Consider the following 55,723-nt stretch of genomic DNA (forward strand, 5'->3'; position numbering starts at 1 on the left):
TCACCGGTTCGACCGCGCGCCGCTCGGTCCGGACGAACGCGGTGAGCGCTCCCGCCGAGACCAGCGCGAGCCCGAGGATCCGCGGTGACGTCCACGCGTACCTGGTCCCCGCCCAGCTCGCGAGCAGGGTCAGGGCGAGGATCGCCGCGGTGAGCAGGGCGGCACCGGCGAGGTCGGGTCGGGCCCGGACGCGCTCGGCGCGCCCGCGGACACCGGTCGCGACGAGGGCGAGGGCGAGGGCGCCGACGGGGAGGTTGACGTAGAAGACCCAGCGCCAGTTCAGCTGGTCGGTGAGGAAGCCGCCGGTCAGCGGGCCGCCGACCATGGCGACGGGCAGCAGGACGCCGATGAGCGACTGCGAGCGGCCTGCCTCCGCCGGGGTCAGCAGCGTCCCGAGGAGCGCGAGCGCCCCGACGAGGAGACCGCCCGCGCCGATGCCCTGCAGAGCGCGGCAGGCGATCAGCTGGGTCATGTCCTGGGCTGCTCCGCACAGGACGGAGCCTGCGAGGAAGACGGCGATCGAGGCGAGGAAGCTGCCCTTGTGACCGTAGAGGTCACCGGCCTTGCCCCAGAGCGGGGTGGAGACGGCGGCGGTCAGCAGGTACGCGGTCACCACCCAGGACAGCTGCGCGAGACCGCCGAGGTCGCGGACGATCACGGGCAGGGCCGTGCCGACGACCGTCCCGTCGAGCGTGCCGAGCACGATGCCCAGCAGCAGGCCGAGGACGACCCACCGGGACGGCGCGGCGCCGCCCGCCTCCGCGCCGGCCGTTCCCGGTCGTTCGGCACGTGTCCGCATGGCTCCCCCTCCGGTGTACGTGGTCCGGACAGCTGGTCAGGCCGCGTACGGCCGGGCCGACTTGGCGTCGCGCAGGGCATGGGCCCACCAGGTGAGCTGGTCGAGCATGGCCTTCGCCGCGGTGTCCACCGCCGGGTCGTCGACCTGGCCGTCGGCCGCGAACGCGCCCCAGGCGTTGTGGAAGCTGACCGTGTTGCGGATGGTCATGGCGTTCACCTCGGCCATGACGACGCGCAGCTGTTCCACCGCGCGCAGACCGCCCGACAGGCCGCCGTACGACACGAACGCGACCGGCTTCCCGTGCCACTGCTCGTTGTGCCAGTCGATCGCGTTCTTCAGGGACGCCGGGAAGCTGTGGTTGTACTCGGGCGTGACGAAGACGAACGCGTCGGCGGCGGCCAGCCGCGGTGAGACACGGGCCAGCGCCTCCCGCGTCCCGGGCGGCGGGGCCTGGCCGAATGCGGGCAGCACGACGGGCAGCGGGGTCTCGGCGAGGTCGACGATGTCGGCGCGCAGCTCGTCGTGGAGGCCGAGCTGCCCGGTGAGCCACCGGACGACAACGGGCGCGAAACGGCCCTCGCGGGAGGAGCCGACGAGGACGGCGACGCGGAGCGGTGTGCTGCTGGACATGGTGGACCCCCTGCAAGCGAATGCGTACGACGTATCTTGCTGCGTACAACGTACACAGGCATGTGTACGGCGTCTACCAAGAGATACGCTGTACGCGACATCGAGCGAGAGGGGTCGTGCCGTGGCGGCACGCAAGGAAGAGGCCGCGCAAGGGGAGAACCGCCTGGTGGAGCCCTCGCTCTGGGAGCGGCTCGAGCGGCCCGCGCCCACGCAGCGCGCCGCGCTGACGCTGGACCGGATCGCCGCGGCGGCCGTCGAACTGGCCGACGAGGAGGGCGCGGGCGCGGTCACCATGCGGCGCCTCGCCACGAAGCTCGGGGTCGCGCCAATGGCGGCGTACCGGCACGTCTCGGGCAAGGGCGATCTCTGGGCGCTCATGTTCGACCGGGTCTCGGCCGGGCTCACGGTTCCCGACGAGGTGGCGGAGTGGCGCGAGGTGCTGCGCTCCTTCGCCCTGCAGACGCGGGAGCTGATGCTCCGGCACCCCTGGCTCGGGCAGGTGCCGGCCCCGCTCGTCCAGCTCACGCCGGCCCGGATGGCCGTCGCCGAACGGCAGTTGCGGGCACTGGCGGGCCACGGCCTGGACGCCGACGCCATGATGGCCGCGTTCCGCGCGGTCGGCGCCTTCGTGCACGGCGCGACCCAGTCGGAGCTGGCCCTGCGCGCTTACAAGGAGGAGAACGGCTGGGTGAGCGGCGACGAGACCCGGCAGGCGCTGGCCCCGCAGATGAACTACCTCATGGGTACCGGCCGCTATCCCACGTACAAGAAGTACGCTCTCTCCGCGACGCGCAAGGACGACCCCGGCTGGGAGTTCACGTTCGGCCTCGACTGCGTCCTCGACGGGATCGCGCAGCGCCTCGGCATCTGACCGGGCGCACGCGTACGGCCCCGGCCCCTCCCGGACGGAGGAGGGGCCGGGGCCGCGGGTGTGCGGGAGGCGCTAGTACGAGGAGCCGGACGCGCCCAGGGAGCCGGTGGGGTGCCAGACGGTCTTGGTCTCCAGGAACCGCGTCAGCCGCTCCGTGCCCGGGTCGGCCGAGAAGTCCTCGCCGGAGCGGGGACGGCGCACCCGCTTGAGGTTGTCCGCCGCCGCGATCTCCAGTTCCTCGGCGAGGCCGGGGCCCGCGCCGGTGAGGTCGATGCCGTTCACGTCCTGGTGCGCGGCGAGCGCCGGCGCGATCTCCGCCGCCTTGCCGGAGAGGATGTTCACCACGCCGCCCGGCAGGTCGGAGGTGGCGAGCACCTCGCCCAGACAGAGCGCGGGCAGCGGCGCGCGCTCGCTCGCGATCACGACCACCGTGCTGCCGGTCGCGATGACCGGCGCGATAACCGAGACCAGCCCGAGGAACGACGACTCCTGCGGCGCGATGACGACGACGACGCCGGTCGGCTCCGGCGTGGAGAGGTTGAAGAAGGGACCGGCCACCGGGTTGGCGCCCCCGACGACCTGGCCGATCTTGTCGGTCCACCCCGCGTACCAGACCCAGCGGTCGACCGCGGCGTCCACGACGGCCGCCGCCCGCGCCTTGTTCAGGCCCTCCGCGTCGGCCACCTCGCGCACGAACTGCTCGCGGCGGCCCTCCAGCATCTCGGCGACGCGGTAGAGGACCTGCCCGCGGTTGTACGCGGTCGCGCCGGACCAGGCGCCGAACGCCTTGCGCGCGGCGACCACGGCGTCCCGGCCGTCCTTGCGGGACGCCAGCGGCGCGTTCGCCAGCCACTTGCCGCTCTTGGAGTCGGTCACTTCGTACACCCGGCCGCTCTCGGAACGCGGGAACTTCCCGCCCACGTACAGCTTGTAGGTCTTGAGGACGGACAGCCGCGCCGGCTCGGCGGTCATGCTCTTCGCGGACTTGTCAGACATCGAGGTACGCCTCCAGGCCGTGGCGACCGCCCTCGCGGCCGAAGCCCGACTCCTTGTAACCGCCGAACGGCGAGGTCGGGTCGAACTTGTTGAACGTGTTGGCCCAGACGACCCCGGCCCGCAGCTTGCCCGCGACGGCGAGGATGCGTGAGCCCTTCTCGGTCCAGATGCCCGCCGAGAGGCCGTACTGCGTGTTGTTGGCCTTGGCGACGGCCTCCTCCGGGGTGCGGAAGGTGAGCACGGACAGGACCGGGCCGAAGATCTCGTCGCGGGCGACGGTGTGGGCCTGCGTGACGTTCGTGAAGAGCGTCGGCGCGAACCAATAGCCGGACGAGGGCAGTTCGCACGGCGCCGACCAGCGCTCGGCGCCCTCGGCCTCGCCGGTCTCGGTGAGCGCGGTGATCCGGGCGAGCTGCTCGGCGGAGTTGATCGCGCCGATGTCGGTGTTCTTGTCGAGCGGGTCGCCGAGCCGCAGGGTCGACAGGCGCCGCTTCAGGGCGTCGAGCACCTCGTCCTGGACCGACTCCTGGACCAGCAGGCGCGAACCCGCGCAGCAGACCTGGCCCTGGTTGAAGAAGATGCCGGTGACGATGCCCTCGACGGCCTGGTCGATCGGCGCGTCGTCGAAGACGATGTTGGCGCCCTTGCCGCCCAGCTCCAGCGTGACCTTCTTCTCCGTCCCCGCGACGGTACGGGCGATCTGCTTGCCGACGGCCGTGGAACCGGTGAAGGCCACCTTGTCCACGCCCGGGTGCGCGACGAGCGCGGCGCCCGCGTCGCCGTACCCGGGCAGGATGTTCACCACGCCCTTGGGCAGACCGGCCTGGCGGCAGATGTCGGCGAAGAACAGGGCGGAGAGCGGGGTCGTCTCGGCGGGCTTGAGGACCACCGTGTTGCCGGTGGCGAGCGCCGGGGCGATCTTCCAGGCGAGCATGAGCAGCGGGAAGTTCCAGGGGATGACCTGGCCGGCGACGCCCAGCGGCCGCGGGGCGGGGCCGAAGCCGGCGTGGCCGAGCTTGTCGGCCCAGCCCGCGTAGTAGAAGAAGTGCGCGGCGACGAGGGGGAGGTCGGCGTCCCTCGTCTCCTTGATGGGCTTGCCGTTGTCCAGCGTCTCCAGGACGGCCAGCTCGCGGGAGCGCTCCTGGATGATGCGGGCGATCCGGAAGAGGTACTTGCCGCGCTCGGCGCCGGGCAGCGCCGACCACTTCTCGAACGCCGTGCGGGCGGCCTCCACCGCGCGGGTCACGTCGGCCTCGCCGGCCCGCGCCACCTCGGAGAGGACCTCTTCGGTGGAGGGGGAGACGGTCTTGAAGACCTTGCCGTCGGCGGCCTCGGTGAACTCGCCGTCGATGAACAGCCCGTAGGACGGGGCGATGTCGACCACGGCGCGCGACTCGGGCGCGGGCGCGTACTCGAAGGCGGGTGCTGTGTTGGTCATGGTGATCAGTCCACCGTCACGTAGTCGGGACCGGAGTAGCGGCCGGTGGCCAGCTTCTGGCGCTGCATCAGCAGGTCGCTCAGGAGGCTGGAGGCGCCGAACCGGAACCAGTGGTTGTCGAGCCAGTCCGCGCCCACGGTCTCGTTCACGATCACGAGGAACTTGACGGCGTCCTTCGACGTGCGGATGCCGCCGGCGGGCTTCACGCCGATCTGCACGCCGGTGGCGGCGCGGAAGTCGCGGACGGCCTCCAGCATCAGCAGGGTGTTGGCCGGGGTGGCGTTCACCCCGACCTTGCCGGTCGAGGTCTTGATGAAGTCGGCGCCGGCCAGCATGCCGATCCAGCTCGCGCGGCGGATGTTGTCGTACGTCGACAACTCGCCGGTCTCGAAGATGACCTTGAGCCGGGCGGAGCCGGCGGCCTCCTTGACCGCGCGGATCTCGTCATGGACCTTCAGGTACTTGCCGGTGAGGAAGGCGCCACGGTCGATGACCATGTCGATCTCATCGGCCCCCGCGGCGACGGCCTCGCGGACGTCCCCGAGCTTCACGTCGAGGGCGGCGCGGCCGGCCGGGAAGGCGGTGGCGACGGAGGCGACCTTGACGCCGGTGCCGGCGACGGCCTCCTTCGCGGTGGCGACCATGTCCGGGTAGACGCAGACGGCGGCGGTGCGGGGCGCCGTGCGGTCGGTCGGGTCGGGGTGGGCGGCCTTGGCGCCCAGGGCCCGGACCTTGCCCGGGGTGTCGGCGCCTTCCAGGGTCGTCAGGTCGATCATCGAGATGGCCAGGTCGATGGCGTACGCCTTCGCCGTGGTCTTGATGGACCGCGTACCGAGCGCGGCGGCGCGGCTCTCCAGGCCCACGGCGTCCACGCCAGGCAGGCCCTGGAGGAATCGGCGCAATGTGGCCTCGGAGGCGACGGCGTCGGTCAGCGCGTGTTGCTCCGCGGGTGCGGTGGTGGGTGTAGTGGGCATGGTCACGAGGGGAGCATATCTACGCGCGTAGCGGATGTATAGGGGCGGGTTTGGGTTCGGGTCCGCGGGTTTGAGAGCGCCCGGGGTTGTCGAGTGCCGCCTTCAGGGGCGCGGGGAACTGCGCGCTCAGCCACGACGATCCCGCACCCGGCGACGATGCTGAGCCCCGGGGCTCCGCCCCGGTCCCTGCTCCTCAATCGCCGGAGGGGCTTGATTTGCCTGGGGGCGCGGGGAACGGCGCGGTCGGCCACGATGGTGGCGCGCCCGGGGTGACGAGACCCGTCGGAGACGCCCCGCACGCAGGTCCCGCCGGAGCCCGGCGCAGCGTCAGGCACAATCGGGACCATGAGCACCCGCCCCTCCACCTCCCCGGACCGGATCTACCGGTCGCCCGCCGGCATCGCGGGCGGTGTCGTGCTGCTCGCCGTCGGCGCCTGGCTCGGCGCCGACGCGCTGATCAGCGGGGCGGGCCGCACCCCGTGGCTGGCGCTCGCGGCGCTGCTCCTCGCGGTGCCGCTGGTGGTGGCGTTCACCCTGCGCCCGGCCGTGTTCGGCAACGAGGACCGGCTGCGCGTGCGCAACCCCTTCCGCGACATCACCCTCCCCTGGGGCGCCGTCGCCTCCTTCCGCTCCGGGTACTCGAACGAGGTCTTCGACGAGGCCGGCACCAAGTACCAGCTCTGGTCGATCCCGGTCTCCCTGCGGGCCCGCCGCAAGGCGCAGCGCCCGGCGCGCCCGCGTCCGGCGGGCCGGCGCGGACAGCCCCCGATGCCCGAGGCGCAGGAGCCGGCCGTGCGGCGCGCCCCCGCCGACCACTCCATGGACGAACTGCGCGAGCTGCACGCGTCCCGGGCGCAGACCCCGGCCGCGCAGGGCGAGCCGGCCGTCCGCTGGGCCTACGAGATCATCGTTCCGGCCGTGGCCGGCGCGGTCCTGCTCGGCGTCCTCATCGCGCTGGGCTGAGCCGCACCCGGCCCGGGTCAGGGCGCGCTCGGCCACACCAGCAGCATGTACCCGCCCCAGTACGCCGCCCCGAGCGCCGCGCCCGCCACGCCCACCGTCAGCGTCCGCCGCGAGGCCCGCGCCAGCATCAGGGCCAGGGGCAGCAGCAGCGGGAACCCGGGGACGAGGAAGCGGGCGCGGGAGAAGTAGACGCCGCCGCTGCCCAGCACGATCAGGAGCAGCACCCCGGTGAAGACCAGCAGCGGCAACGGCTGGCGGTCCGCGAGCGAGAACCCGTAGAGCAGCACCGAGCCGAGCAGCACCGCCGTCACCAGCACCAGGAAGAGTTCGGGCGACGAGTCGTAGGCGAGGTGGCCCCGGAAGCGGCGCAGGGTCTCGATGCCGCCGTCCAGCTCGTTGCGCCACAGCCGCTGGACGGCGAAGTAACCGTCCCAGCGCCCGAGGCGCAGGCCCACCCAGCCCACGTACCCGAGCCAGCCCAGCGGGGCGAGCAGCGCGCCGCACAGTGCCCGCCGGGAGAGGCCCCGGCGCAGCGTCAGCAGGCCGCACAGGCAGACCGCCGCGGCGAGGGCGACGCCGGTCGGCCGGGTCAGCCCGGCCAGTGCCGCGAGGGCGCCCGCCCAGACCCACCGGCCGGTCAGCACCGCGTACAGGGACCACGCCGCGAACGCGGTGAACAGCGACTCCGTGTAGCCCATCCACTGGACGATGCCGACGGGGTAGCAGGCCCACAGGAAGGTCAGCAGGATCCCCACGCGCCGCCCGTGCAGCCGGTCACCGACCGCGAAGACCCCCCAGGCCGCCACGAATGAGCAGCCGGCCGCGAAGAGCAGCCCCACCGTGGCCCGCGAGCCGGGCACCACGACGGCCAGCGCCTTCACCAGGTACGGGTAGAGCGGGAAGAAGGCGAGGTTGTTGGCGTCGCGCCGGGTGCCGAGCGTGTGCTCGTAGCCGTGGTCGGCGATGCCCAGGTACCACTTGGAGTCCCAGTCCGCGGCGAGCGCGGGCCAGATGCCGTGCCCCTCTTTGTGCGCCCAGACGCCGAAGACGAGCAGCACGAACGTCCGCAGGGCCGCGTAGGCGAGCAGGGCGGGGGCGGCCCGACGCAGGGCGGCGAGCCCCCGGCCGCGCAGCCCGGTCGCGGGCCCCGGGGCCGGGCGGCAGGACCTTGTCTCAAGGAGGAGGGCGGCCTCGGCGGGGGCGGTCGGGGACACGTCGGCGGCTCCTGCGGGACGGGGGTGGCTGCGGGGGCAACGTTCCCGTCGCCCCCGGTCCCTGTCGCTCCCGGTTCCGTCGACTGCCCCGCAGAGGTCACCCGTTCGAGTGCGCGCCCGCCCCCGGCCCGGAGCGGCCCGGTCAGATGCCCGCGGCCGCCGCGAGGTCGCGCTTGATCGCGTCGAGCAGCCCGGTGGCCGTGGTCCGCGCCGCGGGCAGCCCGGCCCGGTCGGCCACCGGCACCACGACCTCCAGGTAGCACTTCAGCTTCGGCTCGGTGCCGGACGGGCGGACGACGACCCGCGCACCCTCCAGGGTGTAGCGCAGACCGTCCGTGGGCGGCAGCCCGCCCGCCCCGGCGGCGAGGTCCTCGGCGCGGGTGACGGCGAGCCCGGCCAGCGCCACCGGCGCCTTCTCGCGCAGCCGCCGCATCGCCGCCGCGATGACCGACAGGTCCTCGACCCGCACGCTCAGCTGGTCCGTGGCGTGCAGACCGTGGGCCAGGGCCAGGTCGTCGAGCGCGTCCAGGAGCGTACGGCCCCGCTCCTTCAGCTCGCTCGCCAGCTCGGTCACCAGCAGCGCGGCCGTGATGCCGTCCTTGTCGCGGACGCCCTCCGGGTCGACGCAGTAGCCGAGGGCCTCCTCGTAGCCGTAGCGCAGGCCCTCGACGCGGGCGATCCACTTGAAGCCCGTCAGCGTCTCCTCGTACGGCAGCGAGGCCGCCTCGGCGATCCGGCCGAGCAGGGAGGACGAGACGATCGACTCCGCGAGGACGCCCCGCGCGCCGCGCCGCACCAGGTGTGCCGCGAGCAGCGCGCCCACCTCGTCGCCGCGCAGCATGCGCCAGCCGCCCTCGGCGGCGGCGTCCGGCACGGCCACGGCACAGCGGTCCGCGTCCGGGTCGTTCGCGATGATCAGGTCGGGCGCCTGGGCCTGGGCGCGCGCCGTCGCGAACGAGAGGTCCATCGCGCCCGGCTCCTCCGGGTTCGGGAAGGCGACCGTCGGGAAGTCCGGGTCCGGCTCGGCCTGCTCGGGCACCAGCACCGGCGCGGGGAAGCCCGCGCGGGCGAAGGCGGCCAGCAGGGTGTCCTTGCCGACGCCGTGCATCGCCGTGTAGACGGTGCGGGCGGTGCGCGCGGAGCCCGCCGCCAGGACCGCGTCCGTGCGCGCCAGGTACGCCTGGAGCACGTCGTCGCCGAGCGTCTCCCAGCCGGAGTCCGGGCGCGGCACGTCGTGCAGCGAGGCCACCGCGTCGATCCCGGCGGCGATCTCCGCGTCGGCCGGCGGCACGATCTGCGAGCCGTCGCCGAGGTACACCTTGTAGCCGTTGTCCCGCGGCGGGTTGTGGGAGGCGGTGACCTCCACGCCCGCGACCGCGCCCAGGTGCCGGATGGCGAAGGCGAGCACGGGCGTGGGCAGCGGACGCGGCAGCACCGCAGCGCGCAGCCCCGCGCCCACCATGACCGCGGCCGTGTCGCGCGCGAAGTCCGCCGACTTGTGGCGCGCGTCGTACCCGATGACCACCACGCCGCCGGTCTGCCCCTTGGCCTTCAGGTACGCGGCGAGACCCGCGGCCGCGCGGATGACCACCGCGCGGTTCATCCGCGTCGGGCCCGCGCCCAGCTCGCCGCGGAGTCCGGCCGTGCCGAACTGGAGGGTCCCCGAGAAGCGCTCCGCGAGCGCGGCGGTGTCCCCGCCGTCGATGAGCGCGGCCAGCTCCTCGCGGGTCTCCTCATCGGGATCCTCCGCCAGCCAGGTCTTCGCCCGGTCGAGCAGTTCGCTGCCTTGTTCGGTCACGGTCGGCTTCCTTCGGCGGTCAGGCGTACGTACGGGTGCGGGGTGGGAACTCAGATCTTCGCGAGGACCTTGGTCAGCAGCTCGCCCATGCCGGCGGCGGAGTCGCGCCCGGCCTGGAGGACCTCCTCGTGGTTGAGCGGCTCGCCGGACAGGCCCGCGGCCAGGTTGGTGACCAGGGAGATGCCGAGCACCTCCACGCCCGCCTCACGGGCCGCGATGGCCTCCAGGACGGTGGACATGCCGACCAGGTCGGCGCCGAGGACCCCGGCCATCCGGACCTCGGCGGGGGTCTCGTAGTGCGGGCCGGGGAACTGGGCGTACACGCCCTCCTCCAGCGTCGGGTCGATCTCCTGGCACAGCGCGCGCAGGCGCGGCGAGTACAGGTCGGTGAGGTCCACGAAGTTCGCCCCGACGATCGGCGACGTGGCCGTCAGGTTGATGTGGTCGGAGATCAGGACCGGCTGGCCGGGGCGCATGCCCTCGCGCAGGCCGCCGCAGCCGTTCGTCAGCACGAGGGTCTTGCAGCCCGCGGCGGCGGCGGTGCGCACGCCGTGCGCGACGGACGCGACCCCGCGGCCCTCGTAGTAGTGCGTACGGCCCAGGAAGACCAGGGCGCGCTTGTCGCCGAGCTGGTACGAGCGGACTTTGCCGCCGTGGCCCGCCACGGCCGGGCCGGTGAACCCGGGCAGCTCGGTGAAGGGAAGCTCGACGGTGGGCGCGCCCAGCGCCTCGGCGGCCGGCGCCCAGCCCGAGCCCATCACGAGGGCGACGTCGTGGTTCTCGGCGCCGGTGAGCTCGCGCAGGCGAGCGGCGGCGGCGTCGGCGGCGGCGTAGGGGTCGCCCTGAAGGATGTCCGGAGTGGCAGATGCGTTCACGCGCTTGAGGGTAGCCGCTCCCGGCCTACGCGCGTAGATGACGAGCCTCACGGTATTGCGATCGTTGTCTTGTCGTTTCCGACGAACCGCTCCGCTCGGGGTGGCGGGCGAGGCTGCGCGCCGTCGGCGGTGGGGGTGGTCGGCGGGTGCCGCGCCGTCGTGGCTGGTCGCGCAGTTCCCCGCGCCCCTGAGATGCAGGCGCTGCGCGCCGCATTTCTCAGGGGCGCGGGGAACTGCGCGCGGCAGGACCACCGGCGGTCGGCCGCGTATGGATGCGCAACCCGGCAGACGGGCGGGCGGGACCCGGTCGGCGTCAGCAGGGGCGCTTGCGCAGCTCCATCACGTAGTCGTGCGGGGCGCCCGCCGACTCCGCCGCGTCGCCGATCTCACCCAGGTAGCGCGCGGAGGGCAGGCCGCCCTCGTACCCGTTCAGGACATACAGCCAGGCCGGCTCCTCGCCGTCCAGGGTGTCCACGCGTACCCGCATCCGCCGGTAGATGTCGAGTCCGACACCCTCCCAGCGGTCCATCGACTCCTCGTCCATGGGGGCGATGTCGTACAGCGCGACGAAGACCTGCGAGCGGGGCGCCTCCACGATCGTGGCCAGCGCGCCCTCCCAGCCCATGTGCTCGCCCCCGAACGTCAGCCGCCAGCCTTGCAGCCACCCGGTCGCGCGCAGCGGCGAGTGAGGGGCGCGGCGCGTCATGAGCCGCGGGTCGAGATTGCCGGCGTACGCGGCGTAGAGCGACATGGGTCCGAGGGTACGGCAGTTGTCGCCGGTGATCGGAGCGAAGTGCGTGCCACCCCGGCCGGGCACCGCCTTCCGCGGTGCGGGACAATGGCGTACGTGACTCGGATCGTGATCATCGGTGGCGGACCTGGCGGATACGAAGCGGCCCTGGTGGCGGCCTCGCTCGGCGCGGAGGTGACCGTCGTCGACTGCGACGGCCTGGGCGGTGCGTCGGTGCTGACCGACTGCGTGCCGTCCAAGACCCTGATCGCCACGGCCGAGGTGATGACGACCTTCGACTCCTCGTACGAGGAGCTGGGCATCATCGTCGAGGACGACACCCCGGACCCGGACAGCCCGGCCCGCGTCGTCGGCGTCGACCTCGGCAAGGTCAACCGGCGCGTGAAGCGGCTCGCGCTCGCCCAGTCCCACGACATCACCGCCTCGGTCACGCGCGCGGGCGCCCGCGTGCTGCGCGGCCGCGGCCGCCTCGACGGCCAGCAGGACCTGGACGGCTCCCGCAAGGTGATCGTCACCGCCGCCGACGGCACCGAGGAGACCCTCACCGCCGACGCCGTGCTCCTCGCCACCGGCGGCCACCCGCGCGAGGTGCCCGACGCGCAGCCGGACGGCGAGCGCATCCTGAACTGGACGCAGGTCTACGACCTGGACGAGCTGCCCGAAGAGCTGATCGTGGTCGGCTCCGGTGTGACCGGCGCCGAGTTCGCCGGCGCCTACCAGGCCCTCGGCTCCCGTGTCACGCTCGTCTCCTCCCGTGACCGCGTGCTGCCCGGCGAGGACCCGGACGCCGCCGCCGTCCTGGAGGACGTCTTCCGGCGCCGCGGCATGAACGTGATGGCCCGCTCGCGCGCCGCCTCCGCCAAGCGCGTCGGCGACCGCGTCGAGGTCACCCTCGCCGACGGCCGCACCATCTCCGGCACCCACTGCCTGATGGCGGTCGGCGCGATCCCCAACAGCGCGGGGCTCGGCCTGGAGGGCGCCGGCGTCAAGGTGAAGGACTCCGGGCACATCTGGACCGACAAGGTCTCGCGCACGACCGCTCCCGGCGTCTACGCGGCCGGGGACGTGACCGGCGTCTTCGCCCTCGCCTCCGTCGCGGCGATGCAGGGCCGTATCGCGATGTACCACTTCCTGGGCGACGCGGTGGCGCCGCTGAACCTCAAGACCGTGTCGTCGAACGTCTTCACCGACCCCGAGATCGCCACCGTCGGCGTCTCGCAGGCCGACGTCGACGGCGGCAAGTTCGACGCCCGCGTCGTGAAGCTGCCGCTGCTGCGCAACCCGCGCGCGAAGATGCAGGGCATCCGGGACGGCTTCGTCAAGATCTTCTGCCGGCCGGGCACCGGCATCGTGGTGGGCGGCGTGGTCGTGGCGCCCCGCGCCTCGGAGCTGATCCACCCCATCTCGCTCGCGGTCGACAACAACCTGACGGTCGAACAGATCGCGAACGCCTTCACCGTGTATCCGTCCCTCTCGGGCTCGATCGCCGAAGTGGCGCGGCAGCTGCACACGCGCAAGGTCGCCGAAGAAGGCTGAGCCGGCCCGCGACGGGGGGTAGACGCGCCACAGGTCACCGTGGGTTGTCGCCCGTGCTGGTGGCATAGGCGCGCCGGATAGGCGGCCGGGGCGTGCCTATACCACTCCCAGGGGTGTTGTGCGAACAGAACCTGTAATCCGGCGCAAACAGCTGAAAGCAGACGGTCGTTGGGGTTACTGTCAGTTTCGTGTTCGCTGCAGAACGTCGTCAACTGATCCTCGAAATGGTGCGGGCCAATGGAGCGGTATCGCTCCGGGAGCTCGCCCGCGTCGTCCAGACCTCTGAAGTGACCGTGCGGCGGGACGTACGCGCACTGGAGGCAGAAGGACTCCTCGACCGCCGGCACGGCGGTGCGGTATTGCCGGGCGGATTCACGCGGGAGTCCGGCTTTCCGCAGAAATCACATCTCGCGACCGCAGAGAAGACGGCCATCGCCGATCTCGCCGCGGGTCTCGTCGAAGAGGGCGAGGCCATCGTGGTGGGCGCGGGGACGACCACGCAGGAGCTGGCCCGCCGGCTCGCGCGTGTGCCGGGGCTGACCGTCGTCACCAACTCGCTGCTGGTGGCCCAGGCGCTGGCCCATGCCAATCGCGTCGAGGTCGTCATGACCGGTGGCACGCTGCGGGGTTCCAACTACGCGCTGGTGGGCAGCGGGGCCGAGCAGTCCCTGCAGGGGCTCAGAGTCACCCGGGCCTTCCTGAGCGGCAGCGGTCTGACGGCCGAGCGCGGGCTCTCCACGTCCAACATGCTCTCGGCGTCGGTGGACCGGGCCCTCGTGCAGGCCGCGGCGGAGGTCGTCGTGCTCGCCGACCACTCCAAGCTCGGCACCGACACGATGTTCCAGACGGTGCCGACGGATGTGATCACGCGGCTCGTGACCGACGAGCCGCCCGCCCATGACGACCGGGCCGCCACGGAGTTGCAGGCGCTGGCCGATCAGGGGGTGCAGATCGCGGTCGCCGGGGCGGGGCCGGGGTCGGGGGCGGCCGGAGGCGGTGATTCCGTCCCGGCGCGGCAGTCGCGCCGGGATGTGCCGTTGCCGGGCCAGCGGCGGCAGCAACTTCCTGGCGGGGGACATCCGTTGCGCAGCGCGGCCGGGATGGACCCGGGGCCCGAGCGCCCGGCTCGTGTGGCGGACCTCCGCCGCCGCTAGCCCCTCCGGGGGGCCGCGGCTGTTATGTCACCGGGGTTCGTAGGTGCCGCCCCGGGGCGCGGGGAACTGCGCGCTCGGCCACGACGCTCCCGCGCCCGGCGATGGTGCTGAGCCCCGGGGCTCCGCCCCGGCCCCCGCTCCTCAATCGCGGGAGGGGCTTGGTTTGCCGGCCACGACGGTGCCGCGCCCCGGGGCTCTGCCCCGGCCCCCGCTCCTCGATCGCCGGAGGGGCTTGGTTTGCCGGCCACGACGCTCCCGCGCCCCGGGGCTCTGCCCCGGCCCCCGCTCTTCGATCGCCGGAGGGGCTTGGTTTGCCGGCCACGACGGTGCCGCGCCCGGTGATAGGCGCGCCTGGAAACGGGTCAGGGTGCCGGCGGCGGGTCCGTTGTGATGCCTCGGAGGGTGAGTCGCAGGAGGCGGTCCGCCAGGTCCGGATCGGAGGGCGTCTCCTCAGCGGCCAGCGCAATCGCATTGGTGAGTTGCAGCAGATCCCCGATGGAGACATCCCCCCGCACCGCCCCCGCCCGCTGCGCCCGCAGAAGCAGCGCCTGCCCCGCCTCCCGCATCGGCGAACTGCACCGCGCCAGCGCCGAACTCTCGTCCCCCGCCGCCGACATCAGCGCCCGGGACAGCCCCCGGTACTCGCTCGCGTGCGTGATGATCTCGCGCAGCCAGGCCACCAGCGCCGCACAGGGCCGCGGCGCGTCGAGGAGCGCCCGGGAGCGGGCCAGCAGATCGCGCACGGCCTCCTCGAAGACCGCGCTCACCAGGGCGTACCGGTTGGGGAAGTGCCGGTACAGGGTGCCGATCCCCACCCCGGCACCGCGCGCCACGTCCTCCAGGGACGCCCCCGTCCCGTGCTCCGCGAACGCCTGCCGGGCCTGAGCGAGCAGCCGTTCGTAGTTGCGGCGCGCGTCCGCGCGCATGGGGCGGACGCGCTGGTGCTCGGTGCCGGATGTCATCGGACCTCCCTGGGCGTGCGCGGGGTCTCCCAAGGATGCCTGATCACCCCGGCGCGCCGGTGCGGGACCCCGGGAACGCGGCGGCGCCCGCCGACCGGGAACCGGTGCGACGGGCGCCACGTACGAGCGGGGCGGCTCAGTCCTTGATCTCGCAGATCGCGGCGCCCGAGGTGAGCGAGGCGCCGATCTCGGCGGACAGGCCCTTCACGGTGCCGGACTTGTGCGCGTTCAGCGGCTGCTCCATCTTCATCGCCTCCAGGACGACCACGAGGTCGCCCTCCTGGACCTCCTGGCCCTCCTCGACGGCGATCTTGACGATGGTGCCCTGCATCGGGGAGGCGAGGGTGTCGCCGGAGGCGGCGGGGCCGGACTTCTTGGCCGCGCGCCGCTTCGGCTTGGCACCGGCCGCGAGGCCCGTCCGCGCCAGCGACATGCCGAGCGACGACGGCAGGGAGACCTCAAGGCGCTTGCCGCCGACCTCGACGACGATCGTCTCGCGGTCGCCCTCGTCCTCCTCGGCGTCGGCGCCGCCCGGCGCGAACGGCGGGATGTCGTTGACGAACTCGGTCTCGATCCACCGGGTGAAGATGGTGAACGGCTCGTCGCTGCCGGTCAGTTCGGGGGCGAACGCCGGGTCCGTGACGACCTTGCGGTGGAAGGGCAGGGCGGTCGCCATGCCGTCGACCTCGAACTCGGCCAGCGCGCGGGCGGAGCGCTCCAGCGCCTCCTTGCGGGTGCGGCCGGTGACGATCAGCTTGGCGAGCAGCGAGTCCCAGGCCGGGCCGATGACCGAGCCGGCCTCGACCCCCGCGTCCAGGCGGACGCCGGGGCCGCTCGGGGCGTTGAACGTGGTCACGGTGCCGGGCGCGGGCAGGAAGCCGCGGCCCGGGTCCTCGCCGTTGATGCGGAACTCGAAGGAGTGGCCGCGCAGCACCGGGTCGCCGTAGCCCAGTTCCTCACCGTCGGCGATCCGGAACATCTCGCGGACCAGGTCGATGCCGGCGACCTCCTCGGTGACCGGGTGCTCGACCTGGAGACGGGTGTTGACCTCCAGGAAGGAGATCGTGCCGTCGGCGCCGACCAGGAACTCGACGGTGCCCGCGCCGACATAGCCGGCTTCCTTCAGGATCGCCTTGGACGACGCGTACAGCTCGTCCAGCTGGGCCTGGCTCAGGAACGGCGCGGGCGCCTCCTCGACCAGCTTCTGGTGGCGGCGCTGGAGCGAGCAGTCACGGGTGGAGACGACCACCACGTTGCCGTGGGAGTCGGCCAGGCACTGGGTCTCCACGTGCCGCGGCTTGTCCAGGTAGCGCTCCACGAAGCACTCGCCGCGGCCGAACGCCGCGACGGCCTCGCGCACCGCCGAGTCGTACAGCTCCGGCACCTCTTCGAGGGTGCGGGCCACCTTCAGACCGCGGCCGCCGCCGCCGAAGGCGGCCTTGATCGCGATGGGCAGGCCGTGCTCCTCGGCGAAGGCCACGACCTCGTCGGAGCCCGAGACGGGGTCCGGCGTACCGGCGACGAGCGGAGCGCCGGCGCGCTGCGCGATGTGCCGGGCGGCGACCTTGTCGCCCAGGTCCCGGATGGCCTGCGGCGGCGGGCCGATCCAGATCAGGTCCGCGTCCAGCACGGCCTGGGCGAACTCCGCGTTCTCCGACAGGAATCCGTAGCCGGGGTGGACGGCGTCCGCCCCCGAGTCCTTGGCCGCCTGGAGCACCTTGGCGATGTCCAGGTAACTGGTCGCCGGGGTGTCACCACCCAGCGCGAAGGCCTCGTCGGCCGCGCGGACATGCGAGGCGTCCCGGTCCGGTTCGGCATAAACGGCAACGCTCGCGATCCCTGCGTCCCGGCACGCCCGGGCCACGCGGACAGCGATTTCGCCACGGTTGGCGATGAGCACCTTGCGCACGATGGCTCCCTCCTTGAAACAAGCCGAGTTTAGGGACTGCCGACACGGGGTTACGACCCGTTCCCAATGGTGACCTTGCCCACACGCAGGGTCACCCGGGGCCTGTCGGCCCGGTGAATTCCCTTGTCCGGCCTGGCTGTGCGGGATCCCCCGGGGCAACCCTAGCCGGGTGGTGTGGTCAAGGTCTCTGTGCGACCGCGCAGCGGCCGGACGGCTTTCTTTGTGGAGTCCCTACGAATGGCCCAATGATTCTTTGCCCGGGGCAGACCCCTTGTCCGAAGGTTTACCCATTAGTAGCGTTCACGTCGGCTCGGACCTACTCGGGGTAACCGACTGTCGTACGCGAAGGTGGGTGGGACCGGTGGCACGCAGACCGGTGGCGTGGGTGGCCGCGATCGTACTGTTCGCGGAGGCGCTCGGGATCGTGTTGATGAACTGGTTCCTGGGACTGGTCGTCGACCGGCAGGACATGTCGCTGGCCGGGCTCGACCCGCGGGCGATGTCCGTCGGCGCCTGGGTCGCGGGCGGGATCTTCGGGCTCTATCTGGCGCTCTGCGCCTTCGTGCTCGCCCGCGCCGCGGCCACCGACCGCTCGCCGGGCACCGTCGGGCGGATCCTGCTGATCAGCGCGGCGGTCGTGCACGGACTGCTCGGCGCCTTCGCCATCGGCCTGGTCGGCTGGCTCGCCTTCGTGCTGATGATGGTCGTCCTCGCGCTGATCGTGCTGACCCTGGTGGCCTACGACCGCAGGGACGGCGCGGGCACGGCGGCGGCGAACGGCACCGCGCCCCCGCCGGCGCCGCCCGCTAGCTCGCCGGAGCCCACAACTCCGTGACCGAGACGCCCAGTTCGGCCAGGAGGCGGCGCAGCAGGGGCAGGGACAGGCCGATCACGTTCCCGTGGTCGCCCTCGATGCCCTCGATGAACGGCGCGGAGCGGCCGTCGAGCGTGAACGCGCCCGCGACGTAGAGGGGTTCGCCGCTCGCCACGTACGCGGCGATCTCCTCGTCGCCCGGCTCGCCGAACCGCACGACCGTGGAGGCCGTCGCGCTGACGTGCCGGCCGGTCGCGGTGTCGTGGACGCAGTGGCCCGTGCGGAGCGTGCCCGCCCGGCCGCGCATCGCCTTCCAGCGGGCCGTGGCCTCCTCGGCGTCGGCGGGCTTGCCGAGCGCCTCGCCGTCCAGGTCGAGGACCGAGTCGCAGCCGATGACCAGGGCGCCGGCCGCCGCGGGCAGCGCGGCCACCACGGACGCCTTCGCCTCGGCCAGGGCGAGGGCAAGATCGGCGGGGGTCGGGGCGGTCACGGCGTCCTCGTCGAACCCGCTGACGATCACCTCGGGGGCGAACCCGGCCTGGCGCAGCAGGCCCAGGCGGGCGGGGGACTGGGAAGCGAGGATGAGGCGGCGCGGGGCTGTCATACCGGCCAGCCTAGGCGACCCGCGGGGGCCGCAGCAGCGCCCCTACAGAACGCCGATCCCCACCAACACCATGGCCAGGAACATGGCGAGCGCCACCACGAGCCCCGCGCGGCGCAGCATCTCCTGCGTCTCGCGGAGCTCCTCGGGCGGCTCGTCCTCGGGATCTGACCACAGCACACTCCGATACTGCGGCGCCCGCGCGCCCGGCGCCTGAGTACGCGTACTCAGGCGCCCGGCGCGGGCATGGCTCAGGCGGGCCAGTACGTGCGCGACCAGCTCGCCGGGCCCGGGGCCGGCAGGCGGCGCCGGGCGATGCGGGCGGGGTCGGCCCACGCGTCCCGCGCCGCCACGCCGTCCGGGGCACCGGTCCCGGCGGCGGCGCGGGCCTGGACCACCGCCAGGGCGGCGGCCAGCTCCTCGGGGGTCGGGTTGCCCCGTACGACCTTGATCATCATGATCCGGGCTCCTCGCGAGGTCGGGACTACAGGGGGATGTTGCCGTGCTTCTTCGGCGGCAGCGACTCACGCTTGCTGCGGAGCTGACGCAGGCCCTTGACGATGTGGGCGCGGGTGTCGGAGGGCAGGATCACCGCGTCGACGTAACCGCGCTCGGCCGCCGTGTACGGGTTGAGGAGCGTGTCCTCGTACTCCTGGATGAGCCGCGCCCGCGTGCTCTCCACGTCATCGGCGGCGGCCAGGGTCTTGCGGTGCAGGATGTTGACCGCGCCCTGCGCGCCCATGACGGCGATCTGGGCGGTGGGCCAGGCCAGGTTGAGGTCGGCGCCCAGGTGCTTGGAGCCCATGACGTCGTACGCGCCGCCGAACGCCTTGCGGGTGATGATCGTGATGAGCGGCACGGTGGCCTCGGCGTAGGCGTAGATCAGCTTGGCGCCGCGCCGGATGATGCCGGTGTGCTCCTGCTCGACGCCGGGCAGGAAGCCGGGGACGTCGACGAAGGTCAGCACGGGGACGTTGAAGGCGTCGCAGGTCCGCACGAAGCGGGCCGCCTTCTCGCTCGCGTCGATGTCCAGGCAGCCGGCGAACTGCATCGGCTGGTTGGCGACGATGCCCACCGGGTGGCCCTCGACGCGGCCGAAGCCGGTGAGGATGTTCGGCGCGAAGAGCGACTGCGTCTCGAAGAACTCGGCGTCGTCCAGGACGTGTTCGATCACCGTGTGCATGTCGTACGGCTGGTTGGCGCTGTCCGGGACGACCGTGTCGAGCTCGCGGTCCTCGTCGGTGGGGGTCAGCTCCGCCTCCTCGGGAAAGGCGGGCGGCTCGCTCAGGTTGTTCGACGGCAGGTAGGACAGGAGCGACTTGACGTACTCGATCGCGTCCTTCTCGTCGCCCGCCATGTGGTGCGCGACGCCGGACTGCGCGTTGTGCGTACGTGCGCCGCCCAGGTCCTCGAAGCCGACGTCCTCGCCGGTGACCGTTTTGATGACGTCGGGCCCGGTGATGAACATGTGGCTGGTCTGGTCGACCATCACCGTGAAGTCGGTGATCGCGGGGGAGTAGACGGCGCCGCCCGCGCACGGGCCCACGACCAGGCTGATCTGCGGGATGACGCCGGACGCGTGCGTGTTGCGGCGGAAGATCTCGCCGTACATGCCGAGGGCCATGACGCCCTCCTGGATGCGGGCGCCGCCCGAGTCGTTGATGCCGACGACCGGGCAGCCCGTCTTGAGGGCGAAGTCCATCACCTTCATGATCTTCTGCCCGAAGACCTCGCCGAGCGCGCCGCCGAAGACGGTGAAATCCTGCGAGAAGACGGCGACGGGACGGCCGTCCACGGTGCCGTACCCGGTCACCACGCCGTCGCCGTACGGCCGGTTGGCGTCCAGGCCGAAATCGGTGGAGCGGTGCCGCGCGAACTCGTCCAGCTCGACGAACGAGTCCTCGTCGAGCAGCAGCCCGATCCGCTCACGCGCCGTCAGCTTGCCCTTGGCGTGCTGCTTCTCGACGGCGCGGGCGGAACCGGCGTGCGTCGCCTCGTCGATCCGGCGCCGCAGGTCCTCGATCTTGCCTGCGGTGGTGTGGATGTCGGCACTCGACTGCGTCTTCCGGGAATTCTGGGGATCTTCCAGCTCGGACATCGGGATGCGGCTCCCTGCCTGATTCGGCGCTGCTCACGGGGACGGGTGTACGGGGAATGCACGTGGGGCTACTGACTCGTAGGGTAGTGGCGCGAATACGGTTCGGCAGTGCGGTCTTTGCCACACCTAGGCTGGGTTGCATGACGCCGCGAGATGGTCAAGACGCGCACGACAACCGCTGGTCCGACCTGGACCGGCCGCCCCTGGGAGCGGCCGGGCTGCGCCGCTCCCTCGTCCGGGGCGACGGGCTCTGGTCGTCCGTGGAGGTGGTGCCCCGTACGGGGTCGACCAACACGGACCTGGCGGCGCTGGCCGCGGCCGGCACCGCCCGGGAGGGGACCGTCCTGGTCGCCGAGGAGCAGAGCGCGGCGCGCGGGCGGCTCGACCGGCGCTGGTCGGCTCCGCCGCGCTCGGGGCTCTTCTTCTCCTTCCTGGTCGAGCCCGGGGAGCACGAGGTGCCGGTGGAGCGCTGGGGGTGGCTGCCGCTGCTCACCGGGGTCGCCGTCGCGACGGCCCTGTCCGCCGCGGCCGGCGTCGACACGGCGCTGAAGTGGCCCAACGACCTGCTCGTCACCGTCGACGGCCAGGAGCGCAAGGCCGGCGGCATCCTGGCGGAGGCGGCCGGCGGGGGCGGGATCGTCATCGGGGTCGGGCTCAACGTGTCCCTGCGGGCCGACGAACTGCCGGTGCCGCAGGCCGGGTCGCTGGTGCTGGCCGGGGCGAAGGTGGTGGACCGGGAGCCGGTGCTGCGGGCGGTGTTGCGGTCCTTCGAGCGGTGGTACCTGGAGTGGTGTGCGGCGCAGGGGGACCCCGGGGTGTCCCGGCTCCAGGAGACGTATGCGGCGGGCTGCGCCACGCTGGGGCGGTCTGTGCGGGCGTTCCTTCCGGGGGAGCGGGAGGTTGTGGGGGAGGCGGTTGCCGTCGACGGGGACGGGCGGCTCGTGATCGCTCCTCCGGAGGGGGAGCGGGTCGCCGTCGCGGCGGGCGACATCGTCCATCTCCGCCCGGCGTGAGACGTACCCCGGTTCGTCTTTCGGCTGCGGCTCCGGTGGGGGCGGGCCGCGCAGTTCCCCGCGCCCCTGAGATGCGCACTGCGTGCGCCGTCTCATCGGGGAGCTGCGGCGACGCCGCATGCTCCAGGGGCGCGGGGAACTGCGCGACCAGCCCCCACCGGAGCCGCAGCCGAAAACGGGCCCCTTCGGCCCGGGCCGGAGCGGCGGGCCAGGGCCACGACACTCGCCCCGAACGGAGTGACGTGGCGCACAAGCCCTGCCGTAGAGTTGAGCCCGGTCGATACCTGACCGTGGCAGATCGGAAGGGCAGCAGGCGTGACCGTCGACGACTCGGGCTCCGGCACGGGCACCCCACCCGACCCCGAGAAGCCGGAGGGGGAAGGGGACGAGCAGGACGCGGCGGACCCCCTCGCGCTCCGGCTCGAACAGCTGATCCTCGGGGCGGAGCGCCGGTACACCCCGTTCCAGGCGGCCCGCAGCGCGGGCGTCTCCATGGAGCTGGCCTCCCGGTTCTGGCGGGCCATGGGCTTCGCCGACATCGGGCAGGCCAAGGCGCTGACCGAGGCCGACGTGCTGGCACTGCGCCGCCTGGCCGGTCTCGTCGAGGCGGGGCTGCTCAGCGAGGCGATGGCGGTGCAGGTGGCCCGGTCCACCGGCCAGACCACGGCCCGGCTCGCGGAGTGGCAGATCGACTCGTTCCTGGAGGGGCTCACCGAGCCGCCCGAGCCCGGCATGACCCGTACCGAGGTCACGTATCCGCTGATAGAGCTGCTCCTGCCCGAGCTGGAGGAGTTCCTCGTCTATGTGTGGCGGCGCCAGCTCGCCGCGGCCACCGGCCGCGTCGTGCAGGCCGGTGACGACGAGGAGATGGTGGACCGGCGGCTCGCGGTCGGCTTCGCGGACCTGGTCGGCTTCACGCGGCTGACCCGGCGCATGGAGGAGGAGGAGCTCGGCGAGCTGGTCGAGGCGTTCGAGACCACCGCCGCCGACCTCGTCGCCGCGCACGGCGGCCGGCTCATCAAGACGCTCGGCGACGAGGTGCTGTTCGCCGCCGACGACGCGGGGATCGCCGGGGAGATCGCGCTGCGGCTCATCGAGACGATGAGCAACGACGAGACGATGCCGGAGCTGCGGGTCGGCATGGCGTTCGGGACGGTCACGACGCGCATGGGCGACGTGTTCGGCACGACCGTGAACCTGGCGAGCCGGCTCACGTCGATAGCGCCGAAGGACAACGTGCTGGTGGACGGCGCCTTCGCCGAGGAGCTGGTCCGTACCGCCGAGGCGCCCGCCTCCGAGGCGGAGGCGGCGGCCGCCGCGGAGAAGGCCAAGGAGCAGGGCGAGGAGCCCCCCTCCTACCGGTTCGCGCTCCAGCCGATGTGGCAGCGGCCGGTCCGCGGCCTCGGCGTCGTCGAACCCTGGACGCTGACCCGGCGCACCTGACATCTTGACGGTTAACTGGCGTTAACCGGAGAGGGCGAGTCATGGGTGATGAGCAGCGGTTCGGGGACTTCGTGGCCGTACGACGCCATGGGGACGAGGGGGTCGTCGCCGAGTTGGTGCTCGACCGGCCCCAGGCCATGAACGCCGTCTCCAGCGCCATGGCCCGCTCCATCGGCGCGGCCTGCGAGGCGCTGGGCGCCGACCGTTCCGTACGGGTCGTCGTGGTCACGTCCAGCAGCGAGCGGGCCTTCTGCGTCGGCGCGGACCTGAAGGAGCGCAACTCCTTCTCCGACGCCGAGCTGGTGCGCCAGCGGCCCGTGGCGCGGGCCGCGTACACGGGCGTACTGGAGCTGCCGATGCCGACGATCGCCGCCGTGCACGGGTTCGCGCTCGGCGGCGGCTTCGAGCTGGCGCTCGCCTGCGATCTGATCGTGGCCGACGAGAGCGCGGTCGTGGGGTTGCCCGAGGTGTCGGTGGGCGTGATCCCCGGGGGTGGCGGTACGCAGTTGCTGCCGCGCCGGGTGGGGGCCGCGCGCGCCGCCGAGCTGATCTTCTCGGCGCGGCGGGTGGAGGCCCAGGAGGCGGGGCGGCTCGGGCTCGTGGACCAGGTGGTGGAAGCGGGGCGGGACCGGGCCGAGGCGTTGGCGCTGGCCGCGCGGATCGGGGGGAACTCGCCGGTGGGGTTGCGGGCCGCCAAGCGGGCCTTGCGGGTCGGGTACGGGCTTGATCTGCGGGCCGGGCTTGAAGTGGAGGATGCGGCGTGGCGGTCTGTGGCGTTTTCCGGGGACCGGGCGGAGGGGGTGGCGGCGTTCAACGAGAAGCGGGCGCCGCAGTGGCCCGGTGAATGATCCCGGGTGGGTCGTTCGGCTGCCCGGCCGGTGGGGGCTGGTCGCGCAGTTCCCCGCGCCCCTGAGATGCGCACTTCGTGCGCCATCTCATCGCGCCCCTGGGGCAGCGGCGAAGCCGCAAGCCCTCAGGGGCGCGGGGAACTGCGCGACCAGCCACGACGAGAGCCGCGGCCGAGAGGGCGCCCAGGGGCGCGGGGAACTGCGCGAGCGGCCGCGACGAGAGCCGTGCCGGGTACGGACGGCCGTACCTGAGTCTCCGTTGTGCCGGAAATGTCCCTAACCTGGGCTAATGGGAGACGACGTCCGGCTGCGCGCCGTGGTGACGCTCGCGCAGGGCATGGCCGCCGCGCAGACCCCACGCGAATCCTGGCGTGCGGCAGCCCTGGGCGCCTGCCACGCCCTGGCCGGCAGCTTCGCCGCCCTGTCCGTGTGGGAGCGCGAGCGCGGCCGGCTGCGGGTCCTGGCGAACGTCGGGGAGCGGGCCGCGGGGGAGGAGGAGTTCCCCGAGGACGAGGCGTACCCGGTGCATCGCTTCCCGGAGATCACCGAGTTCCTGCACGAGCGCTGGGCCGGCGGCGGCGAGCCGGACGCCTGGGTGGAGACGGCGGACGGGCCGGTCGAGCGCGCCGGGTACTGCCATCAGCGGGTCGCGGCGCTGCGCCGGCGCGGGCGGGCCTGCTGCGTCGTCGCGCCGATCGTGCTGCACGGCCGGGCCTGGGGCGAGCTGTACGTGGCGCGGCCCGCCGGGGTGCCGGTCTTCGGGCCGGGGGACGCCGACTTCGCCACCGTGCTCGCCTCCGTGGTCGCGGCCGGGATCGCGCAGACCGAGCGGCTGGAGGAGGCGCGGCGGCTGGCCTTCACCGACGCCCTGACCGGCCTGGCCAACCGGCGCCTGGTCGACCTGCGGCTGGAGGAGGCGGTGGAGCGGCACGTGGCGCAGGGCGTCGTCGTCAGCCTGGTGGTCTGCGACCTGAACGGGCTCAAGCGGGTCAACGACACCCTCGGGCACGCCCTCGGTGACCGGCTCCTGGAGCGGTTCGGCTCGGTGCTCTCGCTGTGCGGGGCGATGCTGCCGGGGACCCTCTCCGCGCGGCTCGGCGGGGACGAGTTCTGCCTGCTGGCCGTGGGTCCCTCCGCCGACGAGGTCGTCCGGATCGGCGAGGAGGTCTGCGCGCGGGCCGCCGAGATGGAGCTCGGCGACGGGGTGGCCTGCGGCATCGCCTCGACCGGCGATCCGATCGGGGAGGTGGCGAGCGCGCGGCGGCTGTTCCGGCTCGCGGACGCGGCGCAGTACCGGGCCAAGGCGCTGCGCTCCACGAAACCGGTGGTCGCGGGGCGCGGCGGCGGACTCGACGACCCCGTGGTGCGGCTCGCCGACGCGCCGCCGCCGGTCCCGGGCGAGCGGCGCCGCATCCGCGGCCGGGACCCGCGCCCCCCGGCGTAAGGGGCCCTCCCGTGCCCTGCTCGTGACATCTTCGGATTCACTGTGTACGTTCCTGAATATGGATATGCACACTGTGGTGGTGGGGGCAGCCGGGGTCACCGCTGCCGATGTGGTCGCCGTGGCGCGCCGGGGCGCCCGCGTGGAACTCTCCGAAGAGGCGGTGCGCGCGCTCGCCGCGGCCCGCGGGGTCGTCGACGCGCTGGCCGCGAAACCCGACCCCGTCTACGGCGTCTCCACCGGGTTCGGCGCGCTCGCCACCCGGCACATCGGCCCCGAGCTCCGGGCCCAGCTGCAGCGCAACATCGTGCGCTCGCACGCGGCCGGCATGGGCCCGCGCGTCGAGCGCGAGGTGGTCCGCGCGCTGATGTTCCTGCGTCTGAAGACCCTCTGCTCCGGCCACACCGGCGTCCGCCCCGAGGTCGCGCAGACCATGGCCGACGTGCTGAACGCCGGGATCACCCCGGTCGTCCACGAGTACGGCTCGCTGGGCTGCTCGGGCGACCTGGCGCCGCTCAGCCACTGCGCGCTCACGCTGCTCGGCGAGGGCGACGCGGAAGGCCCCGACGGGGTGGTGCGGCCCGCGGGCGAACTGCTCGCCGCGCACGGCATCGCCCCCGTCGAGCTGCGCGAGAAGGAGGGGCTCGCCCTCCTCAACGGCACGGACGGCATGCTCGGCATGCTCTTCATGGCCCTCGACGACCTGGACAACCTCTACAAGGCCGCGGACGTGACGGCGGCCCTGTCCCTGGAGGCGCTGCTCGGCACGGACCGGGTCCTCGCGCCCGAGCTGCACGCCATCCGGCCGCACCCGGGCCAGGCCGCCAGCGCCGCCAACATGCTGGCCGTACTGGCCGGTTCGGGGCTGACGGGCCATCACCAGGACGACGCGCCGCGGGTGCAGGACGCGTACTCCGTGCGGTGCGCGCCCCAGGTCGCCGGGGCCGGCCGGGACACCATGGCGCATGCGCGGCTCGTCGCCGAGCGCGAGCTGGCGGCGGCCGTCGACAACCCCGTCGTGCTGCCCGACGGCGCCGGCGGCGGGCGGGTGGAGTCCAACGGCAACTTCCACGGCGCGCCGGTCGCCTACGTGCTCGACTTCCTGGCCATCGCCGCCGCCGACCTCGGGTCGATCGCGGAGCGGCGCACGGACCGGCTCCTGGACAAGAACCGCTCGCACGGGCTGCCGCCGTTCCTCGCCGCGGACGCCGGCGTCGACTCGGGCCTGATGATCGCCCAGTACACGCAGGCGGCGCTGGTCAGCGAGATGAAGCGGCTCGCCGTACCGGCGTCCGCGGACTCGATCCCCTCTTCGGCGATGCAGGAGGACCACGTCTCGATGGGCTGGTCGGCCGCGCGCAAACTGCGTACGGCCGTCGACAACCTCGCGCGGATCATCGCCGTCGAGCTGTACGCGGCCACCCGCGCGATCGAGCTGCGGGAGGGCCTGGAAGCCGCCCCGGCGTCGCGGGCGGTCATCGCCGCCGCGCGGAAGGCCGGGGTCGAGGGGCCCGGGCCCGACCGGTTCCTGGCGCCGGATCTCGCCGCGGCGGACGCGTTCGTGCGCGGCGGCGCTCTGGTCGCGGCCGTCGAGGCGGTCACGGGACCGCTCGCGTAGGCCGGGGACGCACCGTGGGGTGGGGCGGGCCCGGTCCGGGCCCGCCCCACCCCACGTCTGTCAGACGGGCGCCTCCAGGGAACGGCCGCGGCGGACCGAGTAGGCCACGAACCCCACGCCGATGCCCAGGAACGCCGAGCCGCCGATCACGTACGGCGTCGTGTCGACCGTCCCCGTGTCGGCGAGCCGGAGCTGCTGCTCGGACGGGGTCCGCACCGCGGTGGAGGCCTGGCCGGCGTGGTCGGTTCTGGTGGAGTGCTCCGGTGTGGCGGTGGCATTGGGGACGAACCACAGCGCGGCCAGGAGGGTCCCGGCGGCGGTGGCGGTGAACAGCGATCGGCGTGCGGCGGACACGGAAGCGATCCCCCTTGTGGAGCTGGCGAATTGGCCGTGTGGGCCGATGTTAGTGAAAGGGGCGGGTCACGGGAAAGTCACGGGGCGGACGGGCCGTACCCTCCGGCATATGAGCACTGATGAGACGTCACGTTTTGTTCGCCTGAAGGTGGAATTGATCCTGGAGGTCGCCGACGCGGAGGCGCTGACCGGGGCCGCGCTCCAGCGCGTCGCCGAGGACGAGGCGATGCCCGCCGAGGAGCGCGCGCACGCGGAAGGGGCCGTCCAGGACGACGAGGCGGAGGCCATCGCGTACCTCGTCGACCCGTTCGACCTGGTCGGCGACGTGCCGGGGGCCGAACTCGTCCAGGCGTCCTGGTCCAGCGAGCAGGTCGACTACGACCCCGATTCGCCGGATTGGGACCTCGACGAGGATGATGCCGGTGACGACGGCGAGGAGCAGGGGTAGCGGCTGACGGAAGCGGGTGACCCCGGGCGGCCGCCGCCGCCCGGGGTCCGCGGTCCTCGTGGGGGGAGCACGACGTGGCATCCCCCACATCAAGGGCTCTCGGGAACGGGATCCACCGCGTCCTGCGTTATTGATGGTTGAGGGGAGACCTCGTGTTCCCTCGTGACCGGTCTCGGGACAGTCGGGGAATGTCGGATTTCGGCGACTATGGAGAAGCGTGTGATGACGGACGGTAAGCGGCGCAAGGGCCTGATGGCCGCGTCCGCTGTGCTCGGCGGTGTGCTGGTGCTCTCCGCGTGTGGTGGAGGCGACGGCGACTCGGCCGGCTCGTCGACGGACAGCAAGGAGTCGTCGCAGGCGCAGGCCGACGAGGCAGCGGCCCAGAAGACCTCCAAGGCCGAGATCAGCATCGCGCCGAAGGACGGCTCGGACAACGCGAGCATCAACAACGCCGCGAAGGTCACCGTGCGCAAGGGCACGCTCACCGACGTCACCATGAAGACGGCCGACGGCACCGCGGTCGCGGGGCAGATATCGGCCGACAAGAAGAGCTGGAAGCCCACCGCTCAGCTGGACCGGGCGACGACGTACAAGATCGCCGCCACGGCGAGCGACTCGGAGAACCGCGTCGCGCACGAGAACGCGTCGTTCACGACGGTCTCCCCGACCAACAGCTTCATCGGGAACTTCACGCCCGAGGACGGTTCGACCGTCGGCGTCGGCATGCCCGTGTCGATCAACTTCGACAAGGCGATCACCAACAAGTCGGACGTGCAGTCCCACATCAAGGTCTCCGCCAGCAGCGGCCAGGAGGTCGTCGGCCACTGGTTCAACGCCAACCGGATCGACTTCCGCCCGCAGGACTACTGGCAGGGCGGCTCCACCGTCACCCTCAAGCTGGACCTCGACGGCGTCGAGGGGGCGAGCGGCGTCACGGGCGTGCAGCAGAAGACGGTGACGTTCAAGATCGGGCGCAACCAGGTCTCCACGGTCGACGCGAAGACCAAGACGATGACGGTCACCCGCGACGGCAAGACGGTCAAGACCATCCCGATCTCGGCCGGTTCGCCGGAGAACAAGACGTACCAGGGCCAGATGGTGATCTCCGAGAAGTTCAAGGAGACCCGGATGAACGGCGCGTCGGTGGGCTTCACCGACGACGACGGCAAGGGCGAGTACGACATCAAGGACGTGCCGCACGCGATGCGTCTGTCGAACTCCGGCACCTTCATCCACGGCAACTACTGGGGCGCCAAGTCGATCTTCGGCTCGGCCAACACCAGCCACGGCTGCGTCGGCCTCGCGGACGCCAAGGGTGCGGGCGACTCCAGCACGCCCGGCGCCTGGTTCTACGACAACTCGATGGTCGGCGACGTCGTCATCGTGAAGAACACCGGTGACAAGACCGTCGCCCCGGACAACGGCCTCAACGGCTGGAACCTGGACTGGTCGGCGTGGAAGGCCGGTTCGGCCGTCTGACCCCGGCTCACCAGCTCCCGCCCGGACCCCCGGTACGCACGCCGTGCCGGGGGTCCGTGCTGTGCGCGGCAGGTTGACGCGGCGCGTCCGGCGGGGCCTGAAGGGACCCCCGTGTACAACCTGTGGCCCCCCTGTGTTCTCTTCATGCAGGGGGGCCGATGGTGGTCCTCGTTCGGTGAACCATCGTCACCAGGGGGGAAAGTGCACAGACAGGGACAGATCCGCGGGCGGCACGTCACGGGCGTCGTCTCCGCGGCGGCCGTCGTCGCGCTGGCCGCAGGGCTGACCGTTCCGTCGGCCGCGGCACCGGCGTCCGCGGCCGGGCACCGCGGCGCGAGCCTGAAGCCGAGGACACAGGTCACGCTCATCACCGGGGACCGGGTCACGCTCGACGCGAAGGGCCGGCCCGCCGGGTTCCAGCGAGCCCCGGGCCGGGCGCACATACCCGTACGGACGCGCACGGTCGGCGGCCACACGTACGTCGTGCCGGCCGATGCCCAGCGGCTCGTCGCGGAGGGCCGGCTCGACCGGCGCCTCTTCGACGTCACCGAGCTGTCCGGGGCGGCCGCCACGAAGGCCCGGCGCGGCGGCCTCAAGGTCATCGTCGGCTATCAGGGGGCGGCCGCGGCGGCCAGGGCGCAGGTGCGCGACGCGGGTGACACCACGGTGCGGCGCAGCCTCGCAGCGCTCAACGCCGACGCGCTCAGCACGCCCGCGGACGACGCGGGCAAGCTCTGGGACGCGGTGACGGACGGCAAGGGCGCCACCGCCGCCGGCGTCGGCCGCGTCTGGCTCGACGGCGTGCGCCGGGCGAGCCTGGACACGTCGGTGCCGCAGATCGGCGCGCCCGCGGCGTGGGCCGCCGGGTACGACGGCAAGGGCGTCAAGATCGCCGTCCTGGACACCGGCATCGCGGCCACGCACCCGGACCTGACGGGCCAGGTCGTCGCCGAGAAGAACTTCTCGACGGCCGCCGACGCCAACGACCACTACGGCCACGGCACCCACGTCGCGTCCATCGCGGCCGGTACGGGCGCCAAGTCCGGCGGCGCGTACAAGGGCGTCGCGCCCGGCGCCGAGCTGCTCAACGGCAAGGTGCTCGACGACGACGGCTTCGGTGAGGACTCCGGCATCCTCGCCGGCATGGAGTGGGCCGCGGAGCAGGGCGCCGACATCGTCAACCTCAGCCTCGGCGGCGCCGACAGCGCCGGGACCGACCCGCTCGAGGCCGAGGTGGACAAGCTGGCCGAGCAGAAGGACATCCTCTTCACCATCGCCGCGGGCAACGAGGGGCCGCACACCGTTGGCTCGCCCGGCAGCGCGGACGCCGCGCTCACCGTCGGCGCCGTCGACGGCAAGGACGAACTGGCGGACTTCTCGTCCACCGGGCCGCGCGTCGGCGACGGCGCGATCAAGCCGGACGTGACCGCCCCCGGCGTCGACATCACGGCCGCCGCGGCCCCCGGCAGCGTCATCGCCAAGGAGGTCGGCGAGAAGCCGGCCGGATACCTGACGATCTCGGGAACGTCGATGGCGACCCCGCACGTCGCGGGCGCCGCCGCCCTCCTCAAACAGCAGCACCCCGACTGGACGTACCAGGAGCTGAAGGCCGCGCTCGTCGGCTCGGCGAAAGGCGGCCCGTACACGCCGTTCGAGCAGGGCAGCGGCCGTATCCAGGTCGACCGGGCCATCCGGCAGACCGTGTTCGCGCAGAACGTCTCGCTGAGTTTCGGCGTCGCGCAGTGGCCGCACGCCGACGACACGGCGCTCACCAAGAAGGTGACGTACCGCAACACCGGCACCCAGGACGTCACCCTCGGCCTCACGGTCTCCGCCACCGGCCCGAAGGGGCAGGCCGCCCCGGCCGGCTTCTTCACCCTCGGCGCCACGAAGGTGACCGTGCCCGCGGGCGGCACCGCCGACGTCGCCCTGACGGCGGACACGAAGCTCGGCGGCACCCTGGACGGCGCGTACTCCGCGTACATCGTGGCGAACGGCGGCGGCCAGTCCGTGCGCACGGCCGCGGCGGTGGAGCGCGAGAGCGAGGCGTACGACGTGACCCTCAAGCACATCGGCCGGGACGGGCAGCCGCAGCCGGCGTACCTGACCGATCTGATCGGGTACGCGGGCGCCGCGACGGACACCCAGTTCTCCGCGCCGCAGAGTGCGAGCGGCACGGTGACGCTGCGCGTGCCCAAGGGCACCTACCTGGTGGACGGACTCCTCGCCGACGACCTCGTCGACTTCAAGGGCGGCGTCGACTGGCTCGTGCAGCCGACGCTCACCGTCACCCGGAGCGTGTCGCTGACGCTGGACGCCCGCAAGGCGAAGGCCGCCGACATCACGGTGCCGGACGCCGGGGCGAAGCCGGTCAGCGCGACGGTCGACTACACCTACGACCCGGCGCGGGTCGGCCTGTCGGTCATGCACGACTCGTTCGCGAACATCCGGGTGGCGCCGCTCGGCGGTGCCGTGACCGGCGGCCTCACCCAGAGCTGGTTCGGGCAGTGGACCAAGGGCGCCGACGCCGAGTACGACGTGGCGACCACCGCTGCGGTGACCCAGCTCCAGGGCGCCAAGGTCAAGCACTTCGCGGCGTCCGAACTCGCCACGGTCACCACCGGCCTGGGCACCGCGGCGGACGGCAGGACGGGGGCGCTCGACGTCAGCGCGTCGCTGCCGGAGGACTTCGTCTTCGGCGTGCCGGTCGAGCAGAAGCTGCCCGGCACCCGCACCCTGCACCTGTCCACCGGCGACCGCGTCCAGTGGGGCCTGGACTTCACGCAGTACGCGGGCAAGGACGCGGACGGGCTCCCGGTCGCGGACGCCGCCTACACGCTCGGCGCCCCGCAGACCTTCGCGGCGGGCAAGAGTTACGCCAAGACGTTCAACACGGCCGTGTTCGGGCCCCGGATCGGCGGTGACTACGGCCTGTTCCGCGACGGCAACGAGCTCTACGGGTACCTGCCGCTCTTCGCCGACGGCCAGACGCACGCGGGGTCCTCGGACTTCACCTCGGTCGTCACGACGCTCTACCGCAACGGCACCAAGGTCGCCACGGCCGCCGACCCGCTCTTCGGCGACCAGGGCTACCGGGTCCCGGCGGGCGACGCCGCGTACCGGCTGACGACCTCCGTCACGCGCTCCGCGAAGGTCGCGGCCGCCTCCAGCAGGATCGACGCGACCTGGACGTTCCGCTCCAAGAGCACGGGCGGACTCGTCCGGCTCCCCGCCTCCGGCGTCCGGTTCGCCGCGCCCGTCGGCCTCGACAGCAAGGGCGCCGCCGGCTGGCCGCGGACCATCCCGGTCACGGTCCAGGGCGCGGCCGCGGGCAGCAACCTCAAGTCCCTGTCCGTGTCCGTCTCCTACGACAGCGGCGCGCACTGGCGCAAGGTCGACGTGCACCGCGGTTCGATCCTCGTGAAGAACCCGGCCGCGGGGAAGTCGATCTCGTTCCGCGCGGACGTCGCCGACAAGCAGGGCAACACGTCGTCGGTCTCGATCTACGACGCGTACTACGGCGACAGCCGTAACGTGCGGCCGCACACGGTGAGTTGACCGGACTGGGGTGCGGGGGCCGGGGCTGGTCTCCGCGCCCCTAGCGGGGCGTTTGTGTGCCCGCTCGGGTGGCGTCCGCCCCCCAGCTCGCCAGCAGGCGGAGCGCCTCCGCCGAGGGGGAGCCCGGCTCCGCGTGGTACACGGACAGGAACTGGCCGTCGTCGTCCGGCAGATGCAGCGTCTCGTAGGCGAGGGTCAGCTCACCGACCAGCGGATGCCGCATCCGCTTCACCCCGTGCCCCTTCTCCTTCACGTCGTGCGTGGCCCACAGCGTGCGGAACTCCTCGCTCTTGACGGAGAGTTCACCCACCAGCGCCGACAGCTCGGGGTCGTCCGGGTGCTGGCCCGCGTAGAGGCGCAGATAGCTGACCATGTCGGACGCCTTCTGCTCCCAGTCCCGGAACAGCTCGCGGTAGTCGGGGTTCAGGAAGGTCAGCCGGGCCCAGTTCCGCTCGCCGGCCGGCATCGCCCCCCAGTCGCCGAAGAGCGCCGCCGCCATCCGGTTCCAGGCGAGGATGTCCGAGCGGGCGCCGCCGATGTACGCGGGCACGCCCTCCATCGAGTCGACGAGGTGCTGGAGCGCCACCCGGGGCTGCTGCCGCTTCGGCGCCCGGTACCTGCGGCGCTGCGGCCGAGGCTTGGCGAGGTGGGTCAGATGCGCGTGCTCCGTCTCGCTGAGCCGCAGGGCGCGCGCGATCGCGTCGAGCACCTCCGCCGACACATTGCGCCCGTTGCCCTGCTCCAGGCGGGTGTAGTACGCCACCGAGACCCCGGCCAGCTGCGCCAGCTCCTCGCGCCGCAGCCCCGGCACCCGCCGGTGCCGGCCGATGGACGCGATCCCCACGTCCTCGGGCTTCAGCCGGGCCCGCCGGGTGCGCAGGAACTCGCTCAGCTCGGCCCGCTGGTCGAGACCGTCGGCCGGGCCGTGCCCGCGGTGGTCCGGATTGTCGTCCATGCTTGCCAGTATTCCCGGTCCTACGCCCATGAGCCTGCCCCCGTCAGTAGTAGGACCGCTGGACGTACGCAAAGCGGTGACCTGGGCGAACATGCGGATGGCAGGCACGCTGGAGACCATGACCACGACTGTTGCCGCATACGCCGCGCCCAGCGCCAAGGCTCCGCTGGAGCGCACCACCATCGAGCGCCGCACGGTCGGCGAGCACGACGTACTGATCGACATCAAGTTCGCCGGCATCTGCCACTCCGACATCCACCAGGCCCGCGAGGGCTGGGGCGAGGCCATCTTCCCGATGGTCCCGGGCCACGAGATCGCCGGTGTCGTCGCCGAGGTCGGCTCGGGCGTCACCAAGTTCAAGGTCGGCGACCGGGTCGGCGTCGGCTGCATGGTCGACTCCTGCGGCGAGTGCGAGCCCTGCCGCAACGGCCAGGAGCAGCACTGTGTCCGGGGGAACGTCGGCACGTACAACTCCGTCGGCAAGGACGGCGAGCCCACCTACGGCGGCTACTCGCAGAAGGTCGTCGTCGACGAGGGCTTCACCCTGCGCATCCCCGACGGCATCTCCCTCGACGTGGCGGCCCCGCTGCTCTGCGCCGGCATCACCACGTACTCCCCGCTCAAGCACTGGGGCGCGGGCCCCGGCAAGAAGGTCGCGGTCGTCGGTCTCGGCGGCCTCGGCCACATGGGCGTCAAGATCGCGCACGCGCTCGGCGCGGAGGTCACCGTCCTCTCGCAGTCGCTGCGCAAGAAGGACGACGGCCTGAAGCTGGGCGCGGACCACTACTACGCCACCAGCGACGAGCAGACCTTCAAGGACCTGGCGGGCACCTTCGACGTCATCCTCTCCACGGTGTCGGCGCAGGTCGACTTCGGCGCGTACCTGAGCCTGCTCAAGACGGGCGGCGCCCTGGTGAACGTCGGCGCCCCCGAGGAGCCGATCTCGCTCAACCTCTTCTCCCTCATCGGCGGCAACAAGACCCTCGCCGGTTCGATGATCGGCGGCATCGCCGAGACCCAGGAGATGCTGGACTTCTGCGCCGCGCACGGCCTGGGCGCGGAGATCGAGCTGATCGAGGCCAGCCAGGTCAACGAGGCGTACGAGCGCGTCCTCAACTCGGACGTGCGCTACCGCTTCGTGATCGACGCGGCCACGATCTGAGCCGTTCGGTCCCACCCCCGTTACCTCAGCGGTAATCGACGCCCTCCCCGGGCTCCGGCAGGATCCACGTATCCACCCCGCCGGACCCCGAGGAGGGCTCGCTCATGAGTGCCTACGCCATCGCCGTACTGCGCCCCACGGCCCCCGTCCACCCCGACGTCCTCCAGTACATCGAGCGCGTCCAGGGAACCTTCGCCCCCTACGGCGGCCGCTTCCTCTCCCATGGCAAGCCCAGCGAGTACGTGGAGGGCGAGCGCCTCGGCGACCTCGTCATCGCGGAGTTCCCGGACCTGGCCCACGCCCACGCCTGGTACGCGTCCCCCGCCTACCAGGAGATTCTGCCGCTGCGCACCGCCCACATCCCCGGCGAGATGGTCTTCGTGGAGGGCGTCCCAGTGGAGTACGACGCGAGTCTCACGGCGTCGGCCATGCGGGAGGCCCTCCGGGCCGGGCAGTAGGGAGACGCGTTTCACGGGGACTCTTCCGCGGGCAGCTCGCACCACACTGTCTTGCCGCGTTCGCCCTGCTCCACGCCCCAGCGCAGCGCGAGCGCCCCGATGAGCGTCAGGCCCCGGCCGCACTCGTCCGTCAGCGTCGCGTGCAGCAGGACGGGCAGCGCCCGCGGGTCGGGATCGGTGACCTCTACGCGGGTGCGGTCGTCCCCGGTCGCGTAGACCCGTACGGAGACGGGGGTGCCCTCGCCGAGATGGTCGACGACGTTGGTCACCAACTCGGTGGCACAGAGCCGCACTTCGTAGCGGTGGGCCCGTAGCCGCTGCCGGATCTCCGGGACGGATCTCGCGGTGGCGAGCAGGTCGAGGTCGAGGGCGGCGGGATGATCGGTCACGGACGGGTCACCTTCCTGAGCGCACTGTGACGATTCGCTCACACTGTGACGCCGGGCTCCCTACGGTGAGAAGCGTTTCCCGTACGCAGCATGGGCTGCGGAAGCGGCCCCCTCTGGCGGTGAGCGATGGCACGACGCAAGGACATCGACGGCTCGATGAGCGTCCCGACCTTCTACGGCAAGGAGTTGAGGTGGAAGAGGGAGGCGGCCGGGCTCTCCCTGGAGGAGTTGGTCGCGGGCAGCTTCTACGGAAAGTCCCACCTCAGCGATATTGAACGCGGCGAGCGCCGCATGCCGTTTGAGCTGGCGCAGCATGTGGATCGAGTACTGGGCACGGATGGGTTCTTCGCGCGGTGTTGTGAGGATGTGGGCAAGGCCCGGCGGGGCCCGCACGCGGCGTACTTCCAGCAGGTGCTGGAGGCCGAGCGGCATGCGGAGACCATCGAGGAGTGGTGTCCCAGCACCATCCCCGGCCTGCTACAGCTGGCTCCCTATGCGCGGGCACAGGTACGGGCGGCCCATCCCATGGCCGACGACGCCTGGGTTGAGGAGAAGGTCACGGCCCGTCTCTCCCGCGCCCGTCTGTTCGACGACAACCACGATGTCCCGGAGTACTGGACCGTCCTGCACGAGTCATTGCTGACGGATCCGGTCGTCCCACTGCCCGCCATGGCCGCCCAGCTCGACCACGTCGCGGGCTTGGCGGACCGCCATCGGATCGTTCCGCAGATCGTTCTGCGGAAGAGCGGGCCGTATCCTCTCACGACCGCACCCATCAAGGTCATGGTCTTCCCGGACGCTCCGCCGCTCATCTATGCGGAGGCTTCGTACAGCGGCACGACCATCGACGATCCTGCCCTCGTGAAGCAGTATCGCAAGGCATACGATCGGCTCAGGGCCGTCGCACTGGCACCGGACGTGTCCCTGGCCATGATCAAGGCAGCAGCAGAGGGATACCGAAATGGCGAGCGGCCGGACCGACTTGAGTGACGCGCTCTGGGTCAGGAGCAGTTACAGCAACGGCAGCGGCGGTGAATGCGTGGAGGTCGCCCGCGACTTTCCCAGCGCCGCCAGCTGGCGCAAGTCCACTTACAGCAACGGCGACGGAGGCGACTGCGTAGAGGTCGCCGACGGCCTGGGCGTCGTCCCGGTCCGTGACAGCAAGAACCCCGCCGGGCCCGTCCTCGTGGTCACCGGCACCGCCTGGTCCGCGTTCATCGCCGGGGTGCGCGCGCACTGAACCGGGGCCAACGCCCCCCGGGCGTCACGCAGTCGCTGCCGCCAGGTGTGCCGTCAACCGCTCGTGCCCCGGATAGACCCGTTCCGCCGGAAGGAGCCGGCCCGCGGCAACCTCGTCACCCCGCGCCACGAGTTCCCGTACCTCACGGGCGAGCGGCGTGACATCCGTGACGGAGACCAGCCACTCATCGGCGTACCGCCGCACCGCCTCGCCGGCCAGCCCGAGCTGGAGCGAGCGGTGGGGCAGCGGCCGAAGCCGCAGGTCCCGCTCCGGGTCCCACTGCACCCGCGCCGGCGCCTGCCGCAACTCCCGCTTCCAGGCGGCCTGATCGCCATGCACCCCGCGCTCGTAACCCGACAGGCACGCGTGCCGCACCGCCCACTCGAACCCGCCCCGGTCGATCTCCACGGCGAGCACGACCTCCTGCCCGTCCTTCATGCCCCAGCCGCAGCGGTACATCATCCACAGGAACGACGGCTTGATCCACGTCATCCGGTCCCGCTTCCACCCGGCCGGAAACCGCCCGTCGCGCGCGGCCGGCAGCCCGATCTGCGGCGGGTACGCCTGGTAGACGGTGACGGTGGACTCCGTGTACCGGGCGCGGATCTCATGCTGGGGTGTCACGTTCATGCCGCCAGGGTGAGCGCCCGCGCCGGGGCACCGCCACCGATATAACCCGGGCCCGACCGAACCGCGGCTCAGTGCCGCAAGCTCGCCGGGCTCCCCCCATTCGCCTCGTACCCCGCGACCGCCAGCGCCCGGTACACCGCGTACGACCCCGCCGGGTCCTCCTCCGCCGTCCACGGGATCGCCCCCACATGGCCGTCGACGTGGACCAGTTGCCGCATCGCCTCGGCCCAGCGTTCGGCGCGGACCAGGAAGAAGACCAGCAGATGGCGGACGTGGGCGAGCATCGGGTCGTCGGGGCGGGCCGCGGAGACCGCGAAGAGGGCGCCGTGCAGGGCCTTGGCGACGACCTCGCTCTCGTAGAAGCCGCGCACCAGATTCAGGTCGGGCATGTGCTCGTACAGCGCGAAGAGGGGGAGCGCGGCGAGCAGCGAACCGCGCGGGGCGCGCGCCGCCGCGGCCTCCGCGAACGCGAACGCCTCCTCGCGCGAGCCGTGCCACTTCTCCGTCCAGTAGCGCAGCCCCGCCAGATGCGCCCCCATGTGCCCGGGCGCCGTGTCCAGGATCTTCAGCCACAGCTGCTCGAACTCGGGCCGGGAGTAACCGAGCCCGCGCGCCACCGCCAGGTGCGTGATGTGCGGGACGGGGTCGCCGGGCGCGAGCAGCGCGGCCTGCTCGCAGGCGCCCCGCGCCTCCTCCAGGATGATCCGCTGCTCGTCCGGCGTCCCGCCCTGGCGCCACGCCTGCTGTACCAGGAACTCCGCGAAGACCTGCGCCCCGCCCGCGTCCTTGGGCCGCTGCGCCCGCCACGCGTGCAGCCACCCGGCGCCGAGCCGCGGCGTCTGCGCCAGCTCGATGGCGGCGGCCCCGGCGATCGCCTGGACCCGCTCCCACCTGGTCTCGGTCTCCCGGCCGGTACCGGCGAGCAGCTGGGCGGCGGCCGTGAAGTCCTGGTTGCGCTGGACGACCGCCATCACGTCCAGGAGGTCCTGGTCGGGGCCGGGGAGGCGCACGTCCAGCTCCTCCTGCCGCACGAAGCCGTACTCCGCCGGGTCCGCCGCGTCGGGCGAGCCCGGAGCGACCTGCCGGATCCCGCCACCGCCGCCGCGCCGCCGCAGCATCACCACCCAGGCGATCATCAGCACGGCCATCAGGACCCAGAGAATTCCCATACCCACAAAGCTAACCGAGGCCGCTCCACCGCCGCGGCGGCACTACTCTCGGGGCACATGAGCGACACGCACAGCCACACCAGCACCCCCCGCGGGTTCGAGACGACCGCCATCCACGCCGGAAATACGGCCGACCCGGCCACCGGCGCCGTCGTCCCGCCGATCTACCAGGTCTCCACGTACAAGCAGGACGGCGTCGGCGGCCTGCGCGGCGGCTACGAGTACAGCCGCAGCGCCAACCCGACCCGTACCGCCCTGGAGGAGAACCTCGCCGCGCTCGAAGGCGGCCGGCGCGGCCTCGCCTTCGCCTCCGGCCTCGCCGCCGAGGACTGCCTGCTGCGCGCCCTGCTCGCCCCCGGCGACCACGTGGTCATCCCGAACGACGCCTACGGCGGCACGTTCCGCCTCTTCGACAAGGTCGTCTCGCGGTGGGGCGTCAACTGGTCCGTCGCCGATACGAGTGATGTCGACGCCGTGCGCGCCGCGCTCACCCCGCAGACCAAGGCCGTCTGGGTCGAGACCCCCTCGAACCCGCTGCTCGGCATCACCGACATCGCCGCCGTCGCCCAGGTGGCCCGCGAGGCCGGCGCCCGGCTCGTCGTCGACAACACCTTCGCCAGCCCCTACCTCCAGCAGCCCCTCGCGCTCGGCGCGGACGTCGTCGTCCACTCGATGACCAAGTACATGGGTGGTCACTCGGACGTGGTCGGCGGCGCGCTGATCGTCGACGACCAGGCGCTCGCCGACGAGCTGGCCTACCACCAGAACGCGATGGGCGCCGTCTGCGGGCCCTTCGACGCCTGGCTGGTCCTGCGCGGCATCAAGACGCTGCCCGTGCGCATGGACCGGCACAGCGAGAACGCCACCCGCGTCGCCGAGATGCTCGGCCGCCACCCCCGCGTCACCAAGGTCCTCTACCCGGGCCTGCCCGAGCACCCCGGGCACGAGATCGCCGCGAAGCAGATGAAGGCGTTCGGCGGCATGGTCTCCTTCCGCGTCGCGGGCGGCGAGGAAGCCGCGGTCGAGGTCTGCAACCGCGCGCAGCTGTTCACGCTCGGTGAGTCGCTGGGCGGCGTCGAGTCGCTCATCGAGCACCCGGGCCGCATGACGCACGCGTCCGTGGCCGGTTCGGACCTGGAGGTCCCCGCCGACCTCGTCCGCCTCTCGGTGGGCATCGAATCGGCCGACGACCTGCTGGCCGACCTCCAGCAGGCGCTCGGCGACAAGTAGGCCCGCCGGTCCGCGCGGCGCCGGTCACCAACCGGTCAGTGGGGGAGTCGTCTGTGTGGGCGGCTCCGCCCACGGCCGCGCCACCGTCGCCCAGACCACGAACACCGCCACCACCACGCAGAGCACGAGCCACCCGGCGCGGCGCGCGAGCCGCCGGCGCCGCAGCGCCCGGCCGCCCCTGCGCACCGCCGCGGCGCCCATCCCGGTGGGGACCACCGGCGGCGGCGCGGCGCCGAGCACCACACGCACCGTCGCCTCCTGCCGCTCCCGAAGGCTCATACCGGCGCCGCCCCGGGCAGCCGCGCGGCGGGCGCGGGGCCGCGCGGCGGATGCAGGACGAGCGCCATCGCCCGCGCCTGCACCGTCCGTACGCGCTCCAGAGGCAGCCCGAGCACCGCCGCCACCTGTTCCTCGCCGACGCCCTCGAACAGCCGCAGCACCAGCACCAGCCGCTCCTGCGGCGTCAGCCGCCCCAGCGCCCCGCCGCGCCCGCGCTGCCGGCGCCACGCCCCGCGCGCGAAGCGGACGCCTAGTTCCGTGCGGGCGCAGTCGTAGGGATCCTCACCCCGAAGACGGTCCCAGGAGACGTACGTACGGGCGAGCGCGGCCGTGAGCAGCTTCTGCGCGCGCGGGTTGTCGTCGTGCGGCTCGGCGGTGAGCAGTGTCGCGGCATGCAGCAGCCGCCCTGCCGCGCCCGCGACGAACGCCTCGAACTCCCGGGCCCGGCGGGCGTCCCTCGACGCCTGCCGCTCGCGCACGCTTCATCTGAGGCCCGCCGCGGCCCCCCGGTCAAGAGGCGGGAGCCGCGGCGGTTGCGACAGGGTCGCGGCGGGCGGCCTCAGGAGTCGGCGGAGGGCGCCGCCTGGCCCGACTGACGGGCGGACAGGGCGCTGTTGAAGCGCGTCAGGAGCGCGCAGAACTGCTCGCGCTCCTGCGGCTCCCACTCCTGCGTCAACTGGGCCATCAGCTCCCGCCGCGAGGAGCGCACCTCGTCGAGACGGGCCAGACCCCGCGGCGACAGCTGGAGCACGACGGCCCGGCCGTCCTCCGGGTGCGAGGTCCGCTTGACGAGGCCCGTGTCGACGAGCGGGGCGACCTGGCGCGTCACCGTCGAGGAGTCGATCCCCATGCTCGACGCGAGCGCCTTGACGCCCATCGGGCCTTCCTTGTCGAGGCGGTTGAGCAGCAGATACGCGGCACGGTCCATCGAATTGCGCACCTGCCCGACCCCGCCGAGCCGGGTCTGTTCGGCGCGGCGGGCGAAGACCGCCACCTCGTGCTGGAGCGTTTCGAGGAGGCCGGTGTCGCCGGCGGTCGTCATGTCCATCATTTCCTGTGGTGTGGGCATGGCCGGGGGCTCACTTCATGCGTGGGTGGTGGATTGCACTGGATTGGGGCACAGGGTACGCGGCGAACGCGCCGACCGTACCTGCGCTGCGCAATCCGGTCTCGGAGCGTGAACATCCCGGGAGACGTCCGCCGTGAGCTGCGAGACTTCGGTCATGAGCAACAGCGCCTCCGACTCCGTGCCGCACCCTCTGCCCGCCGTGACCCTCGACGACGTCCGCGGCGCCCAGAAGATGCTCTCCGGGGTGGCGCGGATCACGGCCCTCGCCCACAGCCACCACCTCTCCCAGCTCACCGGCACTCCGGTCCACCTGAAGTGCGAGAACCTCCAGCGGACCGGCTCCTTCAAGCTGCGCGGCGCCTACGTGCGCATCGCCGGGCTGCTGCCCGAGGAGCGGGCCGCCGGGGTGGTCGCCGCGAGCGCCGGCAACCACGCGCAGGGCGTCGCCCTCGCCTCCTCGCTCCTCGGCGTGCGCGCCACGGTCTTCATGCCGGTCGGCGCGCCCCTGCCGAAGGTCGCCGCGACCCGGGACTACGGCGCCGAGGTGCGCCTGCACGGCCAGGTCGTCGACGAGACACTGGCCGCGGCGCAGGAGTACGCGCGCGAGACCGGCGCCGTCTTCATCCACCCCTTCGACCACCCGGACGTCGTCGCGGGCCAGGGCACCCTCGGCCTGGAGATCCTGGAGCAGTGCCCGGAGGTGCGCACCATCCTGGTGGGCGTCGGCGGCGGCGGTCTCGCGGCCGGCATCGCCGTCGCGGTCAAGGCGCTCCGCCCCGACGTGCGGGTGATCGGCGTCCAGGCGCAGGGCGCGGCGGCCTACCCGCCCTCCCTCCAGGCGGGCCGCCCCGTCTCCTTCCCGAACCCGGCGACCATGGCCGACGGCATCAAGGTGGGCCGCCCCGGCGACGTCCCCTTCGGCCTCGTGCGCACCCTGGTCGACGACGTCCGCACGGTGTCGGAGGACGCCCTCGCGAGCGCGCTGCTGCTCTGCCTGGAGCGGGCCAAGCTGGTCGTGGAGCCGGCGGGAGCCAGCCCCGTCGCGGCGCTGCTGAGCGAGCCCGGAGCCTTCGAGGGCCCGGTGGTCGCCCTGCTCTCCGGCGGCAACGTGGACCCGCTTCTGATGCAGCGCGTCCTCACCCACGGCATGGCCGCCGCGGGCCGCTACCTCTCCCTGCGGCTGCGCCTGACCGACCGCCCCGGCGCCCTCGCCTCGATCCTTCGGGTCCTGTCCGCGGCGGACGCCAACGTCCTGGACGTGGGCCACGTCCGGACCGATCCGCGGCTGGGGCTCACGGAGGTGGAGGTGGAACTGCACCTGGAGACCAAGGGGCCCGCCCACTGCGCCGAGGTCCGCACCGCGCTGCGCGAGGCCGGCTACACCGTCATCGACTGACAAGGCGCCGCCGGTGACCGGCCGGCTGAAGCTGCTGCGGAAAAGCGGTTGAGCAGACGCGATACATCGCGATACGGTGTGTCCCACGTCACCCGTTCGCCGGGCAGGGCTGTCCCGGTGTCACTAAAATTTCCGCACATAACCGCATAGGCACCACCCGCCAACCCATGGGGGAACCAATGCCAGGCGCCATCCACGCCGAAGGGCTCGTGAAGACCTTCGGCGATGTACGGGCTCTGGACGGGGTCGATCTGGACGTACCAGAAGGCACCGTCCTCGGTCTGCTCGGACCGAACGGAGCGGGCAAGACCACGGCGGTGCGCTGCCTGACGACCCTGCTCACGCCGGACAGCGGCAGAGCGGTCGTCGCAGGCATCGACGTACTGAAGCATCCGAACGAGGTACGGCGCTCGATCGGGCTCTCCGGCCAGTTCGCCGCCGTCGACGAGTACCTGACGGGCCGCGAGAACCTGCAGATGGTCGGCCAGCTCTACCAGATGAGGGCCAAGGAGGCGAAGGCGCGGGCGGCGGAGCTGCTGGAGCGGTTCCACCTCGTGGACGCCGCCGACCGCCCCTCCAAGACCTACTCCGGGGGTATGCGCCGCCGCCTCGACCTCGCGGCCGCGCTCGTCGTCTCGCCCCCGGTCATGTTCATGGACGAGCCGACCACCGGCCTCGACCCGCGCAACCGGCAGCAGCTGTGGGAGGTCATCCAGGAGCTGGTGGCCGGCGGCACGACGCTGCTGCTGACCACGCAGTACCTGGAGGAGGCCGACCACCTCGCGCACGACATCTGCGTCGTCGACCACGGCCGCGTCATCGCGCGCGGTACCTCCGACCAGCTCAAGGCGCAGACCGGCGGCGAGCGCGTCGAGCTCGTCGTGCACGAGCGCGAGCACATCGACGGCGCCCGCCAGGTCCTCGCCGGGTTCGGCAAGGGCGAGACCACCGTCGAGCAGCACACCCGCAAGCTGACCGTCCCGGTGACCGGCGGCGCCAAGCTGCTCGCCGAGGTGATCCGCGAGCTCGACGCCCGCGGCATCGAGCTCGACGACATCGGCCTGCGCCGGCCGACCCTGGACGACGTGTTCATCTCCCTCACCGGCCACCTGGCCGAAGCGGCGCCAGGCGGCGCGGGGGAGCCCGAGCAGGCCGAGGAGGCCCGTACATGAGCGCCGTCACCGACTCCGTACGCGCCCCACGTGCGGCGGGCGGCATCGGGCAGTCCGTCCGGGACTCCCTGGTCATCGCCCGCAGGAACCTGATCCGGATGACCCGGATCCCCGAGATGCTGCTGTTCGGCGTGATCCAGCCGGTGATGTTCGTCGTGCTGTTCACGTACGTCTTCGGCGGCTCGATCGCCATCCCGGGCGCCGGGGTCAGCGCCGGCGCCTACAAGGAATTCCTGATGGCCGGCATCTTCGCCCAGACCGTCACCTTCGCCACGGCCGGCGCGGGCGCGGGCATCGCCGACGACATGCACAAGGGGCTCATCGACCGGTTCCGCTCCCTGCCCATGGCCCGCGGCGCCGTCCTGACCGGCCGCACCCTCGCGGACCTCGTGCAGACCGCTGTGACGCTGGCCGTCCTCGCCGCCGTGGCCCTGCTCGTCGGCTGGCGCACGCACGAGAACATCGGCAAGGTCCTCGGCGGCTTCGCCCTGCTGTTGCTGCTCGGCTACGCGTTCACCTGGATCGGCGCCCTGATCGGCCTGAGCGTGCGCACCCCGGAGGCGGCGACCTCGGGCGGCCTGATCTGGCTCTTCCCGCTGACGTTCATCTCGAACGCGTTCGTCCCGGTCAACGGCATGCCGAAGTTCCTCCAGTACGTGGCGGAGTGGAACCCCTTCAGCGCCACGGTGGCGGCCGCCCGCGAACTGTTCGGCAACACGATCGCCGGCGTCCCGAAGTCGGTGACCGGCGCCTGGCCGATGGAGCACCCGGTCTGGGCCACGCTGATCTGGTCGGTGCTGATCATCCTGGTCTTCCGCACCCTGGCGGTCCGCAAGTACCGCAAGGCGGCCTGACTCCCGGCCGTCGAGCGCCCCGGGACACGGGAAAGGCCCCCGGAGCCGGCACAGCGGCTCCGGGGGCCTCGCCCGTCGTTCAGCTCGGGCGTCAGCCGTTGTAGGGCTCCGCCGTGAGGACCTTGACCGAGGCGAGCTTGCCGTTCGGCAGCTCGTACTGGGCGTCCTCGCCGACCTTCTTGCCGTTCACGCCCATGCCCAGCGGCGACTGCGGCGAGTACGTCTCGATGTCGGAGCTGGCGTACTCGCGGGAGGCGAGCAGGAAGCTCATGGTGTCGTCCTCGTCGCCGTCGAAAGCGATCGTGACGACCATGCCGGGCGCGACGACGCCGCTGGCGGCGGGCGCCTCTCCGACCTTGGCCTTCTCCAGGAGCTGGGTCAGCTGGCGGATGCGGAGCTCCTGCTTGCCCTGCTCCTCCTTGGCCGCGTGGTACCCGCCGTTCTCCCGCAGGTCCCCCTCCTCGCGCGCCGCAGCGATCTTCTGCGTGACTTCCTCGCGCGCGGGACCCGACAGGTACGCCAGCTCGTCCTTGAGCTTGGTGTACGCCTCCTGCGTCAGCCAGGTGACGTCTTCGCTGGTCTGGGTCACAGGTCGCTCCTCGTAGGTACTGGGAAATACAAAGCTGGGAATACAAAGCAACGCCCTACCCAGAAGGATGTTCCCTCACGGGTGGGCGAAACCACGAGCCTAACAATTCAGCGGTCGAAGGGGGAGGACATACGGCACCAGTTTTCCGTCGGCGCAGGTCACCGCCGAGGTTCCGGCCCACAAGGCGCGCGGTCAGCCGGCGTGGCAGCCCACCAGCTCCGCGGTCGTGCCCCGGCCCGTCGTGCGTAGCGTGACGATCTTGTCGATCCGCTTCTCGTGCTGGTCGAAGCGGAAGTCGGCGCGGCCCACCTCGGCGCCGTCCTCGCTCTGCGAGCGCACCGTGCAGTAGCCGCTCGTCCCGGCGTCCTTGCGGATCTCCAGGTGGACCTTGACGTTGTCCGCGTAGGGCTTGAAGGCGATGACCTCGCCGCTGAACTTGTTGCCCACGACGTAGTACCAGCCGAACCAGCACATCATCGCGGCGAACAGGGCGCCCAGGACGATCGCGGCGATCTTCAGCTTGCGGTCCGCGCGGGCGTCGGCCGAGCGCGATGATCCGTAGCGGCCCTCGGGCAGCTGCTGCACGGCGCTCATCGGCCAGTTCCTCTCACATCGCCCGCCGGGGGCGGGCACCGGAATTTTCCGCCCCCCGGTTCGGTCACTATAGAAGCGCCCACTGCGCCGCATCACATCAGGGCGCCCTATTTCACCGAGGATCTTGTCTTGACTGAGCAGCTGCGACTCATGGCCGTTCACGCCCACCCCGACGACGAGTCGTCGAAGGGCGCGGCCACCATGGCCAAGTACGTGTCCGAGGGGGTGGACGTGCACGTCGTGACCTGCACGGGAGGCGAGCGCGGCTCCATCCTTAACCCCAAGCTCCAGGGCGACACCTACATCGAGGAGCACATCCACGAGGTACGCAGGAAGGAGATGGAGGAGGCCCGCGAGATCCTCGGCGTGAAGCAGGACTGGCTGGGCTTCGTCGACTCCGGGCTGCCCGAGGGTGACCCGTTGCCGCCGCTGCCCGAGGGCTGCTTCGCCCTGGAGGACGTGGACGAGGCGGCCGGCCGCCTGGTGCGCCAGATCCGCTCCTTCCGTCCCCAGGTCATCACGACCTACGACGAGAACGGCGGCTATCCGCACCCCGACCACATCATGACCCACAAGATCACGATGGTGGCCTTCGACGGCGCGGCCGACGCGGAGAAGTACCCGGAGGCCGAGTTCGGCCCGGTCTTCCAGCCGAGCAAGCTCTACTACAACCAGGGCTTCAACCGCGTCCGCACCGAGGCCCTGCACCACGCCCTGATCGAGCGGGGCCTGGAGTCGCCGTACGCGGACTGGCTCAAGCGCTTCGACGAGTCCGGCCGGCCCGAGCGGACGCTGACCACGCACGTGCCCTGCGCCGACTTCTTCGAGATCCGGGACAAGGCGCTGATCGCGCACGCCACGCAGATCGACCCGGACGGCGGCTGGTTCCGCGTCCCGATGGAGATCCAGAAGGAGGTCTGGCCCACCGAGGAGTACGAGCTGGCGAAGTCCCTCGTCGCCACCTCCCTCCCCGAGGACGACCTCTTCGCGGGCGTCCGTCACAATGCCTGATGTGACATCGAATCTGGCAATGACCCATCTCGTCCCGCTTGCCGCGCAAGAGGTCGACGAGAACAAGGTGACTCCGGGCGTGCTCGGCTTCATCGTCTTCGCGGTGATGGCCCTCGCCGTCTGGGGCCTGATGAAGTCGATGAACCGGCACATGCGCAAGGTCGACTTCAAGGAGAAGCCGGGCGCCGAGCCCGTCGGCGCCGACGCCGCCCAGGCGTCCGAGCGCTCCTAGCGCTCCCGGCGCCCTCAGCGCCCTCGGAGGGGCCGTCAGCGTGCCCGCGATGAGTTTCGCGGGCGCGCCAGGTCGTATGGGTATGAGCCCTGTACTGATGCACGCGGTCGTCTCCGTGGACGGTTACATCGCCGACGCCCAGGACCAGGTCGGACCGCTGTTCGACTGGTACGGCAACGGCGACACGCCGCTCGGCGACGGCGGCGGTTTCCGGATCTCGAAAGCCTCCGCCGCCTACACCCAGCCCATGTGGGACAGCCTCGGCGTGACGATCATGGGTCGACGCCTGTTCGACCTGACCAACGGCTGGGACGCGAAGCCACCGGCCGGCGAGCACGTCGTGGTGGTCTCGCACCGGCCCCGGCCCGCCGGCTGGCACCCCGAGGCAGACCACTACCACTTCGCCGCGGACGTGCCCGAGGCCGTCGCCCGCGCCAAGGAACTGGCGGGCGAGCGGTCCGTGGCGATCACCGCCGGCGACATCGGCGGCCAGGCCTTCGCGCTCGGCCTGGTCGACATCGTCGCCATGGACGTCGCCCCGGTCTTCTTCGGCTCCGGCCGGCGCTACTTCGGCCCCGCCGACGGACAGCGCCTCCTCGAAGACCCGCACGTGGTGATCCAGGGCGACCGGGTGCTGCACCTCCAGTACCGCGTGCGCACGGCATAGGACCCGGCGGGCAGACCCCGGCTCACGGGCGCGCCGCGCCCGCCGGCACCCCCATCACATCCCGGGCGTGCCGGTTCGGCACCATGCCGAGACGCCACGCCTGCCAGCCCGCGTCCAGCTCCACCCCGCGCTCCAGGAGCAGCTGGAACGCGCCGATGAAATCGTCGAGCTTGCCGTCCCGGGCAGGATCGGCGGCCCGGGCGAGCTGGGCCAGCTCCTCCTGCGCGACCGCCGTGCCGACCTCACTGCCGCCCGGCGAGGCGTAGGGGAGCAGAGTGCAGCGCAAGAACGCCGCCCAGTCCTCGCCCCGCCGGTCACCGTAGGACGCGAACAGCGCCGCCGCCTCCTCGCACAGCGCCATCGCCTGTGGCAGGCGCGCGTTGCCCGCGTCGACGACGGCCAGCTCCAGACAGGTCCACGCCTCACCGTGCGCGACCCCGATGCGCTGGAAGTCGGCGCGCGCGTCGACCAGGAGCTGACGGGCGAACCCGGAATTGCGCAACGACCCGGTCTGCGCCGCCCGCTGGTCCCGGGTGACCCGCGCCGAGTGGTGCCGGGCGCACGCCAGGCCGTACACGTCACGCATCCGCGAGAACATCGTGCGCGAGCGCTCCAGCTCGCGCACCGCCTGGTCCAGGTGGCCCGACTCCTCCAGGGCCTGGCCCAGGTAGTAGTACGTCCAGGCCTCCCCGCGCGCGTCCTCGTTCTCCCGGTGGCGGGAGACCGCCTGACGCAACCCGTCGACCGCGGCCGCCGCCTCGCCGTCCACCAGCCGGACCCGCGCCAGCTGCGTCAGCGCCCACGCCTCACCACGGCTGTCCCGGGTGCGGCCGTACAGATCGAGGGCGGCACGCAGCTCGGCGTCGGCGCGCGGCAGATCGCCCATGCGCAGCCGCAACTGCCCGAGCTGGAAGTGGGCCCACGCCTCGCCGTGCAGCGACTCGTGCTCCCGGTGCAGCGCCAGCGCGTCCGTCAGCAGGACCAAGGACTCCTGGACATGGGCGCGGTCCCGCTCGACCGCCGCGAGCGCGTGCAGCGTCCAGCCGCGGTCGCCCTGCGTCTGCGGTGTCGTCTGCAACGCGAGCGCCTCACGCAACTTGGCCGCCGCGTCGCCGAGTTGCCCCTGATGGTGCAGGGTGATGCCGAGGGAGCACAGCGCCCGCGCCTCACCCGCCTGATGGTGGGCCTCGCGGTACAGGTCGACCACCGACGTCAGCGTCGTACGCGCCTTGTCCAGCTCGCCGAGCTGCCGGGCCGCGATACCGGTACGCCACTGCACCGAGCGCACCAGCAGCCCCTGGTCGATCGCCTGCGTCAGCTCGCTGATCTCACCCAGGCGGTACAGGTCGCCGCGGAGCAGGCAGTAGTCGCAGAGCGCGCCCAGCAGACCGAGCACCGCCTCCTGGTTGACGTCCTCCGCGTGCCGCAGCGCCGCCGTGATGAAACTGGACTCGTCGTCCAGCCAGCGCAGCGCCGCATCCAGCGAGGTGAACCCGTGCGGACCCGGCTGCCCGGCCCGCGTCGACATGTTCCCGTCGACCAGCCGGATCACCGAGTCGGCCAGCTCCGCGTAGTTCTGGATGAGCCGCTCCTGCGCCGCCGCGCGCTCGGCCGGCTCCTCCTCGTCCGCGAGCCGGGCCGCCGCGAACGTACGGACCAGATCGTGCAACCGGTAACGGCTGCCGCGGACGTGGTCGATCAGGCCCGCGCGGGACAGGGCCGTCAGCTGACGGACCGCCTCCGCCTCATCGGTGGCCAGCAGCGCCGCCGCGGCCGCCGCGCCCAGGGAGGCCCGCCCGGCGAGCGCGAGGCGGCGCAGCAGCCGGCGAGCCGGATCGGACTGGTCGGTGTAGCGCAGCCACAGCACCCGCTCGACCGCCTCCACCGGCCCGTACGCGCGCAAGTCCGCCGCCAGCTGACGCGTCGTGCGCGGGCCGAGCGCCGACCCGGCGATCCGCAGGGCCAGCGGCAGCCCGCCGCACAACTCCCGCACCTCGTCGCTGGACGCGGCGTCATAGGGATCACCCGTCTCCTGCGCGGCCTGCCGCAGCAACTCCTCCGCGCCCGCCGCGTCCAGCGCCTCCACCGGCAGCTGATGGACCCAGGCCGGCACCGCCCCACCGAGGTCGAGCGGCTTGCGCGCGGTGACGACCACCAGGCTGTCGGACCGCTCGGGGATCAGCGTGCGCACCTGCTCCGCGTCCTGCGCGTCGTCCAGGACGATCGTCACCGGCAACCCGGTCAGATGCTGGTGGTACAACTCGCTCAACCGCTTGACCTGCTGGTCCGGCACCGAACGCTCCCGGAACAGCAACTGCTCGCGCGGCGCGCCCAGCCGGTTCAGCAGATGCAGCAGCGCGTCCCGCGTCGACAGCGGCGCCGCGTCCGCCCGGTCCCCGCGCAGATCCACCACACACGCCCCGCGGAACTGGTCCCGCAGCTCGTGCGCGGCCCGCACCGCCAGCGTCGTACGACCCGAACCCGGCGCCCCGTGCAGCACCACCACCGTCGGCCGCGTCTCGGTACTGGCCCGCGCCGCGTGCACCCACTGCGCGATCCGCGCCATGGCCGTCCGCCGGCCCGCGAACGGCCCGTCGGGCACCGGCAGTTGACCGAAGGACTGCTCCAGCACGCTGCGCCGCCGCGCCGCCGCGCTCTTGTCGGTACGCCGCGCGCCCGGCCCGGCCGTCTTCTTCGTCGTGCCCGTACTGGCCGCGAGGACGCGCTGCTGGTCCAGGAACGGCCGGATGCCGCGGACGTCCAGCGCGGTCAGCCACTGCAACCGCAGCTGCTCGGGGCCGCCCGGCTGGTTCAGGGCGCCCGCGCTGCGGCTCGCCGCCGGCAGGTGCGACGCGGTCACCTTCGCTACGGTGGCGGCCGCGCCGAGCACGGCGACGGCGGCGCCCGCGCCCACCGCCACCCCGCTGCCCGCGCCCAGCGCCAGGTCGGCCACGACCGCGGTGACGGCCCCGACCCCCGCGACCATCAGCGGCGTGGACCCGCCCTCCTTGGCGAACCGCTCCCCGAACGTCAGCCGCCCCACCGCCGACTCGTCCAGCGCCCGGGTGTACGCCGCGTACTCCTCGGCGGCGGTCTGCGCCATGGCATCGAGCGCACCCTTCGCCCGCGCCAGCAGCACGCCCCCGTCCGTCCGCCCGCCCGAACGCCTGACCTCTTCCTCGACGGCCCGGGCCAACAGCCGCTCGGCCTCCGCCCGATGGCTGTCCCGCATCTTCGGTCCCCCTCCGGTGATGACAGTTCCGGGTCAAGTGTCCTTCGTATGGGGTGAAGGCGCGAGGGGCCCGGCGATCAGAGACACGACCGTGACGGCTCATGGGTGAGGATGGAGGCATGCCGAACCGACTGGCCCATGAGACGTCCCCCTACCTCCTCCAGCACGCCGAGAACCCGGTGGACTGGTGGCCCTGGTCGGCCGAGGCCTTCGAGGAGGCGCGGCGCCGGGGGGTGCCGGTGCTGCTCAGCGTGGGGTATTCGAGTTGCCACTGGTGTCATGTCATGGCGCACGAATCCTTCGAGGACGACGCCACCGCGGCCGTCGTCAACGACAACTTCGTCGCCGTCAAGGTCGACCGCGAGGAGCGTCCCGACGTCGACGCCGTCTACATGGAGGCCGTGCAGGCCGCCACCGGTCAGGGTGGCTGGCCGATGACCGTCTTTCTCACCCCGGACGCCGAGCCGTTCTACTTCGGTACGTACTTCCCGCCGGAGCCCCGGCACGGGATGCCGTCGTTCACGCAGGTCCTGGGCGGGGTCCGGGACGCGTGGACGGACCGGCGCGGTGAGGTCACCGAGGTCGCCGCGAAGATCACCCAGGATCTCGCCGGCCGCGCGCTGAACCTCGGGGACGCGCAGGTGCCCGGTGAGGGCGAGCTGGCGCAGGCGCTGCTCGGGCTGACCCGGGAGTACGACGCGACGTACGGCGGGTTCGGCGGCGCGCCCAAGTTCCCGCCGTCCATGGTGGTCGAGTTCCTGCTGCGCCACCACGCCCGGACGGGCGCCGAAGGGGCCCTCCAGATGGCGCTCGACACGTGTGAGCGCATGGCGCGCGGCGGGATCTACGACCAGCTCGGGGGCGGGTTCGCGCGGTACTCCGTGGACCGCGAGTTCACGGTTCCGCACTTCGAGAAGATGCTCTACGACAACGCGCTGCTGTGCCGTACCTACGCGCACCTGTGGCGTTCGACCGGTTCGGAGCTGGCCAAGCGCGTCGCGCTGGAGACCGCCGACTTCATGGTGCGTGAACTGCGCACGAACGAGGGCGGGTTCGCCTCCGCGCTGGACGCCGACAGCGAGGACCCGGCCAGCGGCAAGCACGTCGAGGGCGCCTATTACGTGTGGACACCGGCGCAGTTGGAGGAGGTGCTCGGCGCGCAGGACGGTGCCGTCGCCGCCCGGTACTTCGGGGTCACGCCGGAGGGGACCTTCGAGGAAGGGGCCTCCGTGCTGCAACTGCCCCAGGGCGATGAGGTGTTCGACGCGGAGCAGGTGGCGCGTATCCGGCAGGCGCTGAGCGCCGCCCGGCGGGAGCGGCCCGCGCCCGGCCGGGACGACAAGGTCGTGGCCGCGTGGAACGGGCTCGCGATCGCCGCGCTGGCCGAGACCGGCGCGTACTTCGGGCGCCAGGACCTCGTGGACGCCGCCGTGGCCGCGGGCGATCTGCTGGTGCGGCTGCACATGGACCCCCTCGCCCGGCTCACACGGACCAGCAAGGACGGGCGGGCCGGTGCCAACAGCGGCGTCCTGGAGGACTACGCGGATGTCGCCGAGGGCTTCCTCGCGCTGACGTCGGTGACCGGGGAAGGCGTGTGGCTGGAGTTCGCCGGGTTCCTGCTCGACCACGTCCTGGACCGCTTCGTCGACCAGGACAGTGGCGCGCTGTACGACACCGCGGCCGACGCGGAGCGGCTGATCCGGCGCCCGCAGGACCCGACCGACAACGCGACCCCGTCGGGCTGGACCGCCGCGGCCGGGGCGCTGCTGTCGTACGCCGCGCACACCGGGTCCGAGCCGCACCGCGGCGCGGCCGAACGGGCCCTCGGCGTGGTCAAGGCGCTCGGACCGCGCGCGCCCCGGTTCATCGGCAACGGGCTCGCGGTCGCGGAGGCGCTGCTCGACGGGCCGCGCGAGATCGCGGTCGTGGGGGAGGTGGGCGGACGGCTGCACCACATCGCGCTCACCGGGACCGCGCCCGGTGCCGTCGTCGCCGCGGGTCCCGAGGGCCGCGACGAGCTTCCGCTGCTCGCGGACCGACCGCGGGTCGAGGACCGCGACACCGCGTATGTCTGCCGCCGGTTCGTGTGTGAGAGGCCGGAGACGGATCCCGAGCGGCTGCGTCTGGCGCTGACGGAGAGCCGGGGCTGAGGGGTTCGCCGGGCGAGCGCCAGGGCTGAGCTGTCCCGGCCTCGCCACGTGAAGCGTGCCGGGCTGGACTGCCCGGGGTGTCTGGGCCGCGCCGTCTGGCGCATGGGGGCGGGGCGGTCCAGCACGGGGGGCGCCGCCCGACGCGTGGATTCTGCCGCCCCGGGTGGGCTGGTTCGTTGTCCTGGGCGGGAGCGCCGCGCAAAGAGACTGGTTCGCTGTGCGGGGCGTGGCCCGAGCGGGCTGGGCTCGCCGCCACGCACATCGCCCGAGCGGGCTGGGATCGCCGCTGACGACGCCGCCCGACTGGCTGGGTTCGCCGCCACGGGCATTGTCCGAGCGGACGGGTTCGTCGCCACGGGCATCGCCCGAGCTGGCCGGGCTCGCCGCCACGCACATCGCCCGCGCGGACTCCCCCCGGGCGCCGCCCAAGGGCGTTGGGACCCCCGCCCCGCAAAAGTCGGTCCCCTCCACATCCCGCCCGCAAAACCCGGGCCCCCTACAACCCGGCCGCGCAAAATCCGGACTCACCTACAACCCGGCCCCGCAAAATCCGGGCCCCCTACAACCCGGCCGCGCAAAATCCGGACTCACCTGCAACCCGGCCCCGCAAAACCCAGCCCCCTACAACCCGTCCCGCAACACATCCAGCGCCCGTACCGTCACGTCCCGCAGAGCCTCACCCGCGTCCCCCTGCTCGGCCCAGTACATCGTCGCCTCCATCAGCGCCCCGACCACGGACATCGCGTAGACCCGGACCTCCAGGTCCCCCGCGTCGCGGCCGGTGCGGTCGGCGAGGACGCGGCAGACCATCTGGCCGGTGACCGACATCGACTCCATCATCCGGGAGCGCACCGCGGGCACCTCCACCTGGAGCCGGGTGCGCAGCCGGGTCACCTCGGCGTCCTCGCTCTGCACCGCGCGCAGCAGGCTCTCCTCGATGACGTGCCGCAGCGAGTCGATGATCGACTCGTCGGCCGGGCGGGCCCGCAGCTCCCGCTCCAGGACGGGGTCGAACTCGTCGGTGAGGACGATGTCTTCCTTGGTCGGGAAGTAGCGGAAGACGGTGGACGGCGACACCTCGGCGGCCTCGGCGATCTGCTCGACGGTCGTCGCGTCGTACCCCTGGTCCATGATCAGGCGGTACGTCGCCTCGCGGATCGCCGTGCGGGTCTTGAGCTTCTTGCGTTCCCGGAGTCCGAGCTTGGCGTCCGGGGTCTGTGCTGAGGCGGCCATGACCGTCATTGTCGGGCATTCGCGCCGGTGGGGGCCACCTCCGTCCGGGAGGGGATGCTCGCGGACGGGGGCACCCGGCCGGGCATCAGCGCCGCGGTCAGGACCACGCAGACCAGTGCCGCGATGCCGATGACGGCCAGGGCGAGGTCCATGCCGTGGAGGTAGGCGGCGTCGGCGGAGGCCGCCAGCGCCCGGTCGCCGAGCCGGCCCGCGACGAGATGGGCGCCGATCACCGAGTCCCGGGCCGCGTCCGCCGCCGCACCGGAGACCGAGGCCGTGCTGAGCCGGGCGGAGTACGCGCCCGCGACCAGGGCGCCGAGCAGGGCGACGCCGAGCGCGCTGCCGGTCTGGCGGACCGTGCTCAGCAGTCCGGAGCCGCGGCCCGCCTGGTCCTTGGGCAGCGCGCCGAGCGCGCCGCCCATCGCGGGGATCATGGCGAAGGCGAAGCCGAGCCCGGCGACGGTCAGCCACAGGGCGGTGAAGCCGTACCCGGAGGCGGTGGTGGTGCGCGCCCCGAGGAACGCGGCGAACGCGAGGACCACCAGCGCGACGCAGATCACCGCCCGCTCCCCGAACCGGGCGACGAGCAGCTGGGCGAGTTTCGCCGCGGCCAGCATCCCGGCCATCAGCGGGATCATCCGCAGCCCGGTGCCGAAGGAGTCGGTGCCGAGCACGGCCTGCAAGTACTGCGGCAGTACGAACATCAGCCCCGAGAGCACGAACATGCCGAACGTCGCCACGAGCGTATGGGTGAGGAACCCGCGGTGGCTCAGGAGCGTGAGGTCGAGCATGGGGCGCGGACTGCGCCGCTCCCGCAGGGCGAGCGCGCCGAGCAGGACCACGGCCGCCGCGAAGGCGCCGAGCACGACGGGGGCGCTCCAGCCCTTCCCGGGGCCCTCGATGATCGCGTAGATCAGGGTGCCGAGGCCGAGCGCGGTGAGGACGGTGGAGACGACGTCGACCCGGGGCGCGGCCGGGTCCCGGGTCTCCGGCAGCAGGAACAGGCAGGCGGTGATGCCGATCGCGACCATCGGCACGTTGATCACGAAGACGGAGCCCCACCAGAAGTGGTTCAGCAGCCAGCCGCCGAGGACCGGGCCGAGGGGCAGGCCGAGCGCGGAGGCCGCCGAGATCATGCCGATGGCCTTGGTCTGCTCCGTGCGCGGGAAGAGCGAGGGCAGGACGGAGATGGCGAGCGGCATCACGAACGCGCCGCCGACGCCCATCAGGGCCCGGGCCACGATCACCCAGGTCACGTCCGAGGCGAGGGCGCCCACGACGGACGCCGCGAGGAAGACGCCGAGCCCGCCGACCAGCACCCGGCGGCGGCCGAAGCGGTCGCCGAGGAGTCCGGCAGGGAGCATCAGCGCCGCGAACACCACCACGTACGCGTCGGCCATCCACTGCTGCTGGCCGGTGGTGGCGCC

The 55,723-nt window shown here is 72.6% G+C and carries 53 protein-coding genes (2 of these 53 only partly in view); 25 read left to right on the plus strand and 28 right to left on the minus strand.

Annotated elements, in window-relative coordinates; translation table 11 throughout:
• Both ABZY33_RS00725 and ABZY33_RS00730 read right to left on the minus strand, forming a co-directional pair.
• Positions 1-799, minus strand: the 5' portion of a protein-coding gene (locus ABZY33_RS00725; protein WP_356489233.1) for a DHA2 family efflux MFS transporter permease subunit. The gene continues 659 nt to the left of window position 1, outside the view; the window shows 799 of its 1,458 coding nt (coding positions 1-799); the start codon lies at positions 797-799; its stop codon lies beyond the left edge, outside the window.
• Between the two features lie 36 nt (positions 800-835).
• Complete coding sequence (locus ABZY33_RS00730) at positions 836-1,429, minus strand: NAD(P)H-dependent oxidoreductase (RefSeq protein ID WP_356489234.1); 594 nt, start codon at positions 1,427-1,429, stop codon at positions 836-838.
• Between the two features lie 121 nt (positions 1,430-1,550).
• Between ABZY33_RS00730 and ABZY33_RS00735 the strand changes: the two genes are divergently transcribed.
• Complete coding sequence (locus ABZY33_RS00735) at positions 1,551-2,300, plus strand: TetR/AcrR family transcriptional regulator (RefSeq protein WP_356489235.1); 750 nt, start codon at positions 1,551-1,553, stop codon at positions 2,298-2,300.
• Between the two features lie 72 nt (positions 2,301-2,372).
• Here the strand turns inward: ABZY33_RS00735 and ABZY33_RS00740 are convergent, their stop codons facing one another.
• From ABZY33_RS00740 to deoC, 3 genes are read right to left on the minus strand one after another with little or no spacing between them, the layout of a single operon-like run.
• On the minus strand, positions 2,373-3,296 hold the full coding sequence (locus tag ABZY33_RS00740) for an aldehyde dehydrogenase family protein (RefSeq protein WP_356489236.1): 924 nt from the start codon (positions 3,294-3,296) through the stop codon (positions 2,373-2,375).
• Positions 3,289-4,734, minus strand: a complete 1,446-nt coding sequence (locus ABZY33_RS00745) for an aldehyde dehydrogenase family protein (protein ID WP_356489237.1) — start codon at positions 4,732-4,734, stop codon at positions 3,289-3,291. Before ABZY33_RS00745 ends, ABZY33_RS00740 begins: the two co-directional genes overlap by 8 nt.
• A gap of 5 nt (positions 4,735-4,739) precedes the next feature.
• Complete coding sequence (gene deoC / locus ABZY33_RS00750) at positions 4,740-5,708, minus strand: deoxyribose-phosphate aldolase (RefSeq protein ID WP_356489347.1); 969 nt, start codon at positions 5,706-5,708, stop codon at positions 4,740-4,742.
• A gap of 345 nt (positions 5,709-6,053) precedes the next feature.
• On the opposite strand from deoC, the gene ABZY33_RS00755 reads away from it, so the two are divergent.
• Entirely contained in the window at positions 6,054-6,671 is a 618-nt protein-coding gene (locus ABZY33_RS00755) for a PH domain-containing protein (RefSeq protein ID WP_356489238.1), read from the plus strand.
• Between the two features lie 17 nt (positions 6,672-6,688).
• Here ABZY33_RS00755 and ABZY33_RS00760 read toward each other — a convergent pair whose 3' ends face one another.
• From ABZY33_RS00760 to ABZY33_RS00775, 4 genes are all read right to left on the minus strand, one after another.
• A complete protein-coding gene (locus tag ABZY33_RS00760; protein ID WP_356489239.1) occupies positions 6,689-7,885 on the minus strand; it encodes a glycosyltransferase family 39 protein in 1,197 nt (398 codons plus the stop codon).
• 142 nt (positions 7,886-8,027) lie between these two features.
• On the minus strand, positions 8,028-9,683 hold the full coding sequence (locus tag ABZY33_RS00765) for a phospho-sugar mutase (protein WP_356489240.1): 1,656 nt from the start codon (positions 9,681-9,683) through the stop codon (positions 8,028-8,030).
• Between the two features lie 50 nt (positions 9,684-9,733).
• Positions 9,734-10,558 carry a purine-nucleoside phosphorylase gene (locus ABZY33_RS00770; protein ID WP_356489241.1) on the minus strand — a complete coding sequence of 275 codons (825 nt, stop codon included), beginning with the start codon at positions 10,556-10,558 and terminating at the stop codon, positions 9,734-9,736.
• Positions 10,559-10,871: 313 nt separating this feature from the next.
• Positions 10,872-11,309, minus strand: coding sequence for a gamma-glutamylcyclotransferase (locus tag ABZY33_RS00775; RefSeq protein WP_356489242.1), 438 nt, complete (start codon positions 11,307-11,309; stop codon positions 10,872-10,874).
• Between the two features lie 87 nt (positions 11,310-11,396).
• Between ABZY33_RS00775 and ABZY33_RS00780 the strand changes: the two genes are divergently transcribed.
• Together ABZY33_RS00780 and ABZY33_RS00785 are read left to right on the plus strand one after the other, a co-directional pair.
• Entirely contained in the window at positions 11,397-12,845 is a 1,449-nt protein-coding gene (locus ABZY33_RS00780) for an NAD(P)H-quinone dehydrogenase (protein ID WP_356489243.1), read from the plus strand.
• A gap of 188 nt (positions 12,846-13,033) precedes the next feature.
• The gene (locus ABZY33_RS00785; protein WP_356489244.1) at positions 13,034-13,999 is read left to right on the plus strand and encodes a DeoR/GlpR family DNA-binding transcription regulator; all 966 of its coding nucleotides are present in this window, start codon (positions 13,034-13,036) and stop codon (positions 13,997-13,999) included.
• A 362-nt stretch (positions 14,000-14,361) separates the two neighbouring features.
• Here the strand turns inward: ABZY33_RS00785 and ABZY33_RS00790 are convergent, their stop codons facing one another.
• Both ABZY33_RS00790 and ABZY33_RS00795 read right to left on the minus strand, forming a co-directional pair.
• Entirely contained in the window at positions 14,362-14,961 is a 600-nt protein-coding gene (locus ABZY33_RS00790; protein WP_356489245.1) for a TetR/AcrR family transcriptional regulator, read from the minus strand.
• 136 nt (positions 14,962-15,097) lie between these two features.
• On the minus strand, positions 15,098-16,870 hold the full coding sequence (locus tag ABZY33_RS00795; protein WP_356489246.1) for a biotin carboxylase N-terminal domain-containing protein: 1,773 nt from the start codon (positions 16,868-16,870) through the stop codon (positions 15,098-15,100).
• Positions 16,871-17,231: 361 nt separating this feature from the next.
• On the opposite strand from ABZY33_RS00795, the gene ABZY33_RS00800 reads away from it, so the two are divergent.
• Entirely contained in the window at positions 17,232-17,705 is a 474-nt protein-coding gene (locus ABZY33_RS00800; RefSeq protein WP_356489247.1) for a hypothetical protein, read from the plus strand.
• Here ABZY33_RS00800 and ABZY33_RS00805 read toward each other — a convergent pair.
• From ABZY33_RS00805 to ABZY33_RS00820, 4 genes are all read right to left on the minus strand, one after another.
• Complete coding sequence (locus ABZY33_RS00805) at positions 17,677-18,288, minus strand: nucleoside triphosphate pyrophosphatase (protein ID WP_356489248.1); 612 nt, start codon at positions 18,286-18,288, stop codon at positions 17,677-17,679. The two genes, ABZY33_RS00800 and ABZY33_RS00805, sit on opposite strands and share 29 nt — an antisense overlap.
• Before the next feature lie 42 nt (positions 18,289-18,330).
• A complete protein-coding gene (locus tag ABZY33_RS00810; protein WP_356489249.1) occupies positions 18,331-18,465 on the minus strand; it encodes a hypothetical protein in 135 nt (44 codons plus the stop codon).
• A gap of 71 nt (positions 18,466-18,536) precedes the next feature.
• Complete coding sequence (locus ABZY33_RS00815) at positions 18,537-18,743, minus strand: acyl-CoA carboxylase subunit epsilon (protein ID WP_356489250.1); 207 nt, start codon at positions 18,741-18,743, stop codon at positions 18,537-18,539.
• A 26-nt stretch (positions 18,744-18,769) separates the two neighbouring features.
• Positions 18,770-20,383 carry an acyl-CoA carboxylase subunit beta gene (locus ABZY33_RS00820; protein ID WP_356489251.1) on the minus strand — a complete coding sequence of 538 codons (1,614 nt, stop codon included), beginning with the start codon at positions 20,381-20,383 and terminating at the stop codon, positions 18,770-18,772.
• Positions 20,384-20,523: 140 nt separating this feature from the next.
• On the opposite strand from ABZY33_RS00820, the gene ABZY33_RS00825 reads away from it, so the two are divergent.
• The 5 genes from ABZY33_RS00825 to hutH all read left to right on the plus strand — a co-directional run bounded on the left by ABZY33_RS00825 (position 20,524) and on the right by hutH (position 26,746).
• Entirely contained in the window at positions 20,524-21,396 is an 873-nt protein-coding gene (locus ABZY33_RS00825) for a biotin--[acetyl-CoA-carboxylase] ligase (RefSeq protein ID WP_356489252.1), read from the plus strand.
• Between the two features lie 315 nt (positions 21,397-21,711).
• On the plus strand, positions 21,712-22,839 hold the full coding sequence (locus tag ABZY33_RS00830) for an adenylate/guanylate cyclase domain-containing protein (RefSeq protein WP_356489253.1): 1,128 nt from the start codon (positions 21,712-21,714) through the stop codon (positions 22,837-22,839).
• A gap of 41 nt (positions 22,840-22,880) precedes the next feature.
• Positions 22,881-23,687: an enoyl-CoA hydratase-related protein gene (locus ABZY33_RS00835; protein ID WP_356489254.1), complete on the plus strand. Its 807-nt coding sequence runs from the start codon at positions 22,881-22,883 to the stop codon at positions 23,685-23,687.
• A gap of 289 nt (positions 23,688-23,976) precedes the next feature.
• On the plus strand, positions 23,977-25,131 hold the full coding sequence (locus ABZY33_RS00840) for a diguanylate cyclase (RefSeq protein WP_356489255.1): 1,155 nt from the start codon (positions 23,977-23,979) through the stop codon (positions 25,129-25,131).
• Between the two features lie 64 nt (positions 25,132-25,195).
• The gene (gene hutH, locus ABZY33_RS00845) at positions 25,196-26,746 is read left to right on the plus strand and encodes a histidine ammonia-lyase (RefSeq protein ID WP_356489348.1); all 1,551 of its coding nucleotides are present in this window, start codon (positions 25,196-25,198) and stop codon (positions 26,744-26,746) included.
• A 60-nt stretch (positions 26,747-26,806) separates the two neighbouring features.
• On the opposite strand, the gene ABZY33_RS00850 is transcribed toward hutH, so the two are convergent.
• Positions 26,807-27,100: a hypothetical protein gene (locus ABZY33_RS00850; protein WP_356489256.1), complete on the minus strand. Its 294-nt coding sequence runs from the start codon at positions 27,098-27,100 to the stop codon at positions 26,807-26,809.
• Between the two features lie 109 nt (positions 27,101-27,209).
• Here ABZY33_RS00850 and ABZY33_RS00855 point away from each other — a divergent pair, with 109 nt between their 5' ends.
• From ABZY33_RS00855 to ABZY33_RS00865, 3 genes are all read left to right on the plus strand, one after another.
• Positions 27,210-27,548: a hypothetical protein gene (locus ABZY33_RS00855; RefSeq protein ID WP_356489257.1), complete on the plus strand. Its 339-nt coding sequence runs from the start codon at positions 27,210-27,212 to the stop codon at positions 27,546-27,548.
• Positions 27,549-27,770: 222 nt separating this feature from the next.
• Entirely contained in the window at positions 27,771-29,027 is a 1,257-nt protein-coding gene (locus ABZY33_RS00860) for an Ig-like domain-containing protein (RefSeq protein WP_356489258.1), read from the plus strand.
• Positions 29,028-29,228: 201 nt separating this feature from the next.
• Positions 29,229-32,585, plus strand: coding sequence for a S8 family peptidase (locus ABZY33_RS00865; RefSeq protein ID WP_356489259.1), 3,357 nt, complete (start codon positions 29,229-29,231; stop codon positions 32,583-32,585).
• Between the two features lie 40 nt (positions 32,586-32,625).
• Here ABZY33_RS00865 and ABZY33_RS00870 read toward each other — a convergent pair whose 3' ends face one another.
• Positions 32,626-33,540, minus strand: coding sequence for a helix-turn-helix transcriptional regulator (locus ABZY33_RS00870; protein WP_356489260.1), 915 nt, complete (start codon positions 33,538-33,540; stop codon positions 32,626-32,628).
• Between the two features lie 118 nt (positions 33,541-33,658).
• On the opposite strand from ABZY33_RS00870, the gene ABZY33_RS00875 reads away from it, so the two are divergent.
• Together ABZY33_RS00875 and ABZY33_RS00880 are read left to right on the plus strand one after the other, a co-directional pair.
• A complete protein-coding gene (locus ABZY33_RS00875) occupies positions 33,659-34,702 on the plus strand; it encodes an NAD(P)-dependent alcohol dehydrogenase (RefSeq protein ID WP_356489261.1) in 1,044 nt (347 codons plus the stop codon).
• Positions 34,703-34,806: 104 nt separating this feature from the next.
• Positions 34,807-35,160, plus strand: coding sequence for a DUF1330 domain-containing protein (locus ABZY33_RS00880; RefSeq protein ID WP_356489262.1), 354 nt, complete (start codon positions 34,807-34,809; stop codon positions 35,158-35,160).
• 11 nt (positions 35,161-35,171) lie between these two features.
• Here the strand turns inward: ABZY33_RS00880 and ABZY33_RS00885 are convergent, their stop codons facing one another.
• Positions 35,172-35,549 (minus strand): ATP-binding protein, encoded by a 378-nt coding sequence (locus ABZY33_RS00885; RefSeq protein WP_356489263.1) that lies wholly within the window; start codon positions 35,547-35,549, stop codon positions 35,172-35,174.
• A 126-nt stretch (positions 35,550-35,675) separates the two neighbouring features.
• Between ABZY33_RS00885 and ABZY33_RS00890 the strand changes: the two genes are divergently transcribed.
• Positions 35,676-36,539: a helix-turn-helix transcriptional regulator gene (locus ABZY33_RS00890; RefSeq protein WP_356489264.1), complete on the plus strand. Its 864-nt coding sequence runs from the start codon at positions 35,676-35,678 to the stop codon at positions 36,537-36,539.
• On the plus strand, positions 36,511-36,789 hold the full coding sequence (locus ABZY33_RS00895; RefSeq protein WP_356489265.1) for a DUF397 domain-containing protein: 279 nt from the start codon (positions 36,511-36,513) through the stop codon (positions 36,787-36,789). The genes ABZY33_RS00890 and ABZY33_RS00895 overlap by 29 nt, the downstream gene beginning before the upstream one ends.
• 24 nt (positions 36,790-36,813) lie before the next feature.
• Here the strand turns inward: ABZY33_RS00895 and ABZY33_RS00900 are convergent, their stop codons facing one another.
• Together ABZY33_RS00900 and ABZY33_RS00905 are read right to left on the minus strand one after the other, a co-directional pair.
• On the minus strand, positions 36,814-37,419 hold the full coding sequence (locus ABZY33_RS00900; RefSeq protein WP_356489266.1) for a DUF4291 domain-containing protein: 606 nt from the start codon (positions 37,417-37,419) through the stop codon (positions 36,814-36,816).
• A 68-nt stretch (positions 37,420-37,487) separates the two neighbouring features.
• Complete coding sequence (locus ABZY33_RS00905; protein WP_356489267.1) at positions 37,488-38,588, minus strand: hypothetical protein; 1,101 nt, start codon at positions 38,586-38,588, stop codon at positions 37,488-37,490.
• Positions 38,589-38,645: 57 nt separating this feature from the next.
• Here ABZY33_RS00905 and ABZY33_RS00910 point away from each other — a divergent pair, with 57 nt between their 5' ends.
• The gene (locus ABZY33_RS00910; protein WP_356489268.1) at positions 38,646-39,818 is read left to right on the plus strand and encodes a cystathionine gamma-synthase; all 1,173 of its coding nucleotides are present in this window, start codon (positions 38,646-38,648) and stop codon (positions 39,816-39,818) included.
• Between the two features lie 24 nt (positions 39,819-39,842).
• Here the strand turns inward: ABZY33_RS00910 and ABZY33_RS00915 are convergent, their stop codons facing one another.
• The 3 genes from ABZY33_RS00915 to ABZY33_RS00925 form a co-directional block, all read right to left on the minus strand.
• The gene (locus ABZY33_RS00915) at positions 39,843-40,097 is read right to left on the minus strand and encodes a hypothetical protein (RefSeq protein WP_356489269.1); all 255 of its coding nucleotides are present in this window, start codon (positions 40,095-40,097) and stop codon (positions 39,843-39,845) included.
• Complete coding sequence (locus ABZY33_RS00920) at positions 40,094-40,576, minus strand: sigma factor-like helix-turn-helix DNA-binding protein (protein ID WP_356489270.1); 483 nt, start codon at positions 40,574-40,576, stop codon at positions 40,094-40,096. Before ABZY33_RS00920 ends, ABZY33_RS00915 begins: the two co-directional genes overlap by 4 nt.
• An 80-nt stretch (positions 40,577-40,656) precedes the next feature.
• On the minus strand, positions 40,657-41,145 hold the full coding sequence (locus ABZY33_RS00925) for a MarR family transcriptional regulator (protein WP_356489349.1): 489 nt from the start codon (positions 41,143-41,145) through the stop codon (positions 40,657-40,659).
• 175 nt (positions 41,146-41,320) lie between these two features.
• Here ABZY33_RS00925 and ilvA point away from each other — a divergent pair, with 175 nt between their 5' ends.
• The 3 genes from ilvA (at position 41,321) to ABZY33_RS00940 (ending at position 44,588) form a co-directional block, all read left to right on the plus strand.
• Complete coding sequence (gene ilvA, locus ABZY33_RS00930) at positions 41,321-42,562, plus strand: threonine ammonia-lyase (RefSeq protein WP_356489271.1); 1,242 nt, start codon at positions 41,321-41,323, stop codon at positions 42,560-42,562.
• A gap of 179 nt (positions 42,563-42,741) precedes the next feature.
• Positions 42,742-43,734: an ATP-binding cassette domain-containing protein gene (locus ABZY33_RS00935; protein WP_356489272.1), complete on the plus strand. Its 993-nt coding sequence runs from the start codon at positions 42,742-42,744 to the stop codon at positions 43,732-43,734.
• Positions 43,731-44,588: an ABC transporter permease gene (locus tag ABZY33_RS00940; protein ID WP_356489273.1), complete on the plus strand. Its 858-nt coding sequence runs from the start codon at positions 43,731-43,733 to the stop codon at positions 44,586-44,588. Before ABZY33_RS00935 ends, ABZY33_RS00940 begins: the two co-directional genes overlap by 4 nt.
• Positions 44,589-44,679: 91 nt before the next feature.
• On the opposite strand, the gene greA is transcribed toward ABZY33_RS00940, so the two are convergent.
• On the minus strand, positions 44,680-45,177 hold the full coding sequence (gene greA / locus ABZY33_RS00945; protein WP_356489274.1) for a transcription elongation factor GreA: 498 nt from the start codon (positions 45,175-45,177) through the stop codon (positions 44,680-44,682).
• Positions 45,178-45,369: 192 nt separating this feature from the next.
• The gene (locus tag ABZY33_RS00950) at positions 45,370-45,771 is read right to left on the minus strand and encodes a DUF4307 domain-containing protein (RefSeq protein WP_356489275.1); all 402 of its coding nucleotides are present in this window, start codon (positions 45,769-45,771) and stop codon (positions 45,370-45,372) included.
• A 129-nt stretch (positions 45,772-45,900) separates the two neighbouring features.
• Between ABZY33_RS00950 and mca the strand changes: the two genes are divergently transcribed.
• From mca to ABZY33_RS00965, 3 genes are all read left to right on the plus strand, one after another.
• Complete coding sequence (gene mca / locus ABZY33_RS00955; protein ID WP_356489276.1) at positions 45,901-46,782, plus strand: mycothiol conjugate amidase Mca; 882 nt, start codon at positions 45,901-45,903, stop codon at positions 46,780-46,782.
• Complete coding sequence (locus ABZY33_RS00960; RefSeq protein WP_356489277.1) at positions 46,775-47,014, plus strand: hypothetical protein; 240 nt, start codon at positions 46,775-46,777, stop codon at positions 47,012-47,014. The genes mca and ABZY33_RS00960 overlap by 8 nt, the downstream gene beginning before the upstream one ends.
• Before the next feature lie 82 nt (positions 47,015-47,096).
• Complete coding sequence (locus tag ABZY33_RS00965; protein WP_356489278.1) at positions 47,097-47,681, plus strand: dihydrofolate reductase; 585 nt, start codon at positions 47,097-47,099, stop codon at positions 47,679-47,681.
• A gap of 22 nt (positions 47,682-47,703) precedes the next feature.
• On the opposite strand, the gene ABZY33_RS00970 is transcribed toward ABZY33_RS00965, so the two are convergent.
• Positions 47,704-50,913 (minus strand): tetratricopeptide repeat protein, encoded by a 3,210-nt coding sequence (locus ABZY33_RS00970; protein WP_356489279.1) that lies wholly within the window; start codon positions 50,911-50,913, stop codon positions 47,704-47,706.
• A 119-nt stretch (positions 50,914-51,032) separates the two neighbouring features.
• Between ABZY33_RS00970 and ABZY33_RS00975 the strand changes: the two genes are divergently transcribed.
• On the plus strand, positions 51,033-53,063 hold the full coding sequence (locus ABZY33_RS00975) for a thioredoxin domain-containing protein (protein ID WP_356489280.1): 2,031 nt from the start codon (positions 51,033-51,035) through the stop codon (positions 53,061-53,063).
• Positions 53,064-53,684: 621 nt separating this feature from the next.
• Here the strand turns inward: ABZY33_RS00975 and ABZY33_RS00980 are convergent.
• Positions 53,685-54,296: a TetR family transcriptional regulator gene (locus ABZY33_RS00980; RefSeq protein WP_356489281.1), complete on the minus strand. Its 612-nt coding sequence runs from the start codon at positions 54,294-54,296 to the stop codon at positions 53,685-53,687.
• Positions 54,297-54,301: 5 nt separating this feature from the next.
• Positions 54,302-55,723, minus strand: the 3' portion of a protein-coding gene (locus ABZY33_RS00985; RefSeq protein ID WP_356489282.1) for a DHA2 family efflux MFS transporter permease subunit. 144 nt of this gene lie beyond the right edge of the window; 1,422 of the gene's 1,566 nt are visible here — the last part of the coding sequence; its start codon lies beyond the right edge, outside the window; it ends in the stop codon at positions 54,302-54,304.

Origin of the sequence: Streptomyces sp. NPDC006552 (assembly GCF_040611655.1) — a bacterium.
Taxonomy (GTDB): Bacteria; Actinomycetota; Actinomycetes; order Streptomycetales; family Streptomycetaceae; genus Streptomyces.

What these genes read in the sequence shown, in the direction of transcription:
- ABZY33_RS00730 (WP_356489234.1), bottom strand. Translation starts at nt 1,429, where the DNA reads ATGTCCAGCAGCACACCGCTCCGCGTCGCCGTCCTCGTCGGCTCCTCC.
- ABZY33_RS00740 (WP_356489236.1), bottom strand. Translation starts at nt 3,296, where the DNA reads ATGTCTGACAAGTCCGCGAAGAGCATGACCGCCGAGCCGGCGCGGCTG.
- ABZY33_RS00745 (WP_356489237.1), bottom strand. Translation starts at nt 4,734, where the DNA reads ATGACCAACACAGCACCCGCCTTCGAGTACGCGCCCGCGCCCGAGTCG.
- deoC (WP_356489347.1), bottom strand. Translation starts at nt 5,708, where the DNA reads ATGCCCACTACACCCACCACCGCACCCGCGGAGCAACACGCGCTGACC.
- ABZY33_RS00755 (WP_356489238.1), top strand. Translation starts at nt 6,054, where the DNA reads ATGAGCACCCGCCCCTCCACCTCCCCGGACCGGATCTACCGGTCGCCC.
- ABZY33_RS00775 (WP_356489242.1), bottom strand. Translation starts at nt 11,309, where the DNA reads ATGTCGCTCTACGCCGCGTACGCCGGCAATCTCGACCCGCGGCTCATG.
- ABZY33_RS00780 (WP_356489243.1), top strand. Translation starts at nt 11,397, where the DNA reads ATGGCGTACGTGACTCGGATCGTGATCATCGGTGGCGGACCTGGCGGA.
- ABZY33_RS00790 (WP_356489245.1), bottom strand. Translation starts at nt 14,961, where the DNA reads ATGACATCCGGCACCGAGCACCAGCGCGTCCGCCCCATGCGCGCGGAC.
- ABZY33_RS00805 (WP_356489248.1), bottom strand. Translation starts at nt 18,288, where the DNA reads ATGACAGCCCCGCGCCGCCTCATCCTCGCTTCCCAGTCCCCCGCCCGC.
- ABZY33_RS00815 (WP_356489250.1), bottom strand. Translation starts at nt 18,743, where the DNA reads ATGATGATCAAGGTCGTACGGGGCAACCCGACCCCCGAGGAGCTGGCC.
- ABZY33_RS00820 (WP_356489251.1), bottom strand. Translation starts at nt 20,383, where the DNA reads ATGTCCGAGCTGGAAGATCCCCAGAATTCCCGGAAGACGCAGTCGAGT.
- ABZY33_RS00825 (WP_356489252.1), top strand. Translation starts at nt 20,524, where the DNA reads ATGACGCCGCGAGATGGTCAAGACGCGCACGACAACCGCTGGTCCGAC.
- ABZY33_RS00835 (WP_356489254.1), top strand. Translation starts at nt 22,881, where the DNA reads ATGGGTGATGAGCAGCGGTTCGGGGACTTCGTGGCCGTACGACGCCAT.
- ABZY33_RS00840 (WP_356489255.1), top strand. Translation starts at nt 23,977, where the DNA reads ATGGGAGACGACGTCCGGCTGCGCGCCGTGGTGACGCTCGCGCAGGGC.
- hutH (WP_356489348.1), top strand. Translation starts at nt 25,196, where the DNA reads ATGCACACTGTGGTGGTGGGGGCAGCCGGGGTCACCGCTGCCGATGTG.
- ABZY33_RS00855 (WP_356489257.1), top strand. Translation starts at nt 27,210, where the DNA reads ATGAGCACTGATGAGACGTCACGTTTTGTTCGCCTGAAGGTGGAATTG.
- ABZY33_RS00860 (WP_356489258.1), top strand. Translation starts at nt 27,771, where the DNA reads ATGACGGACGGTAAGCGGCGCAAGGGCCTGATGGCCGCGTCCGCTGTG.
- ABZY33_RS00870 (WP_356489260.1), bottom strand. Translation starts at nt 33,540, where the DNA reads ATGGACGACAATCCGGACCACCGCGGGCACGGCCCGGCCGACGGTCTC.
- ABZY33_RS00875 (WP_356489261.1), top strand. Translation starts at nt 33,659, where the DNA reads ATGACCACGACTGTTGCCGCATACGCCGCGCCCAGCGCCAAGGCTCCG.
- ABZY33_RS00880 (WP_356489262.1), top strand. Translation starts at nt 34,807, where the DNA reads ATGAGTGCCTACGCCATCGCCGTACTGCGCCCCACGGCCCCCGTCCAC.
- ABZY33_RS00890 (WP_356489264.1), top strand. Translation starts at nt 35,676, where the DNA reads ATGGCACGACGCAAGGACATCGACGGCTCGATGAGCGTCCCGACCTTC.
- ABZY33_RS00895 (WP_356489265.1), top strand. Translation starts at nt 36,511, where the DNA reads ATGGCGAGCGGCCGGACCGACTTGAGTGACGCGCTCTGGGTCAGGAGC.
- ABZY33_RS00900 (WP_356489266.1), bottom strand. Translation starts at nt 37,419, where the DNA reads ATGAACGTGACACCCCAGCATGAGATCCGCGCCCGGTACACGGAGTCC.
- ABZY33_RS00905 (WP_356489267.1), bottom strand. Translation starts at nt 38,588, where the DNA reads ATGGGAATTCTCTGGGTCCTGATGGCCGTGCTGATGATCGCCTGGGTG.
- ABZY33_RS00910 (WP_356489268.1), top strand. Translation starts at nt 38,646, where the DNA reads ATGAGCGACACGCACAGCCACACCAGCACCCCCCGCGGGTTCGAGACG.
- ABZY33_RS00915 (WP_356489269.1), bottom strand. Translation starts at nt 40,097, where the DNA reads ATGAGCCTTCGGGAGCGGCAGGAGGCGACGGTGCGTGTGGTGCTCGGC.
- ABZY33_RS00925 (WP_356489349.1), bottom strand. Translation starts at nt 41,145, where the DNA reads ATGGACATGACGACCGCCGGCGACACCGGCCTCCTCGAAACGCTCCAG.
- ilvA (WP_356489271.1), top strand. Translation starts at nt 41,321, where the DNA reads ATGAGCAACAGCGCCTCCGACTCCGTGCCGCACCCTCTGCCCGCCGTG.
- ABZY33_RS00935 (WP_356489272.1), top strand. Translation starts at nt 42,742, where the DNA reads ATGCCAGGCGCCATCCACGCCGAAGGGCTCGTGAAGACCTTCGGCGAT.
- ABZY33_RS00940 (WP_356489273.1), top strand. Translation starts at nt 43,731, where the DNA reads ATGAGCGCCGTCACCGACTCCGTACGCGCCCCACGTGCGGCGGGCGGC.
- ABZY33_RS00950 (WP_356489275.1), bottom strand. Translation starts at nt 45,771, where the DNA reads ATGAGCGCCGTGCAGCAGCTGCCCGAGGGCCGCTACGGATCATCGCGC.
- ABZY33_RS00960 (WP_356489277.1), top strand. Translation starts at nt 46,775, where the DNA reads ATGCCTGATGTGACATCGAATCTGGCAATGACCCATCTCGTCCCGCTT.
- ABZY33_RS00965 (WP_356489278.1), top strand. Translation starts at nt 47,097, where the DNA reads ATGAGCCCTGTACTGATGCACGCGGTCGTCTCCGTGGACGGTTACATC.
- ABZY33_RS00970 (WP_356489279.1), bottom strand. Translation starts at nt 50,913, where the DNA reads ATGCGGGACAGCCATCGGGCGGAGGCCGAGCGGCTGTTGGCCCGGGCC.
- ABZY33_RS00975 (WP_356489280.1), top strand. Translation starts at nt 51,033, where the DNA reads ATGCCGAACCGACTGGCCCATGAGACGTCCCCCTACCTCCTCCAGCAC.
- ABZY33_RS00980 (WP_356489281.1), bottom strand. Translation starts at nt 54,296, where the DNA reads ATGGCCGCCTCAGCACAGACCCCGGACGCCAAGCTCGGACTCCGGGAA.